The organism is Vibrio neptunius, from assembly GCF_000967495.1.
GTDB classification, from domain to species: Bacteria; Pseudomonadota; Gammaproteobacteria; order Enterobacterales; family Vibrionaceae; genus Vibrio; species Vibrio neptunius.
In genome coordinates, this window is record NZ_JXXU01000001.1 from 1 (window position 1) to 57,671 (window position 57,671).

At 43.5% G+C, this 57,671-nt stretch carries 40 protein-coding genes (1 of these 40 running past the window's edge); 23 read left to right on the forward strand and 17 right to left on the reverse strand.

Annotated features, from left to right (window positions below; genetic code table 11):
* Positions 1-108 precede the first annotated feature (108 nt).
* On the forward strand, positions 109-8,979 hold the full coding sequence (locus TW84_RS00005; protein WP_205622450.1) for a Calx-beta domain-containing protein: 8,871 nt from the start codon (positions 109-111) through the stop codon (positions 8,977-8,979).
* Between the two features lie 42 nt (positions 8,980-9,021).
* On the opposite strand, the gene TW84_RS00010 is transcribed toward TW84_RS00005, so the two are convergent.
* From TW84_RS00010 to TW84_RS00040, 7 genes are all read right to left on the reverse strand, one after another.
* Positions 9,022-10,215 (reverse strand): class I SAM-dependent methyltransferase, encoded by a 1,194-nt coding sequence (locus tag TW84_RS00010; RefSeq protein ID WP_045973433.1) that lies wholly within the window; start codon positions 10,213-10,215, stop codon positions 9,022-9,024.
* 217 nt (positions 10,216-10,432) lie between these two features.
* Positions 10,433-10,762, reverse strand: coding sequence for a TusE/DsrC/DsvC family sulfur relay protein (locus TW84_RS00015; protein ID WP_045973436.1), 330 nt, complete (start codon positions 10,760-10,762; stop codon positions 10,433-10,435).
* Between the two features lie 131 nt (positions 10,763-10,893).
* The gene (locus tag TW84_RS00020) at positions 10,894-11,562 is read right to left on the reverse strand and encodes a Bax inhibitor-1 family protein (RefSeq protein WP_045973438.1); all 669 of its coding nucleotides are present in this window, start codon (positions 11,560-11,562) and stop codon (positions 10,894-10,896) included.
* A gap of 196 nt (positions 11,563-11,758) precedes the next feature.
* Positions 11,759-12,508, reverse strand: a complete 750-nt coding sequence (locus TW84_RS00025) for an amino acid ABC transporter ATP-binding protein (RefSeq protein ID WP_006962120.1) — start codon at positions 12,506-12,508, stop codon at positions 11,759-11,761.
* Between the two features lie 21 nt (positions 12,509-12,529).
* Positions 12,530-13,627 (reverse strand): amino acid ABC transporter permease, encoded by a 1,098-nt coding sequence (locus TW84_RS00030; protein ID WP_045973441.1) that lies wholly within the window; start codon positions 13,625-13,627, stop codon positions 12,530-12,532.
* Position 13,628: 1 nt separating this feature from the next.
* Entirely contained in the window at positions 13,629-14,834 is a 1,206-nt protein-coding gene (locus TW84_RS00035) for an amino acid ABC transporter permease (RefSeq protein ID WP_045973443.1), read from the reverse strand.
* Between the two features lie 71 nt (positions 14,835-14,905).
* Positions 14,906-15,934, reverse strand: coding sequence for an amino acid ABC transporter substrate-binding protein (locus TW84_RS00040; protein WP_045973445.1), 1,029 nt, complete (start codon positions 15,932-15,934; stop codon positions 14,906-14,908).
* A gap of 462 nt (positions 15,935-16,396) precedes the next feature.
* Between TW84_RS00040 and TW84_RS00045 the strand changes: the two genes are divergently transcribed.
* On the forward strand, positions 16,397-17,332 hold the full coding sequence (locus TW84_RS00045) for a precorrin-2 dehydrogenase/sirohydrochlorin ferrochelatase family protein (protein ID WP_045973447.1): 936 nt from the start codon (positions 16,397-16,399) through the stop codon (positions 17,330-17,332).
* 74 nt (positions 17,333-17,406) lie between these two features.
* On the opposite strand, the gene TW84_RS00050 is transcribed toward TW84_RS00045, so the two are convergent.
* The gene (locus tag TW84_RS00050) at positions 17,407-17,892 is read right to left on the reverse strand and encodes a YajQ family cyclic di-GMP-binding protein (RefSeq protein ID WP_045973449.1); all 486 of its coding nucleotides are present in this window, start codon (positions 17,890-17,892) and stop codon (positions 17,407-17,409) included.
* 18 nt (positions 17,893-17,910) lie between these two features.
* Positions 17,911-18,963: a 3-deoxy-7-phosphoheptulonate synthase gene (locus tag TW84_RS00055; protein WP_045973451.1), complete on the reverse strand. Its 1,053-nt coding sequence runs from the start codon at positions 18,961-18,963 to the stop codon at positions 17,911-17,913.
* A gap of 209 nt (positions 18,964-19,172) precedes the next feature.
* Between TW84_RS00055 and TW84_RS00060 the strand changes: the two genes are divergently transcribed.
* Both TW84_RS00060 and TW84_RS00065 read left to right on the forward strand, forming a co-directional pair.
* On the forward strand, positions 19,173-20,060 hold the full coding sequence (locus TW84_RS00060) for a putative PEP-binding protein (RefSeq protein ID WP_045973894.1): 888 nt from the start codon (positions 19,173-19,175) through the stop codon (positions 20,058-20,060).
* A 116-nt stretch (positions 20,061-20,176) separates the two neighbouring features.
* Positions 20,177-20,656 (forward strand): DUF4442 domain-containing protein, encoded by a 480-nt coding sequence (locus TW84_RS00065; protein ID WP_045973453.1) that lies wholly within the window; start codon positions 20,177-20,179, stop codon positions 20,654-20,656.
* Here TW84_RS00065 and TW84_RS00070 read toward each other — a convergent pair.
* A complete protein-coding gene (locus TW84_RS00070) occupies positions 20,625-22,010 on the reverse strand; it encodes a hypothetical protein (RefSeq protein ID WP_045973455.1) in 1,386 nt (461 codons plus the stop codon). The genes TW84_RS00065 and TW84_RS00070 overlap by 32 nt on opposite strands.
* 89 nt (positions 22,011-22,099) lie before the next feature.
* Between TW84_RS00070 and TW84_RS00075 the strand changes: the two genes are divergently transcribed.
* The gene (locus TW84_RS00075) at positions 22,100-22,936 is read left to right on the forward strand and encodes a CvfB family protein (protein ID WP_045973457.1); all 837 of its coding nucleotides are present in this window, start codon (positions 22,100-22,102) and stop codon (positions 22,934-22,936) included.
* A 170-nt stretch (positions 22,937-23,106) separates the two neighbouring features.
* On the opposite strand, the gene rsmF is transcribed toward TW84_RS00075, so the two are convergent.
* The 4 genes from rsmF to TW84_RS00095 form a co-directional block, all read right to left on the reverse strand.
* Positions 23,107-24,531 (reverse strand): 16S rRNA (cytosine(1407)-C(5))-methyltransferase RsmF, encoded by a 1,425-nt coding sequence (gene rsmF, locus TW84_RS00080; RefSeq protein WP_084720163.1) that lies wholly within the window; start codon positions 24,529-24,531, stop codon positions 23,107-23,109.
* A gap of 91 nt (positions 24,532-24,622) precedes the next feature.
* Positions 24,623-27,256, reverse strand: a complete 2,634-nt coding sequence (locus tag TW84_RS00085; protein WP_045973461.1) for an MlaD family protein — start codon at positions 27,254-27,256, stop codon at positions 24,623-24,625.
* Positions 27,257-28,519 carry a paraquat-inducible protein A gene (locus tag TW84_RS00090; RefSeq protein ID WP_045973463.1) on the reverse strand — a complete coding sequence of 421 codons (1,263 nt, stop codon included), beginning with the start codon at positions 28,517-28,519 and terminating at the stop codon, positions 27,257-27,259.
* 32 nt (positions 28,520-28,551) lie between these two features.
* Positions 28,552-30,348 (reverse strand): ABC transporter ATP-binding protein, encoded by a 1,797-nt coding sequence (locus TW84_RS00095; protein ID WP_045973464.1) that lies wholly within the window; start codon positions 30,346-30,348, stop codon positions 28,552-28,554.
* Positions 30,349-30,436: 88 nt separating this feature from the next.
* Between TW84_RS00095 and TW84_RS00100 the strand changes: the two genes are divergently transcribed.
* From TW84_RS00100 to rmf, 14 genes are all read left to right on the forward strand, one after another.
* Positions 30,437-30,910, forward strand: coding sequence for a GAF domain-containing protein (locus tag TW84_RS00100; RefSeq protein WP_045973465.1), 474 nt, complete (start codon positions 30,437-30,439; stop codon positions 30,908-30,910).
* Positions 30,911-31,008: 98 nt separating this feature from the next.
* Complete coding sequence (proQ, locus tag TW84_RS00105) at positions 31,009-31,638, forward strand: RNA chaperone ProQ (protein WP_045973466.1); 630 nt, start codon at positions 31,009-31,011, stop codon at positions 31,636-31,638.
* 17 nt (positions 31,639-31,655) lie between these two features.
* On the forward strand, positions 31,656-33,650 hold the full coding sequence (gene prc / locus TW84_RS00110; RefSeq protein WP_045973467.1) for a carboxy terminal-processing peptidase: 1,995 nt from the start codon (positions 31,656-31,658) through the stop codon (positions 33,648-33,650).
* 137 nt (positions 33,651-33,787) lie between these two features.
* Entirely contained in the window at positions 33,788-34,450 is a 663-nt protein-coding gene (locus TW84_RS00115; RefSeq protein WP_045973469.1) for a hypothetical protein, read from the forward strand.
* A 226-nt stretch (positions 34,451-34,676) separates the two neighbouring features.
* Positions 34,677-37,283 carry an aminopeptidase N gene (gene pepN / locus TW84_RS00120; RefSeq protein WP_045973472.1) on the forward strand — a complete coding sequence of 869 codons (2,607 nt, stop codon included), beginning with the start codon at positions 34,677-34,679 and terminating at the stop codon, positions 37,281-37,283.
* 95 nt (positions 37,284-37,378) lie between these two features.
* Positions 37,379-37,597, forward strand: a complete 219-nt coding sequence (locus TW84_RS00125; RefSeq protein ID WP_045973474.1) for a DUF2835 domain-containing protein — start codon at positions 37,379-37,381, stop codon at positions 37,595-37,597.
* 189 nt (positions 37,598-37,786) lie between these two features.
* Positions 37,787-42,628, forward strand: a complete 4,842-nt coding sequence (locus TW84_RS00130) for an NAD-glutamate dehydrogenase (protein ID WP_045973476.1) — start codon at positions 37,787-37,789, stop codon at positions 42,626-42,628.
* Positions 42,629-42,711: 83 nt separating this feature from the next.
* Positions 42,712-43,722: a quinone-dependent dihydroorotate dehydrogenase gene (pyrD, locus tag TW84_RS00135; RefSeq protein ID WP_045973478.1), complete on the forward strand. Its 1,011-nt coding sequence runs from the start codon at positions 42,712-42,714 to the stop codon at positions 43,720-43,722.
* Between the two features lie 174 nt (positions 43,723-43,896).
* Positions 43,897-44,448, forward strand: coding sequence for a cell division protein ZapC (locus TW84_RS00140; RefSeq protein ID WP_045973895.1), 552 nt, complete (start codon positions 43,897-43,899; stop codon positions 44,446-44,448).
* 460 nt (positions 44,449-44,908) lie between these two features.
* On the forward strand, positions 44,909-47,032 hold the full coding sequence (rlmKL, locus tag TW84_RS00145) for a bifunctional 23S rRNA (guanine(2069)-N(7))-methyltransferase RlmK/23S rRNA (guanine(2445)-N(2))-methyltransferase RlmL (protein ID WP_045973480.1): 2,124 nt from the start codon (positions 44,909-44,911) through the stop codon (positions 47,030-47,032).
* A gap of 10 nt (positions 47,033-47,042) precedes the next feature.
* A complete protein-coding gene (locus TW84_RS00150; protein WP_084720164.1) occupies positions 47,043-47,285 on the forward strand; it encodes a glutaredoxin family protein in 243 nt (80 codons plus the stop codon).
* Complete coding sequence (locus tag TW84_RS00155) at positions 47,263-49,179, forward strand: ABC transporter ATP-binding protein (protein ID WP_045973485.1); 1,917 nt, start codon at positions 47,263-47,265, stop codon at positions 49,177-49,179. Before TW84_RS00150 ends, TW84_RS00155 begins: the two co-directional genes overlap by 23 nt.
* Positions 49,180-49,197: 18 nt before the next feature.
* Positions 49,198-50,766 (forward strand): DUF3466 family protein, encoded by a 1,569-nt coding sequence (locus TW84_RS00160; protein ID WP_240478121.1) that lies wholly within the window; start codon positions 49,198-49,200, stop codon positions 50,764-50,766.
* 163 nt (positions 50,767-50,929) lie between these two features.
* Positions 50,930-51,103 carry a ribosome modulation factor gene (rmf, locus tag TW84_RS00165; protein WP_006962151.1) on the forward strand — a complete coding sequence of 58 codons (174 nt, stop codon included), beginning with the start codon at positions 50,930-50,932 and terminating at the stop codon, positions 51,101-51,103.
* A 135-nt stretch (positions 51,104-51,238) separates the two neighbouring features.
* Here the strand turns inward: rmf and fabA are convergent, their stop codons facing one another.
* Positions 51,239-51,757 carry a bifunctional 3-hydroxydecanoyl-ACP dehydratase/trans-2-decenoyl-ACP isomerase gene (fabA, locus tag TW84_RS00170; RefSeq protein WP_004743352.1) on the reverse strand — a complete coding sequence of 173 codons (519 nt, stop codon included), beginning with the start codon at positions 51,755-51,757 and terminating at the stop codon, positions 51,239-51,241.
* A 91-nt stretch (positions 51,758-51,848) separates the two neighbouring features.
* Positions 51,849-53,492, reverse strand: coding sequence for a S16 family serine protease (locus TW84_RS00175; RefSeq protein ID WP_045973490.1), 1,644 nt, complete (start codon positions 53,490-53,492; stop codon positions 51,849-51,851).
* Positions 53,493-53,659: 167 nt separating this feature from the next.
* On the opposite strand from TW84_RS00175, the gene matP reads away from it, so the two are divergent.
* The 3 genes from matP (at position 53,660) to TW84_RS00190 (ending at position 55,796) form a co-directional block, all read left to right on the forward strand.
* The gene (gene matP, locus TW84_RS00180; protein ID WP_045973491.1) at positions 53,660-54,106 is read left to right on the forward strand and encodes a macrodomain Ter protein MatP; all 447 of its coding nucleotides are present in this window, start codon (positions 53,660-53,662) and stop codon (positions 54,104-54,106) included.
* A gap of 9 nt (positions 54,107-54,115) precedes the next feature.
* Positions 54,116-54,427 (forward strand): DUF3634 family protein, encoded by a 312-nt coding sequence (locus TW84_RS00185; RefSeq protein WP_045973492.1) that lies wholly within the window; start codon positions 54,116-54,118, stop codon positions 54,425-54,427.
* A 151-nt stretch (positions 54,428-54,578) separates the two neighbouring features.
* Positions 54,579-55,796, forward strand: a complete 1,218-nt coding sequence (locus TW84_RS00190) for an HDOD domain-containing protein (protein WP_045973493.1) — start codon at positions 54,579-54,581, stop codon at positions 55,794-55,796.
* A 244-nt stretch (positions 55,797-56,040) separates the two neighbouring features.
* Here TW84_RS00190 and TW84_RS00195 read toward each other — a convergent pair whose 3' ends face one another.
* Positions 56,041-56,223, reverse strand: coding sequence for a hypothetical protein (locus TW84_RS00195; protein ID WP_045973494.1), 183 nt, complete (start codon positions 56,221-56,223; stop codon positions 56,041-56,043).
* A gap of 1,350 nt (positions 56,224-57,573) precedes the next feature.
* On the opposite strand from TW84_RS00195, the gene TW84_RS23900 reads away from it, so the two are divergent.
* A protein-coding gene (locus tag TW84_RS23900) for a substrate-binding periplasmic protein (protein ID WP_084720165.1) crosses the window boundary here: on the forward strand, positions 57,574-57,671 show its start. 679 nt of this gene lie beyond the right edge of the window; the window shows 98 of its 777 coding nt (coding positions 1-98); it begins with the start codon at positions 57,574-57,576; the stop codon falls past the right edge of the window.

Genomic DNA, 57,671 nt, shown 5'->3' on the forward strand with positions numbered 1-57,671 from the left:
GCGACCATTCAAGATGGTGGTGAAGGCGGTGACGATGACCGCCCTCATGTTTCCATCTCAGGAGGTGGGGACGTTAATGAAGGTAATGCCGCTAACTTCACGGTTCATTTGTCAAACAGTGCAACATCGACCGTTTCTTTCGTTCTCACTTTAAATGCGGGAGATACTTCAACAGAAGATTTGGCTTCGTACCAATATCAAACTGCGAATGGTACTTGGTTGGATGTGCCTGCGTCGGGAGAAATTTCTGTTCCTGCAGGTTCGAGCGCCGTAAACGTCAAAGTTGTCACTCAACAAGATGATACCTATGAAGGGGATGAGAGCTTTAGCCTGTCCGTCAGTGCGGGAAGCGGAACAGTTAGCGCGTCAATAGACACCACCGCAAGCGCTACGATTTTAGATTTCGAAGATAATCCACCCGAAGCAGAAAATTTTGATGCAACACTCGACGCAAATGGAAATGCAACCATCTTGTTTAATAGTGAGGATGCAGAACAAGATCATATTTCTGATAACGAAGATGACGCAACAAACACACCTGTTGGCGTTGTTATCACAGAGCTTCCTGAGTCGGGTCAACTGTATTACGGCGATCAGTTGATCGACGCTGATGATCTTACGAGCTTTAATTCAGAAGGCGAAGTGCTGCAGCAAGGAACAATATTCAGTGATCCAAACCTGATTCGTTATGAAAATGACGCTGAATCGACAGGCTTCGTTCTGGGAGTAAAAAAAGCTCCTGATGGTATGGATGGTGGTGCTAGCCAGTCTAATTTCTTAAATTGGGGTGAACCTGTTCAAGGCAATGCTGGTCAGAGGGTTCTGACTTTTGACAACGGCGATTCAATCACAATTATTTCCTCAGGTCAGGCATTAACACAATACTTTGGCCAGCCAAGTGCAGGGCATATTGGATATGGACTTGCAGTAGGAAATGATGGCGGTCTTCAGCAAGGTGAGACAATTACGATTGATTTTACCCATCGCCCGTCAACGTCTGTAGAAGTAGGGTTAGATGGACTCGGTGGCTGGTTTGAGGATGGCCACGAGTTTGAAACAACAGCGATAGTACAAGCGAAACTTGATGATGGCTCAATCATCGAAGTGCCAGTTTCAAAAGAGACCTCAGGCAATACAGATTTGTTCCATGTTGTGACTATTGATGCTCCAGAAGGTCGACAAATTGAAGAGCTGATAGTTACTACCGAAGGCCCGGGCAACTGGGAGCTGCGTTATCTAGAAACGTCATCAAATGACACCTTCGATTACCGAGCAGTAGATAGTGATGGAAATTACAGCGACGAGCACACGGTGACTCTAGCCGAAGGAAACCAAACGCCGATTGCCACAGATGACCCTGTTGCGTTTGAGGTCGCACTTGGTACCTTTAACTCTAATTCTTGGACACATGATGGCGTGAGTATTATCGGTAGCTATCAAGGTCAAGATCAGTCTATTACTCAAAGCGGTGTCAAACGTGGGGTTGCGGGTGACGAGAATGGAGGGCCGGGTGCTCAAATACAATACAACCGAGAAGATGGTGAATCTGAGCAGTTCAGAGTAGACCTAGATAAGCCTGCGACAGAGTTTAGCTTTGAAGTATCAAATCTATTCAAAAATGAAGGTGGAAGTGGCAACCATGAGCAAGGTAAATGGGTGGCCTATCTCGGTGATAACCCAGTTGCGAGTGGCACTTTCGTCGCCAATGATGGTAGCAACCACGGTTCTTATCATTTTGACGAGCAAGACCTCGGCGGCGTTGCATTTGATAGCGTTGTTTTTGAAGCGACAGACTTTAGCAACATTCCTGCACGTGGCAGTGACTCTTCAGACTATTTCCTAACAGGCTTTAAAGCGTCTGGTGACGGAGCATACGCAGCCAATCAAGGAGAAGTACTTGAAATTCCTTTGACTGAACTATTGGGTAACGATTTTGATCCGAATGGCGACAATATTCGAATCACCCATGTCTCTGAAGTCAATAACGCCAGCGCTAGGATTGAGAATGGCATAGCTTATATAGATCTAGATGATGCGTTCGTTGGTAATACTACGTTTGATTACGTTATTACCGATGATAAAGGGGGCTTTGCTGAGGCGACGGTTTCGATTGTAGTGAATCCATTGCCTCAAGAGGTCGCAGTAGAATCTATCTCAATGCTTGAGAATTCAGTAGATGAAGGAGACAACCTTGTCTACAAAGTGACACTGGAAGAAGGTGTACTGCAAGAAACACGATACAGTGTCACTTTTGGTAAGTCAGATAGTGATAGCGCAGACAATTCGGATGTGGACTTGTCTCAAGTGATATTTACCAATGGGGTGACTTATGACTCCACGGCACAACAAGTGGTTGTTCCTGTCGGTGTTAGCACTTTCACTATTCTTATCCCAACCCTGATAGACGGCGTTTATGAAAGCTCCGAAGACTACACACTGATTTTAGGTGGACAGCAAGCCTCGGGCACAATTGAGAATGTAGATATTCCATTGGTGTCTGTTTCTGAAAATGTGAATGTCAGTGAAGGCTCGGCTGCAGAGTTCACCGTTTCATTGAGCAAAAACACGGCTGAAGCGGTGACTATCAACTTGGCTTTGGCTCACTTAGAGACAGACGCGTCTGATGTTTCAAACATGGTAGTGGCGTATCACGATGGCAACAGCTGGCAAACGCTGGCGATTGCTCCAAATGGTGATGTCGTGTTACCAGCAGGGGTGACTCAGGCTCGTGTTACCGTTCAGACAATCGATGACGACTCTCAGCCTGTTTACGAGGGAGCTGAGCGCTTCGAGCTTGCCGTTAGCGGTGTTGTTGGTGCTCAGGGCTCTGACTCTAGCGTGGCGAACATTGTCGATGATGGAAGCGTTGACCCTGACGGCGAGGGCCCTGAAACTGCCGATGATGATCGTCCGGTTGTTACCTCAGTCAGCGACCAAAATATTGAAGAAGGCGGTGTTGTCAGTTTCGATGTCGCGTTGTCTGCAGAGAGCACTTCGGACACCCGAGTTGTTTTAGATCTCAATGAGATTAATGCCACTTCACCAGAAGACTTTAATGGTAGTGTTGTGACGGTGAAATATGGGGACCCTGAGCAATCAGAGCAAGTCTCTCTAAAAAATGGTGTGTTTGAGTTTGATTTACCAGCCGGTGAAAATGACTTTACTGTCTCTGTACAAACGATCGATGATCAGGTATCCGACAACAACGAGACGTTCACGTTAGCGGCTAAGACAGAGTATCAATCGAATCAGGTTAGCGGTACAGCTACGATTCAAGATAATGAAAAACCAACCATCGACTTAGATGGCAGCGAATATCAGATTGAATTTGTCAGTGAAAGTGCGGGTTATCACAATGTATTCGGCTACTACATTTATGATGCATCGTCAGAGACACAGCAGCTTCAAATCTTGATGTCGGATTCGTACGACTCCCGTCAAAATGGATTTGATCCTGTCCTTGCGAATCTAGATAGCATGGACAACGTCGAGTACTTCCTCATTCCAAATGGTGCCAATGCAATTGAAAATGCACCATCAGGCGCAACGTTTGAAGTGGATTCAAGTGGTAAGTTGCTTATTAACGGAGCTGAGCAATCCAATATTAATGTGTTCTTGAGTCATGACGAAAATTCTCATATGAGAGTATCCGAAAATGGCGATGGCGACACGGTTTTAAGCTTTGACGACCAGAAGAATCACGTCAATGATGACAATGACTACAATGACTTAGTCATCAAAATTTCGAAACAAGACACCAATGTTGATTTTGCTACTTCTTTCACTGAAGGTGATGATGCAATCTCGATTGCGGATGCAAGTGTCGACATTTTTGACGACAAAGACGCTATTCAGTCAATGCAAGTGACGTTGACGAACAAGTATGCAGGCGATCAACTTACTTGGCCTTCTACGCCCGGATTCACCGTCAGCCAGACTGTGACGCCTACCAGCGTTACCTCGTTGATTACTGCCGATACAGTTGGTGGCGTATCATCTTTAGAGTTTGAAGCTTTCCTCAAAGGGATTCGCTTCGAAAATACCAGTGAAAACCCTGATGAAACGGATCGTGAGATAGAGATCCATGTGACGGATGCTTCGGGTCAACAATCAGAAACGGCAACGACAAGGGTAAGCGTTGTTGAAGTGGCTGACCTGACCGTACAACAGGATGCTAGCGGTGATGAAGATAGCCAAATTGCGCTGTACATCTCTATACCTGCGAACAGCTCCGTGATTGAAGTTGTATTGACCGATCTACCAGACGGTTCGATTCTTAAATCTGGCGAAAATATCATTGCGATCAGCAATGGAGAAGCAACGCTGACTCCACAACAGCTAGCGCAGTTGACCATAACTCCGCCAAACAACAGTGACGAGAACTTTACGGTTAATGTTGAAGGTTATACTTCTTCGAACGAGCTTATAGAGCACCATAGTATCGATGTTCAGGTTGATGCTGTTACTGACGTGCCTTTGATTACTATTGCAGAGCCAGAAGTGATTTCGTTCCATGATTTCGATTCTATCGACATGGGTAATCATTCATGGCGAGGCAATGTAAGCGCGAGTGAGCTTACTCAATCGGATGGTGCAAAAGGTACCTGGGGAACAGAGAACTCGGGTGAATACAGCGAAGTGGGCAAAGAAACTGTCTATCGAGGTGGTGTTTCAGACAGTTCGAATCAAATCTTTGAGATCGAAGGTCGTCATGGCGATGACCACCTATTCACTCAGTTTACTGCGCAAGCAGACCAGTTCTACACCCTTTCATTTGATGTCGTCGCGCGCAGGCTAGATGATTCTCCATTGACGGTATTCCTTGAAGATGAAAATGGTGATCGTAAAGTGCTGTTTGAGTACACCGATCAGCAAAGCCTCAATTGGCAAACCGAAAGTATTAATTTCCAAGCACGATCGGATGGCGAGTACAAAGTTGTATTTGAATCAGAAACGTCATCAAACAGCTACGGTGCGCTGCTCGATGACATAACGTTAGAGAAAGCAGACAACATTGGTTACGAACACAGCTTCATCCCGCTTAGCGATATTGTTGTTGGCTTAAGTGATACTGATGGATCAGAAACCTTGTCTTTGATACTTAATGGATTACCAGAAGGGTCTGTTATTCGAGATGGCATTGGCCACTCGATCACTGTTTTAGCAACGCCAGATGGGAAGAATAGTGTAGATTTGTCTGCATGGAGCAATGACCTGACTGGACTTGAAGTGAATGTTCCTGAGGAGGGCAACTACCCGCTCGAATTTGTTGTAACCGCACAAGATAATGCACCTGCGACAGCTGAATCAGTCAGCAAGGTAATTAATCTAACGGTATTGTCAGTGCTTGATGCTGAAAGTAAGGAAGTGACATTTGATGAAGACGAAAACTACATCTTAGGTGTCACTGATTTCGGCATTACAGACTTAGATGCACAAATATCAATTTCTGAATTACCTAGTTCAGGTGTTTTAGAGGTGCAAACTTCGCCGGGAGTCTGGACACCAGTTTCAGAAGGTGACTTGATCTCCGTGAGTAATGTGTCTCAGGGCAATCTCCGATTTACTCCTGAAAATAATGAATCAGGATATAACCAGCATACTGGCACCGAAGAAGGTAACCTGAATCAGGATTATGCCCACGTTAACTTTGTGGTTGAAAAAGGTGATGCTAAGTCTGACGTAATGACACTCACTCTTGATGTTACGCCCGTGGCAGACACTCCAGTTCTTAACATCAACACTCCAGATACTGTGCTTTTAGAACAGCACTTTAATGTAAAGACATGGACGGGAGTGATTGTAGGAAACGACAATGGGCAGGGTGTGAATGGCAGCACATTGATTTCAGCTATTGATGCGCTCGACCCTCAACTTGCTTCTTCAGATACAGCCACTAATGCGCAAGATACTGGTCATTGGGCGACGGCAGCAGACAATGCCGTGCTCGTGACTGGTTTGGTGTACCTTGAGGCCGGAACGAGTTATGACTTTGTAGGGCGTGGTGATGACAGTTTAGCGATCACCATTGGTGGCGTTATGTCTGATCAAGCCTACTGGGGGAACTCAAGTGGGCAAATTCAGGGCAGTGCCTTTACGCCTCAGGTATCGGGTTATTACCCACTTGCGATTTATCACCATAATCAAAGCGGCCCAGGCAACTTTAATGTCGATGTTTCTATAAATGGCGCAGCAGCGGTTGATCTTACCAGCTCTGCGTTATCCGTAGTGACCGACGAAACACAGCTGGATCAATCTGATGTCAGGGCTTCAGAGCTCAAATCGATAAATGGTGTAGAAGTCTATCAAGTCTACGGTTACAACGAAGGGCTTCAAGATACTGAAATCCCACTTTCTCAGATTACGAGCGCTGTTACCGATAACGATGGCTCTGAAGCGCTGCAGGTCACATTGAGTGGTTTACCACAAGGTGCGACATTGAGTGATGGTGGGGCCCATAGTGTGGTTATAGATGCATCGGGTGAGGTGGTTGTAACGAATTGGAGCTTATCTTCATTATCCGTTTTACCACCAGCAGGCTCACACGACGATTTTACCATTACAGTTGTGGCCACAGCTTCAGAGATGAACTCAACTAGCGAAGCGGATTCTCAAGCAACAATAGATGTTTTCGTCCATGAAAACAAACCTACAGTGACGCAATCTGATGTTAATGTCGTTGATGAAGACCACAGTGCGATTGGTAATGTGCTGACGGATATAGACGGTAGAGACAGCGACGAAGACAACATCCTTTCTGTTGAACACTTCTCCATCAATAGCGTTTCATACGCTGCAGGCAGCAGCGTGACTTTATCGGAAGGCACGTTTGTCATGCATGCCGACGGGGCTTATGAATTTACGCCAAACGCTAATTGGTCTGGTCAGCTTCCGGTTATCACTTATACGACCAACACGAGGTCGTCAGATACGCTATCTATTCAAGTCGTGCCAGTAGCCGATGCACCTCAGGTCTCAATGACTATAGGTGAAATGGAAGTGGTGAATGTGGCGACAGAGCAAACCGATGACGGCCGCTATGAGACATCGCAAGATAAAACAATCCCAGTCAGTGTTTCTGTTGAACTCACTGATCTTGATAGTAGTGAGTCTTTAGGTCCGCAAATTGTGGTCACAGGCATTCCAGCAGGAGTCGAAGTGTATGTGAACGATAGCTTAATCGCCTCACAATCTAATCGCTCTTATCTAATCACACTAGATAGCAATGGTGACGCGTCCTTCGATATCAAAGTACCTCACGATTACAGTGGTAGCTTAGAGTTCCCGATTCAGGTTCAAGGGTCTTCCATCGAAACCGCCAACCAAGAGACAGCGCATAGTACATCGGAAGAGACACTTTCTTTCCGTAGCTATGTGCTTGAGTCAGGCTCACATAGTGATGACACTATCGTTGGCAAGGGGGATCATGAGCTCATTGTTGGTGATGTACAGGGTATCCAGATTGTTGCGGGTCAGGACTATAACATCGCATTTGTTCTAGATACTTCAGGTAGCATGGGTGGAAGAGTTGGTACGGCGAAAGCAGAGATTATCGAGGTTTTCGATCAGTTACTCAGCACTGCTAACTCAGGCGCTAATGCTGGGACAGTCAATATCCTTTTGACTGAGTTTGCTACTAATTCAGGTGTAACGATATCGGTGGACCTAAGCTCCCCAACTGCTCGTGCTGACTTTGTGTCCCAGATCAGTAATATCGAAAACAATGGTAGTGGTCTTACAAACTACGAAACCAGCTTCGACGCAGCGGTTGAATGGTTTGACGACAATACTAACGACCAAGCCGAAAATATTACTTACTTTATTACCGACGGTTATCCTAACACCAGCAATCACCTCAATGTGACTTCTGAGGATTTTGACCAGCTTGTGTTGGATTATGATGCATCTACCAGGGATGTTGTAACCTTAGAGAATATTCTGCCTGACAATTATTCTGTGGGAACTGCAGTCTCTTATAAAGGTGAAGAAATTGTCACCAGTTCAGGTACTGTTAAATCCCCGCTGACAGGCGCTACGCTTGGTAACTTAAGCTACTCAGGTGGATTGAGATACACCGATGGTAGTAATGCATCAGTGCAGGCTCGTCATATGTATCAGGTGTTGGCGTTAATCTCAGCTGTCGAAGCGGTGGGTATTGGCAGTGGAATTAATCAAGCCACATTATCGCAATATGATTCTGATGGTGTCGTTGTCCCTAACATCAACGTAGATAAGCTGGCTGAAACCATCCTTGGTCAGGAAGTGACCTTAGAACAGGGTGAAGACAACATCGAAGGTGGGCACGGCGACGATATTCTATTTGGCGACCTCATTGATTTCGATAACATTGATGGCCAAGGTATTGCCGCACTACAGAAATACGTCGCGTCAGAGACCAGCAGCCCATTAGCTGATGTGTCCGCAGAAGATGTTCACAGCTATGTTCGCCAGAATTACAGTGACTTTGATGTTTCCCGTGATGGTGATCAGGACGACACTCTTACTGGTGGAGCAGGAGATGACATCCTGTTCGGGCAAGGGGGCGATGATACTTTGGATGGCGGCGCAGGTAATGACATCCTGTTCGGTGGAGCGGGTGATGATACGCTCATCGGTGGCTTAGGTAGTGATATTCTATCTGGCGGCGATGGCGAAGATGAATTTGTTTGGCATGATGGCGAGCTAGATGGTGGTACCGACGTAATTACGGACTTCCATGTGTCAGAAGATAAGATCGATATTTCTGACCTGTTAGGACAAGATGAAACCATGGAAGAGTTACTATCTGATGTCTCTGCCAATGTTGTCGATAGTAATGGCATTGAACTCAGCATTCAGAGGGATAACGGACAAACCACTCAGTCGATTAAGCTGGATAACGTCGTCGACCAACTCAATGGTATTGATACTAGCCATGGCAGTATCACGGGCAACGATTTGACCAGCTTACTGAATGAAATCATCAAATCGCATGATTGAAAAAGGGCCGTAAGGCCCTTTTCTATAAATGAATTTGTCTGCTTAGATAACTTTACAAGCAAACCCTTTAAGGTAAAAACCTTCCGGGTAAGCGGTATCAGTAGGGTGATCTGCAGCTTGTTCAAAGCGCTCGACAAACTTGACTTGTCTGCCTGCATCGACTGCAGCATCGGCGATGATTTTTTGGAAAAGGACCTGGTCCATAAGACCTGAACATGAATATGTTAACAACGTTCCTCCAGGTTTTAGAATCTGCATTGCCAGCATGTTGATGTCTTTGTAGCCGCGACATGCGCCATTGATCTGAGCTTTGCTCTCTGCAAACTTTGGTGGGTCCATGATGACAACATCGAACTTGGTACCCTGATCGCGATATTCACGTAGTAACTTAAACACGTCAGCATTGAGGAACACCGCGCGCTTTTTAGATATATCGAATTCATTAATCTCGGCATTGAATTTCGCTGTGTCCAGTGCTGGCTGAGATACATCTGCGTTAATCACACGCTTCGCATCACCTTTAAGCGCGTACAAACCGAACCCGCCAGTATAGGAGAAGCAGTTAAGCACTTCTTTGCCTTTGACGTACTTCATCGCTTGTTGGCGGCTGTCGCGTTGATCTAAGTAGAAACCTGTTTTATGTCCGCCAACGATGTCAACGCTGATTTTGACTCCATTCTCTTCAATAACAACAGACTTTGGTGGCTCATCACCGTGTAAAACACCTGTGCGTTCTTCTAAGCCTTCCTTCTTGCGAACCGCTACATCCGAACGTTCATAAATATTACATTGCGGGAATACTTTTAGGAGAGCGTTTATCAGCGATTGCTTCTGGAATTCTGCGCCTGCACTTAGGAGCTGACAAACTAGATAGCCTTGATATTTATCGATGGTAATACCGGGCAGACCGTCTGACTCAGCTGCAATCAATCGATAGCCAGTGAGGCCATCACGCTCGATCACATCTTGACGGAGCAATAGTGCGTCTTGGATACGCTTAACAAAGAAGTCTTCGTTTATCTCGGTTTTGTCAAAGCTCCAAACGCGGGCACGAATTTGAGAGTGAGGAGAGTAAGCGCCTTTCGCCAGCCATTTACCGTCATGAGTAAAAATGTCTACTGTTTCACCTAATGAAGGTTCCCCCTCAATTTTGCGAATACCGCGAGAGAAAATCCAAGGATGTCGACGTCTTAAGGATTTATCACGGCCTTTTTCAAGATAAATAGCTGGAGTCATATGTTTAGCCAATTGATTGGTTTTGAAAGGTTGAGTATTCTCAGGTAAGTAGGAATGAAAAGCAAATAAAAGAGCCGCCGATTGGCAGCTCAGTACTTTATGCTATAGGGCTTATGGGTCCCCGTTGCCGAGTCATTGGCTGATGGATATTACGCATAGATTCCTCATCCTCACTGACTATGGCTTGACCTATAAACCCTCAAATAGCTCTATGGGGTTATAAACACTTAGCGGGTTTGGGTAACCCAGCAAGTTTAGTTGCTTGCTTTGCGGGCCCTTGTTTAAATAGCTTAAACAGGTATTTACTGTTGCCTTTTTCTGGACCGTGTGCTTTTTCCATGGCTTTGACCAACATTCTTACCGCCGGAGATGTATTAAATTCTTCGTAGAAATTACGAACAAAATGAACAACTTCCAAATGCGCGTCAGTCAGTTCGATACCTTCTTGCACAGCAAGTATTGGAATCATACCTTCTTCCCACTGAGTATGATCGAGTAGGTAGCCCTGTGCATCAGTCTCGATTGATTTGCCGTTGTATTCAAACATTGTTTTAGGTCTCAAAAACTCAGATAGGGAATAGGGTAGCGCAGCTTAGGTTAGAACAACAATATGTAGGAAAAGAAAAAGCCCGGAAGTTTCACATTCCGGGCTCTATTTAACCAACTTGAGTCTACGAATTAATCGTCATTCATGATGCCTAGAATGCTAAGTAGGCTAGTAAACAGATTCAGAATATTTAGATACATTGAGATGGTCGCACTGACGTAGTTAGTTTCTTCGCCACGTACGATACGGCTTGTATCATATAAAATAAAACCTGAGAAAACCAAAGCTGACATGCTGCTGATCGCTAATTGCCCGATTGTTGAGCCGACAAAGATGTTGATTATTGCCGCCACGATAACAATGATAAGTCCCGCAATCAGGAAGTTGCGCATGAAAGAGAAGTCTTTCTTACTGCTGATTGTGTATGCCGATAGGCCAAGGAATACCATACCAGTTAGGCCGAGTGCTTGTGCAATGATCGAAGGGCCATTAGCAATAGAGGCGTAATAGGTTAGCATTGGACCCAGTGCGCCACCCATCAATGTTGTAAAGACAAACGTCCATACAATACCCATTGAAGAATTAATGCTTCTTGGGATTGCAAAGAAAAGAATACCAATGGCTGCGATTTGCATAACAAGCGCCATCATTGGTGAAATACCAATAGCCATTGTTGCCATAGCAGCGATGGCACTGGTCACTAGTGTCATCGATAGCAAAAAATACGTATTTTTAAGGGTCTTGTTGATTTCAAGTGTACTAGTGCCACTTGAAGAGTGCGTAAACATAGGGCTTTTCATAATCTTCCTCGTGAGGTTTTATGTTTATAACTACATTTATGAGGGTGAACCGTAAAAAAATCAAGCCCTATCAATGTATGCAGTTGGATAAATGATAATAGAAATACAAAGTTGTGTATTATGAAATATGTAACACAATATAACAAATAAAAAGAGGCGAACTGAATCGCCTCGTGGATTATTAACTCATTATTTGTTAATGACTTAAGATTTGTGCCAGGAAGTTTTGTGTTCTATCCGACTGAGGGTTTTCGAAGAAATCGACAGGGTTGTTTTCTTCGATGATTTCACCGGCATCCATAAAAATCACACGGTCTGCGACTTCTTTCGCGAAGCCCATTTCGTGAGTCACGCAGAGCATAGTCATGCCTTCTTCGGCTAACTCAACCATAACATCGAGCACTTCGCGTACCATTTCTGGGTCAAGTGCTGATGTTGGCTCGTCAAACAGCATCACTTGAGGGCTCATGCATAACGAGCGAGCGATAGCCACACGCTGTTGTTGACCACCAGAAAGCTGGCCCGGGTATTTTTCTGCTTGATCAGGGATCTTAACCCGCTCTAAATACTTCATCGCAATGGCTTTGGCTTCTTCTTTGGGCATTTTCTTCACCCAAATCAGTGCCAGTGTGCAGTTTTCCAATACGGTCAGGTGGGGAAATAGGTTGAAGTGTTGGAAACACATACCGACTTCACGACGAACCGCCTCGATATTTTTTAAGTCTTCGGTCAACTCATTACCAGAGACGATAATCTGCCCTTTTTGGTGCTCCTCAAGGCGGTTGATACAGCGAATCATGGTCGATTTTCCTGAGCCTGAAGGACCACAGATAACGATCTTTTCGCCTTTTTTGACATCAAGGTTGATGTTTTTCAGTACGTGAAACTCTCCGTACCACTTGTTCATATCCTTAATTTGGATCATGTAATCTTGTTGTTGCGTCATAATACGTCCTTGAGCTTCCTGTTATCGTTTGTGACCGGTATGAAGTTTGTTCTCTAGCCAAATCGAATATCTCGACATGCCGAAACAAAATACCCAGAACACTAACGCGACAAATACATAACTTTCAGTGGCAAACCCTAACCATTCAGGGTCAGTGTTAGCCGCTTGGCCAATGCCCAGTACATCAAACATACCGATGATAAGTACTAGACTGGTGTCTTTAAACAGGCCAATGAAGGTGTTCACAATAGATGGAATAGTGATCTTTAACGCCTGAGGAAGAACAATTAAGCCCATCTTTTTCCAATAGCTTAACCCTAATGCATCCGCCGCTTCATACTGACCTTTCGGTATCGCCTGAAGACCACCACGGACCACTTCTGCCATGTAAGCTGCACTAAACATAACTACACCGATTAGAGCACGGATAAGTTTATCGGTTTCAGAGCCTTCTGCAAGGAACAATGGCAGCATCACTGATGCCATAAACAAAACCGTGATAAGCGGTACGCCACGCCAAATCTCAATGTATACGGTACAAATACTTCGAATTATTGGCATTTCAGAACGTCTACCCAGAGCCAGTGCGACACCAATAGGCAGCGACACCACGATACCGACCAACGCAATGATTAAAGTAACCAGCAATCCGCCCCACTTGTGTGTTTCTACAACTTCTAGTCCAAACACACCACCGTAAAGTAATGCCGCAATGATGAATGGGTAGATGTTGACGAAAAACAGCCAGATCCAAAGACGTTTTGGTGTCTTCTCATACCCAAGCAATATGGTAAAAATGGCAAGCGTAAAGTAAAACAGTCGAGGGCGCCACAGTTCTTCTTGGGGATAAAAACCATACATAAACTGTTCCCATCGTACGCTGATAAATACCCAGCAAGCGCCCTCACGAGAACATGCGTCACGAGTGGTGCCCACCCAATCGGCTTTGAGTATTGACCAATCAAAAACTGTCCACAGAAGCGATATCGCTAAATAAGCCAAGACAATTGTCAGGATGGAGTTTACCGGGCCATTGAATAGGTTCTTGCGTAGCCATCCGACCATACCGACTGTGTTCGCTGGTGGTGGCAGGTCCGGCTGAAATTGATGTACTTTCATGCTATCTCTCCACCAAAGCAACTTTACGATTATAGATATTCATCAGAGCTGATGTAATCAAACTCAATGATAGATAAACGGCCATTGTCATCGCAATGATTTCAATTGCCTGACCTGTTTGGTTGAGCGTTGTACCAGCAAATACAGAGACCAAATCCGGGTATCCAATTGCCATCGCAAGCGATGAGTTCTTGGTCAGGTTTAAATATTGACTTGTCAGAGGTGGAATGATGATTCGCAGTGCTTGCGGAACAATAACGAGTTTCAATGTTCTAGATCGGGGTAAGCCAAGTGACATTGCTGCTTCTGTTTGCCCATGGCTAACGGCATTGATACCTGAACGTACAATTTCAGCGATGAACGATGCGGTATAGATACTCAAAGCCAGTAGCAGTGCTGCCAACTCTGGGATGATGCTAACTCCACCTTGAAAGTTGAAACCTTTGAGCTCAGGGTATTCTGCTGAAATAGGTGACCCCATAAGGAAGTAGACCACTGTTGGGAAAACAACAATCAACCCCAACGCAATTCGACCCATTGGCGTTTGTTGGCCTGTCAGACGTTGTTTGTTACGTGCCCAAATACTGATAAAGACAGTGGCAACGATCCCTATCAATAACGAAGCAACAACAATTGCTGAACCAGCTTCAAAAATCGGTGATGGGAAATACAACCCACGCACATTTAAGAAAATGGCCTCGCCAAGGCTGAGACTTTGCCTTGCTGAAGGTAGCGCTTGTAAGACGGCGAAATACCAAAAGAATATCTGTAGAAGAAGAGGGATATTGCGGAATGTCTCAATGTAAACAGCGGCCAGCCGGCTGACTAACCAGTTTGATGACAGGCGAGCAATACCCATAATAAAGCCAATCACTGTAGCAAGGATAATACCGAGAACAGAAACTAAGGCAGTGTTGAGGAGGCCGATAATAAATGTGTGGCCATAAGAATAAGTTTCATCGTATTCAATCAGCGTTAGGCCAATCCCAAAGCCCGCTTCTTGCGTCAGAAAGCCAAAACCCGTGGCGATACCACGTGCTTCCAAGTTAGTCAGTGCATTATTGACTATTGTGTAGAAGAAAAAGACCAGAGCTAGTATCGCAATGATTTGAAATACGACTGATCGAAAGGTGGGATTGTATAAAAGGCTCGCGTTAGAAGTCGTTCCGCTATCCGTCTTCGACGCAACAGTATTAGTCGGTTTCATACAGCTATAACCTCAAATCCATTTTGTAAAAAGGGCGGCTTACTACCGCCCATTTTGTTGTTATGTTTTGTTTAACGGATTGGTGGAGCGTACATAAAGCCACCCGCATTCCAAAGTGCATTTACACCACGTGAGATTTGTAGTGGAGAACCTTTACCTACAGTGCGCTCGAAACTTTCGCCGTAGTTACCCACTTGTTTAACAACTTGGTAGCCCCAATCGTCGCGGATGCCAAGGCCTTTGCCTTTAGGTCCTTCGACACCCAAAATACGTTTAACGTTTGGATCTTTAGATTTGAGCATCTCATCCGCATTTTTGGAAGAAATACCGTACTCTTCTGCGTTCACCATCGCTGACAGCGTCCATTTAGCGATGTTGAACCATTGATCGTCACCTTGACGTACTACAGGGCCAAGAGGCTCTTTAGAAATGATTTCGGGTAGTACCTCAGCTGAACTTGGATCCTGAAGGTTTAAGCGAAGTGCATACAGACCTGACTGGTCAGTAGTTAGCACGTCACAACGACCCGCATCGAAACCTTTTGAAGTTTGAGCTGCTGTATCGAATACTACAGGCTTGTATGACATGCCATTGTTGCGGAAGTAATCAGCTAGGTTTAGTTCTGTTGTGGTACCAGACTGAACACAAACCGATGCACCATTGAGTTCCTTTGCACTCTTCAGGCCAAGATCCTTCTTAACCATAAAGCCTTGACCATCGTAGTAATTGACGCCTACGAAGTTCAGACCCAGAGCGGTATCACGGTGTAAAGTCCATGTTGTGTTACGAGATAAAACGTCGATTTCACCAGATTGCAGTGCGGTGAAGCGTTCTTTAGCGGTCAGCGGGACATATTTAACTTTTGATTTATCACCAAGCACGGCCGCAGCAAGTGCTTGACAGTACTCTACGTCAATACCTTCCCATTCGCCTTTTGAGTTGGGGTTAGAGAATCCTGGTAGACCTGTACTTACACCACAAGTTAGGAAACCCTGCTTAGTCACTTTATCCAGAGTGCTATCTGCTGCAAAAGCACTTGTAGACATCAGCGCAGTTGAAGCAGCTACTACTGAAGCAAGAAGTGTTAGTTTGTTCGCCATTTGTATCCTTCCTGTATGATCCATGTTAAACCAGGTAACACCTGATACAACGAATGAAAAAATTGTTGTGTTTCAATAGTTATTGGTTGATTACTCAGATTTGAGTTGTATATAAATCAACCGTTTATAAGCGTAGGAAAAGATCGGTAAATTCTCAAATATATAATTTAAAAAGATTTATTAATTGAATTTACAAACCTGACCTGTTGGTAGGATGACCAAATGTTAAACGAATGTAAATAGTGCAAGGCATCACACTAATGGTGCAAACGTAGAGACTCACCATAATTTACTGTTTACATAATATTTACATTTCGTTGATTTGAACAGATTTAAAAGATAATTCTATAAATAATATTAAATTTGGTGATAAATCATACGATGTTTATTGTTGGGTTTATCTATGTGCCCCATTTTTGGTAGTATATTCTGAATAGGTCTTATCATTGCCCAAGGATAGAAATGCAGTATTTTCCTCTGTTTATGAACCTTACCGACAAACCCGTTCTGGTTGTTGGAGGAGGAGAAGTCGCTTGTCGAAAAGTAGACAGCCTGATTCGTTCAGGCGCAAACGTAACCATAGTGTCACCCCAAATAGAACCTTATTTGCAGAAACTGGTGGTGAATAACGAGTGTGTGTGGATACAAAATTTTTATTCGCAAGACGTATTGGAGCGCAAATACATTCAAGTGTGGGCCACAACGGACAATCCAGATCTTAATCATCGCGTTTATCATGATGCCAAAGCGTTAGGTTTACTTGTCAACGTGGTGGATGATCAGCCCTATTGTGATTTTATAACCCCATCAATTATAAATCGGGGGAGAATTCAAATCGCAATTTCGAGTGGTGGTGCGTCGCCCGTGCTGGTACGTAACATTAGAGAACAGTTTGAGGCCACTTTGCCACAAAACCTGTCACTACTTGCGGATTTCGGGGCGTCAAAGCGAAGCGATATCAAGCTTCGTTTACCTTCTGTTGACCTCAGGCGTAAGTTTTGGGAGTCATTCTTCGATCATCCAGACACTGAACTGGCGACTCAACGTTCACAGCTAGAAGATATTTACTTGAGCATGTTTGGAAATCAGATTGACGATAAAGGCATGGTGACGTGGATAGATTATGGAAATGATGTCGAGCTTCTTCCTCTCAAAGCGTTGCGGATGATGCAGCAAGCAGAGCTCGTGTTGTTTGACAAAGGTTGCCCGTTTGAATTTGTGGATCTCATTAGAAGAGATGCTGAAAGGGAAGAATATCACAGTGACGTGGATTTGTCTGAGAGACTGGGTAACGCAAGAAGTGAAAAGTTACGAGTGGTCATATTGGTCGAACCGGATTCATCTCAATATAATCTGCTCAAGAACAATGATACACATATTAGGTTAGGTTCTGTTTAGTTATCTTGTTTATATTAAAACAAGCCCGCACTTTGCGGGCTTGTTGCTAGATAAATCCCAATGGAACGCATTAGTTAGTCACGGAAGTTATCATACTGGAATGGTTGGCCTAGGTCAGCTTCGCGAATCATAGCAATAGTTGCTTGTAGATCATCACGTTTTTTACCTGTGACTCTTACCTTTTCACCTTGAATGGACGCTTGCACTTTTAGCTTCGCATCTTTAATTGCCTTCACGACTTTCTTGGCTGTTGGTGTATCAATACCTTGCTTGAAAACTACGATTTGATGCCAGTTCTTACCGGAAGCCTCTTCAGCTTTTGCTTCCATTGCATTGGCGTCGACTCCTCGCTTTGTCAGGTGTGAGCGAAGAATATCGCGCATTTGTTTTAGCTGGAAATCACCTTCAGCATTTAGGCGCACAGATTCATCTTTTTGCATTTCAAATGATGCATCAACGCCGCGGAAGTCGAAGCGAGTAGACAATTCTCGTGACGCATTATCTACGGCATTACGTAGTTCAACCGTATCAATTTCAGATATAATATCAAAAGATGGCATTATTCTTATTCCTCTCGTTTAACCGCGTGATTTAACGGCGGTTGCCAGCATGTCTAGCATGGTTGATGTATCTTCCCAGCTCAAACATGGGTCGGTGATTGACTGACCGTATGTAAGATTGCTTATGTCTTTCATTGGCTGATTGCCTTCGATAATGAAGCTTTCTGCCATGATACCCGCAATCTGATTTTTGCCAGATTTGATCTGCTCGCAAATGTCTTTCGCAACATCAAGTTGTTTGCGATGTTGTTTTTGGCAGTTGGCATGGCTGAAATCGACGACTAGTCGCTGAGGCAAACCAAACTCTTCAAGTTGTTGACAGGCCTCTTCTACAGATCCTGCATCAAAATTGGGACCTTTTTCGCCTCCCCGAAGAATCACGTGCCCGAACGGGTTACCGCTGGTGCGATAAACAGTCATACGACCGTTTTTATCTGGTGAGTAGAAGTAATGTGAGGCGTGAGATGCGCGAATTGCATCGATCGCTATCTTAATGTTGCCGTTCGTACCGTTCTTAAACCCGACAGGGCATGATAACGCTGAAGCCATTTCACGGTGAATTTGTGACTCAGTTGTACGTGCCCCAATTGCGCCCCAAGTGATTAAGTCAGCGATATACTGGCCAGTGATCATATCTAGGAACTCGGTCGCCGTAGCTAATCCGAGTTTGTTGATATCTAGAAGAAGCTTGCGAGCTTTGTTTAGGCCCGTTTCTAATGCATAAGAACCATCTAGGTTAGGGTCAGTGATCAAGCCTTTCCAACCAACAACAGTGCGCGGCTTCTCAAAATAGGTTCTCATGACGACAAACAATTCGTCTTTGTAGTGCTCCTGAACCTCCGCTAGGCGTTTAGCGTAATCAAGTGCGGCTTCAGTGTCATGAACTGAGCAAGGCCCAACAATGACTAACAGGCGATTATCTTGATCTACAAGAATTTTTTCAATTTGGCGGCGAGATTCAGCGATGCGTTTTGCTACGTCTTCCGTAATTGGATGGGCGTTTCCAAGTTCTGCCGGAGTTGGCATTGGACCCAATGGTTGGGTTCTTAATTCATCGGTTTTGAGTGGCATACGAAAGCCTGTTGTTTTTATTGCGAAGCGGTAAAGATAACGGAAACATCATTAGGAATAAACCTCTTATCTTCATTCTTGGCGTGCCCATCTTTGGTGGGTGAGATATTATGCATTCAAAATTTATAAAAATGCATTTTAACTTGTTTTACTTTGGTTCTGTCGGTATGTTCAGGAAAGAATCGAACAATAAAATGCACGGAGCAGTAATGAGCATTAATACTTCAGATGAATGGCAATCACGACTCAATTTAGGTGATGCAATACCGGGTGAAGAACCGTCTTCAGAAAGCACACACCTCTTTGTTTCTCTCTCCGATTTAGTCTCAGAAAATATTTTCTACCACCCATGCTTTAAAAATGTTGGGTCCATTCTGAGTGACGTTGAACTCAGCTCTATTGACGCGATACTTGGCGAAGTTTCGATGGAAGACCATTTTGTCGCCACGTTAACTGAACGAATTATGCAGTCGGTGAAGCCCAACCATCAATCTGTGCGTGTCGCGTTAAGTGATGCGGATAGTTACGAATTGAGCTCACTTCTCGGTGGGAAAGCTGAAGCACAAGAAGTCAACCCAGCATTAGGCTTGCGCGGTGTATCTCGTTACGCTCAAACTAAGTTTAGTCATGCATTTGCTCTGGAGTGTCAAGTTCTCAAGGCGTTGCGGCAGCAAGGCGTACAAGTTGAGATTGTGGTCCCATTTGTCAGAGCATTGTCTGATGCAGCCAAGATTATTGATTTACTGGCAGAGCAGGGGCTGCCAAGAGGTTTAAACGGGTTGAAGGTTTTGTATACTGTTGATGTTCCGTCTGCTGCGCTGCTCTCAGAGCGATTGCTGCATTACTTCGATGGCTTAGTCATTAACCTAGAGAACCTCTCTCAGTATACGCTTGGTGTTGACAGGCTCAGTGAAGATTTGCAACACCTGTTCGACCCTCAGAGCGAAGCCGTGATCGCTCTAGTGGATATGGCAGTCAAAGCGGCAAATCACAATTCTAAGCCTGTATTGGTCGTAACTAGTGGACTTGCTCGCTACAGTAAAATACGGGAATACATTCTTGAGCATGCTTACATCCAAGTTGTTGTGACGTCGTAACCTGAAAATAGGTGACTTCGATATAACTTCAAAAGGTTGATGTTAACAAAATGTTGACATCAACCTTTGTTCGTTATGAACTAGGGATACACAGAGTGACATGTCGGACCAGTTAAATGCTTTCTCCACTTACTAAAGCCAATTTGTACCTTAAACTTTTCGGATTCTTTAAAGTCCCCTTGATTTGGTTGTGTCGGCCAAAAATACTCAAACTCGATTCTGACTCAGTTGAAGTAAAAATACCCCTCAAAAGAAAAACTAAGAACCATCTTAATAGTATGTATTTCGGTGTGCTGGCGGTCGGAGCAGATGTAGCTGGTGGGTTTATGGCGATGAGCAAAGCTCAAGACAGAGGCCATAAAGTATCTCTGGCCTTTAAAGCTGTTGACGGGCAATTCCTCAAACGGCCAGAGGGTGACGTTCACTTTGTTTGCAACGATGGGGCAGTCATTGACAAAATGTTGGATCAAACAATGGAGACCGGAGAGAGAATTAACCAGCCAGTGAGGATTATCGCAGTTTGTCCAAGCCTACATGGTGACGAGCCGATGGCAGAGTTTCAACTTACTCTGTCATTGAAGAAAATGGGTGACTAACGTCATCTATCTCAATTTGCTCAATGGCAACAATTTTGTTTCGATTGAGAACAATTTTCCAACGATAATAATGAGGTGTTCCATCATGGCTATCTTCTTTGGCGATGAGGTTAATCAGATGCCGCTTTTCAACGGATTCTTTGCTGACCTGACCGTTGTTTAGTGTGTAAACTTTATTCGAACCCTTATCCATCAAACGCATAAATGGTCTCATACTGAGCATCATCGACTCTCGAGTTTCTTCGTAACCGCTCATAAATTTGGACGTTGACATCTCGGTTTCAGAACGGTAGTGGAGAATTTGCTCTTCACGTTGCACAACACGTTTCTTACGGATGTTCTGGATGCGGTCAGGCAGCTTAAGGATGTTTTTATAGTCTAACCACTCTAACTTTTGGCCCACGGCTTTGTTCGTCGTTGGGTCCAAATAGTATTGGCGCCATTTTGGTCGACCTTTGCGAATCCATCGCCACATGACATCGCGAAGATCATCTTTGAATATTTCGCGCAGCGCATACACAAATGACATCAAAATGATGAAAGAGACGGTGATTTCTCCCCAATAGTCCCGTGCGAGAATCGCTGTAATGGTGACAAAAACCATGACAAAGCCGGTTGCTGAGCCTTTGACCACTCGCTTCATGTTTTTTCCAAGTGATTGAGTTTTAGCTTTTAACACAACGGGGTGCTCAATCAAGCGGCGCAGCAAGCGCATTTTATTACTGAGACGGGTTACGTCGTCACGAACGCTTTTCGAGTTGTAATTGTTAAGCTTACGGTGTGCAGCTTCTTTCTCAACAATAGCCAAGAGTCGATCTTTGATAGTTTTGTAGTCATTGTCTCGTGGCATGTGAGCGATCAGGGACAGAAAACGCTGGCCTGTATACCAAGAAAGATAGTTGTCTATGTTAGCGTAGTAGCGCTTGATGCTTTCCTCGTAAGGAATGCTTCGTCTTAACTTTTTCAAGATATCTAATGCCAACTCTATAACTTCATCTACTTCATCGGTGGTTACAACGTCTGAATTATGTTTATTGAGTTCATTGACGGCTTTATCCAATGCAATCACATACTGATAGGCAAACAAGCTCAAACTAACGCGGTATTGAGTCGAAGACAGGCGCCCGCGCTTTGCCAAACGGCTGTGTACGAGTGGCAATAGTGTTTTGTCACTAAAGTAGGCACGTTTCTGTACGATGGACTCGTAATAAATCTCGTTCTCTTTGAGTACATCTGGTGTTAGGCCGAGCTCGCCAGGAATGAAAAAGTAGAGGTCAAGATCTGACTTCTTGGATGAAGCCATAGCGTGGGAAATCTTAAGAGTGATGCCGTCCTGCTTATCAACGGTGAGCAAAGAATACTCCTGAAAAAAATATAATTATCTGGCGAAAGCATAACAGAGTTTCGGTATAATCACCGCAAATTTAGCAAGAGACAGTTGAAATGATTAAAGTTGGTCAAATAAACCACTTAGAAGTAGTAAAAAAAGCAGATTTTGGCGTATTTCTCGATGCAGGCGATTACGGCACTAGCCTACTACCCAATAGGTTTGTTCCAGAAGGCACCGAAGTAGGTCAATTTATTGATGCTTTCTTATATTTCGACTCTGATAATCAGCTGGTTGCGACAACTGAAACCCCAATTGCTCAAGTGGGCGAGTGGGGGTTGATGAAGATTCAAGGAATCAACAGTACTGGTGCCTTCGCTGATTGGGGAATAAAAGGCAAAGATCTGTTAATCCCATTTAGTGAGCAGCGTTCGCGCTACTCGGAAGGCCAAACCATTCTAGTGTACGTATACACAGATAAAGCCTCTGGTCGAATTGTTGGTACGACTAAATTTAACAAACTGCTAGACAAGACACCTGCGAATTACCAGCGTAATCAGCAAGTAGACTTAATTATTGCTGAGCGCAGTGACTTAGGCTTTAAGGCGATCGTGGAAGGCCAACACTGGGGTATGATCTTCAAATCCGATGTTTTTGGTAAATTGTTTGTAGGTAAACGACTCAAAGGGTATATCAAGGGTATTCGCGAAGATGGCAAAGTGGACCTTTCTTTGCAGAAAATCGGTGTTGCTAAGATGGATGACTTGAGCCAAAAAGTATTGGATCTTCTTGAAAAGAAGGGAGGCTTTCTACCTTTGAATGACAAATCATCACCGGAAAGTATTTTTGCCGCGTTTCGTACCAGCAAAGGGACATTCAAGAAAACAATCGGTGGCTTATATAAGCAAGGAAAAATTACGATAGAGGAAGATGGTATTCGCATCGTTTCGTAATTGAGGCCAAAAAAAGGCCCGAAGCGGATATTGCTTTGGGCCCAGGGGAATGGCTCTTATAGAGCCTGCGCTAACTGGTTGATATTATTTGCTTTATCATTGACTAAAGTGTAGTACATTGTCATTGTTTTGCTAGGCAGTTCTGGCATTTTCTACTCATATTTTGCGATTTAAAATAGATTTTTATCTCGCACTAGCTCTCTAGGCAGACCATTCTTCACTCGATTTCCGACCCATTTTCCTAATCCAATCACATCGTTACCAAGCTTTACAATCACTTCACCTTTGCCTGATAGATTCTCCGGTCGAACGTCTCTACCCATAAACCATTCGCGGGCATCGTCTGTAGAAAGTGTGACACAGTTTGACTCTTGACCAGTAGCTAACGCTGTCGCGACCTGATGCTGCCATCGGTAGCCTTTTTTATGAGCTTCAGCGATTTTAATCCCCATTCTTGAGAAACGGAATTCACCAAGCATAGTTTCTAATGCGTTAGGGAAGAGCCAGACATCGTTGTCACGCATCCAAACCTGCGAATTTTCTGGAAGCTCGATATCTAAACTATCACGCAGCTGTTTGTTGATTTCTTGATGAACTTTGTTGGATGCCTTTTCATATGGGAATTTACCTAAGCGCTTTTTCACTTGTGGTGCTTCAGTGGGACCAAGCTTTCTTATTCTGGCTACAAAGAAGCCTTCACAATCATACATTTGAGGGAAAACATGCAGGAAGCCTTCTTCAGTTAGCGCTTTCTCTGACTCAGGGAAGAGAGAATCTAGAGGCTCAAACTCTACTAGGTTGCCAAACTGCTCTTTCAAGTGCGCACAAACTTGCTGGTTCTCTTCAATGCTTAATGTACACGTTGAGTAAACCATAACACCGCCTGGCCTAAGTGCGTAAAATGCACTCTCTATCAACTCTTTTTGGGTATCAGCGATGGATAGAACGGATTCTTTGCTCCAATTCTTCATCGCATCGGCGTCTTTACGCACTGTACCTTCACCTGAACAAGGTGCATCAATTAAAACAGCATCAAACTGTTCTGGCAGCCAGCCACCAAAGACTCGGCCGTCATAATTACTCAGCGCGGCGTTGCGTACACCACAACGTTCAATATTGGCATGTAAGACCTTGACCCGACTGGATGAGAATTCATTGGCCACTAAGACCCCTGAATTATCCATTTTTGCTGCAATTTGAGTGGTTTTTGAACCCGGTGCGGCTGCCATGTCGAGCACACTAATGAAGTGGTCACTCTGCTCGTTAAACAAGGCAGATACAGGCATCATTGAGCTTGCTTCCTGAATGTAGAACAAGCCGGACATATGTTCTGCAGTGTTGCCAAGTGGGGTTTGTGATTCGTCAGCGTCGATCCAAAAACCTTCTTCACACCATGGTATAGGTGACAGTTGCCAGCCTTTTTCTTGAGCTCGCTGAATAAACTCTGAGATAGAAATCTTCAACGTGTTTACGCGAATGCTTTTACGGAGAGGGCGTTGACACGCGGCGACAAAGTCTTCCATATTGAGGCTGTCAGGAAGAATGGCTTCCATTTCTTTCAAAAATTCTGCGGGTAAATAGACGTTCTGATGCAAAGTTCTATCTCAGTTTTTACAGGGGTCGGAATTATAGCGGATTGAAAAACAAAACGCAGCGAAATCGCTGCGTTTGAAAGTCTAATGTTGTTTATGGTTTCGGAATAGCGGTACGCCAAGTCTTCCAATTCTCCTCTGGTGTAGGATAGAGGAAGAAAGACTGACCAGGCTGCGCTATGGGCTGCAGTTGATTGTTTTCAGGAGTGGCAAAGGTGATTCCGCCTCTCACAATACTGTCGATGGTCCCCGCTTTAATGTTTGCGCCACCTAGACCGATGGAGACATCGACGCCTGAAATGTTCCAGAAAATACTATTTTGCCTTACAAGATAAGCGTATTCGGGCTGGATAGAGATGGTCGAGACAACGCGATCAGCAAACTCTCCGAGTTCCACATTAGTGACTTTGCCCACCTCAATTTCTCTATAGAGTACAGGTGTACCTTTAGCGACTGAGCCACGAGATTCGCTTTGCAGGGTGAAGGATACCCCCTGTTTATCTCTCTCTTGTTTATTGAGATGGAAAGTATGCTGAGCTTTGCCTGTACCCGGGACTACGTTAATAGTTTGAGTGAGAAGGTTCTGAAGATTCTTCACGCCATTCAAGCCAACAGTCGCTTGAGCAACCCAGAAGTAGCTGCCCTCGGTGGCGAGCTTGTCTGCATACTCAGGTAACACTCGAAGTTTAATTTCAACACGCTCACGCTTAAAATCAGGTATTACAAGCGTGACTTCAGCCACTTGCACGCCGTTATATTTTACCGCGGTTCCTTTAGTAATGTTGTTTTCACCTTCAGCATTGAGCGTAATGACATGGCCAAACTTTCGCGCTGTTTTGAAATCTTGATAGAGCAGCCACTTGTCATTCTGTTTGTTTTCGACACCCGGTAAAGAATCAAACGCAATACCGCCTTGAATGAGTGACTTTAATGGAGCAGCTTTAACACTTATACCGGCTAGGCTAGCATCCACTTCAACGCCAGAACGATTCCAAAAGACGGTTTGTTCGGTGACTAGGTGTTTGTATTGATTTTCAATACTTGCGGTAATGATCACGCCACCATCAACAAGACGGAAATCAGAAATGCTACCTACTTGCAAATTACGGTAAAGCAATGGGCTGCCTTTACTGATAGGGGGAAGCTCGTTCGCAAATAGCGTAATACTTTCAGAGCCAGACATATTGTATTTCGCTAATTCAGCCAATGATTTACTTGGATAGAGTGTGTATTGCTCTCTAGGGTTCTCAACCCCTTCGCTAACAAAACTGACCGAACCTGTCAGTAATTGCTTTGCAGGAGGTACATTGATATTGAGGCCTGATTCGGTTAGCTCCGCAGTGGCGCTCCCCGTCACGAAGAAACGGTTTTGGGATTTAATGGTATTGGCATAGGCTTTGTCCACCAACACATCTAGATGCACTTTTTCACTAACGAGCGAGACTTTGGTGACTTCACCGACAGTAATTCCACGATAAAGAACATTCGCGCCAGCACCAAGACCAAATGAATTGTCGGCAACCAGTGTTATGGCCACAGATTTTGCTTGTTGTTTATTGAACTGATCCTTACGAATTGCGTTGAAGTAACGAGAGCGTTCGCCCTTTCCTGGCACCAGAGTAAGGAAATTTCCCTTCACTAAGTTTGTGAGATTTTCTACACCAGAAAGCGAAACTTTCGCTTCTTCGAGGATAAAACTACTGCCGCTCGTCAGCATGTCTGAGAACGCTGGTTGGATAGCCGCTGAGGCAACAATCTCTTTTCTTCCATTACTAAGCTGCAAGTCGGTGACCTGACCAATTTCAATGCCGCGATACATGATAGGAGCACCAGTCGGACTGATTTGGTTATCATCTGGTAAGGTGATTTTAATTGGTATACCACGTCCTGCCGTTTTCAGATTTGGATACAGCTTAAACCTGGTGTTGTCTGCTACTGGCTCACCGCCATCGGGAGAATCGACCGCAATCGAACCTCCAATTAAAGCACTTAAGCTTTCAAGTCTCACATCAACGCCATCGAATCCGATATTGGCTCCTAAACCGCTGACGTTCCAGAAACGGCTCTCATCTGTAATGATTTTGCGGTATTCGTCGTGAATGGAAGCCTGAATTAACACATTTCTACCAGGTTCATCAAGTTGATAGCTGTAGACTTCACCGATGGGAATCTTGCGATAAACGATTTGAGAGCCAACCGATATGCCGCCGAGATCTTCCGCTCTTAGAGTGATGTTAAGCCCCTCACGCGCCAAAATATCTGAAGGTGAGCGCTCAAGTGCCGTAAATTGAGTTTCGGGTTTAGAGGGATTGTCGCTCGGCTGGATTGCAATATAGTTGCCAGATACTAAAGCGTCTAATCCAGAGATGCCAGACAGGCTGGCGGTAGGTTTGACCATCCAAAAGCGCGTTTCTTTCGACAAGAGTTTAGTGGCTTCAGGGTAAATATCAGCGTCTACGTAGATGCTTTCTAAGTCTTGTGAGAGGTTAATGTCACGCACGATACCAACCTCTAGGCCTTGATAGCGAATCGTAGTACGGCCTGCGACTAAGCCCTGAGCATCAGAGAAGTAGATCTGAATTCGCTGACCAGCGTCGTTAATCGACTTAACAACCAACCAACCAGCAAGGACCATGGTCAGCAAAGGTAATAGCCACAAAGGAGACACACCTTTATTACGCTTCACGTCCGGCGAGTATGAGGGTTGACTAGAAGATGAATGAGTCATTTAATGGTTCTTCTCTTTTCTCTGATTATTCTTTGCTGTATCTGGATAATTATCCCACAACAGTCTCGGGTCAACACTCTCTGCCGCCAGCATAGTCAATACAACAACGATTCCAAACGCAACCGCCCCATACCCTGGAGTAAAATCGAGGATCTGGCCGCGATCGACTAAGGTCATCATGATAGAAATAACAAACAAATCCATCATGGACCAACGTCCTATCCATCTAATAACAAAATAGATCATCATTCTTTGGCGATGAAACACTTTGCGCTTAAATTGGATCGCGAGCAATAAGTACGCCAAACCGATGATTTTGGCGACGGGAACGACAATGCTCGCTACGAATATAATGACCGCGATTCCTGGCATACCGTTTTTTACCAGTGAAGCCACGCCGGAAAAAATGGTGTCTTCAAGTCGCTGGCCATTAGTAATCAAAATCGATATCGGAATCAGATTTGCCGGAAAAATGGCAATCGTAGCGGCAACAAGATAAGCCCAAGTCATTTGTACGGAGCGAGGTTTACGGTGATAAATGGGTTTATGACAGCGAACACACTGCGTTCCTTCTGGTTGAGAAAGGTGGCAGTGGTGACAGTGAAGTTGTTTCTCTTTGAACTGATAAGAATGTTCAGTCTCGTAGGCTTCCCAATAACGGCGTACACTCACTCGTGTGACAAGCATGACTGTCGCGATCTGTAACAGGACCAAACCATATAAACCTACTCCCACGTATATGTCGGAATAGTCCTGTAACTTAAAGCAGGAAATAGCGACGCTGACGAGAAATACATCAATCATCACCCAGTTTTTGAGGTGCTGAATTGTATAGAGAGAATATTTAAGTAATGAAAATTTACGTTGCTTAAGGGCAACGTGAGCAGTTAGGACCGAACCGCTGACTAATAATGGTGCGATAGAGCTGCAAAAGATGATTAGTATAGCTAGGAAAACAAAACCCTCTTCAAATAGTGTGAAAACACCAGAAGGTAAGGTCGCTGGGATCATGACGCCGAATAGTCGAATACTAATAAAGTCAAAGAAATGAGAAGGAATGAAAAGTAAAAGGCAAGTAATGGCTATGGCTAGGTTGCCAGATAGAGAAGGTTTGCCTCCGCGATACAATTTACTTCCGCAACGTGGGCAATAAGCGCTTTTTCCGGGTTCAATATAGACGGTATCTATGGGCAATTCACACCCGTGACATAGTCTAACGTGGGAAGTTTCAGAAAGGTGTGGTGATAATTTTGGAGGGCTCATATTACCCTCCAAATCTTGAGTAATAACTATGGTTAGGCGTGCGACTGAACGCTTCCATAAAGCGTTTGGTATAAACCTTCTTGTTTGACCAACTCACCATGAGTGCCTGCCTGTGTTACTTGTCCATCTTCTAAAACGTAGATCAAATCAGCCTGTTTGACGGCAGAGAGGCGATGCGCGACGATTAACGTTGTTCGCCCATTCAAAAACTCTGTCAGCGCTTTATGAAGTGCTGCTTCGGTCGCCGTATCTAACGCAGAAGTTGCTTCATCCAGAATGACAAACTTAGGATCGCTAAGAATCATTCTTGCTATAGCAAGTCGCTGCCTTTGGCCACCTGATAATCGAATGCCGTTTCGGCCAATTTGTGTATTTAAACCGTCACCTAATTGGCTTATTACATCTTGCATTTGAGCAATTTCAAGAGCCCGCCACAGTTGTAAATCGTCATAGTCAGAGCCGAGCGTGAGATTATGCCTTAAACTGTCGTTGAATAGTATAGGTTGTTGTAATACAACGGCAATCTTATCTCTTATTATGTCATAACTGATATCATCTGTTGTCTCACCATTGAAACGGATGATGCCTGAGTCTGGACGATATACACCTATAAGCAATTGTATGAGTGTCGATTTCCCACCTCCACTTGCACCAACCAATGCAACTTTCTTTCCAGCTGGAATATTCAAGTTTAGATTATTGAGCACTTTACTTTCGTCATTATAAGAAAAATCAATATGTTCGATCTTAACGTCGACTTCTTTATCTGTTGTAAACGGGTTGATTTTACTCTCTGGGCGGTGCTCTTCTTCCAAATTGAGTAGGGCGTTTATGCGGCCCATTGCCGCTTTTGCGCTGTACCAAGAAAATTGAATACCAAGTAATTCTTGTACCGGCCCCAACATAAACCATAGGTAGCCAAAGACCGCAAATATTTGACCGATAGTTAAGTCACTGAACAGGACCATTAACATGGCGACGGCACGGAACAGTTCAAACCCAAGCAGAAACAGAAGAAAAGAAACTCGACCTGCGGCTTCGGATTGCCACGCGTATTTATCAGCGTCTACTCGGATCTGATTGGCTTGCTGTTTTAGTTCGCCAAGAAACTCTCGTTCTCGATTGGCTGCACGCAATTGGTAGATACCGTCTAATGTCTCAACAAGACGATTTTGGAATCGTTCGAAAGATTGGTTTTCGTGTTTCTTAAGGTGTTTTACTTTACTGCCTAGTTTTCGAGAGAAATAAATCACAATTGGATTAACCAAAAGGATGAATAAGCCGAGACGCCACTCTAGCCACAGTAGTACACCAGCCGTACCAATTACAGTGAGCAAGCTAATTAGAAATTTACTTAAAGTGGTGCCTATGAACTGGTCAATGGTTTCGACATCGGTAATTAAGTGAGCATTGATTCCACCGCTTCCGCGAGTTTCATATTGTCTGATACTGATCCGACCTAATTTGTCTATCATCTTGCTGCGCATCTGATAGGTGATCGTTTTGGATACGAGAGTAAACTGACGCCCTTGAAGGATGTTTAAACCTTGGCTAACGGTTCTCATCAGAATCACAAGTAATAGAGTAAGGAATATGTAGCCGGTTGGTGTTTGCATCGAAACCGGTAACACTTTGTCCATCAGCTCAAGACCTGTTGCGGGTTTATCAAGTAGTACTTCATCTACCATTAACGGCATTAAAAGAGGGATGGGGACACTGACGAGAGTAGCAACAAACGCGATGATGTTGGCGAGGACAAGTTTCGACTTGTGCTTTTTTACTTGAGTTATGAGCCAAGAACGGCTAATAGTGTTGGGGATATCAGACATTATAATGAGAATGCTTACTATTTATGGTTTACGGACGATTGTACGTTGATTCATGATGGAAGTCTCTAATTTTCAAATGGAAGTCAATATGAAAATAGAACATTATCACCGCTTAACCAAGCAAGCTGTTGCACTTTTAGAGTCGGAAAAAGACCTTATTGCCAATTTGTCTAATCTAAGTGCGCTTTTGAATATGGAGCTTGAGGAACTAAATTGGGTGGGTTTCTATCTAATCAAAGAAGAGACGTTGGTTTTAGGGCCGTTTCAAGGTAAACCAGCGTGTGTCAGGATTCCTATTGGTCGTGGTGTGTGTGGTACGGCTGTAGCAACGAACAGTGTCCAGAGGGTTGCTGATGTTCATGAGTTTGAAGGGCACATTGCTTGTGACGCAGCGAGTAACTCTGAGATCGTTATTCCATTTAGTATTAATGGAACCATCGTGGGTGTGCTAGATATTGACAGTCCGAAAGTGGGTCGTTTTAGCGAAATAGATGAAGAAGGTTTGACATTTTTGATGAATGAAGTGGAAAAGCTGCTTAATTCACACGCTATCGGTGCATAATTTCTAGATTGAGTGTGGTTTTTCGCTTGCAGGTCACTATAATACCTGAAATATTTATCTTAATGCTCGCGGACAGACCGCACTAACCAGGACTCCTCATGGAAAACACTGAAAAGTTAAAAAACAGCAAAGAAGTGATTGCATATATTGCTGAATGTTTCCCTAAGTGCTTTACTTTAGAAGGTGAAGCAAAGCCACTTAAAATTGGTATTTTTCAAGATCTTGCGGAACGTCTAAGCGACGATCCAAAGGTGAGTAAAACTCAGCTTCGTGCAGCGTTAAGACAATACACTTCATCATGGCGTTACCTCCATGGTGTAAAACTGGGTGCGACTCGTGTTGACCTAGATGGTAATTCAGCAGGTGAGTTAGAAGAAGAGCACGTTGAACACGCAAAAACAGTGCTGGCTGAAAGCAAGGCTAAAGTTCAAGCTCGTCGTAAAGAGCAAGCGCAAAAAGCTCGTGAAGAAGGTAAAGCTAAAGCAAAACCGGCTAACAAAAAGCCACAAAACCGTCGCCCACAACAAAATAAAGCACAGAAAGCCAGCAAGCCAGTAGAAACGCGAGCTTTGAATGCTGATGAAATGACTATCGGTAATCAAGTGAACGTCAATATGGGTAAAGGAAATATGGCTGCGACTATCGTTGAAATCAATAAGGAAGATGTGCGTGTTCAACTGTCTAATGGCCTACAAATGGTTGTTAAAGCGGAGCACCTACGCGCCTAAAGGAGACACTCCTACGCATGAAATGCCGTTCAAAATTGTCGCTGATTGCTGCTAGCCTCTGGCTAGCAGCTTCATCAGCAAGCGCTCTTGAAGCGAAAGTTACTCTCGAAGACTTACCTGTCTTGGCTCCCGAATCTCAGCATGCAACAGCAAGTAAGCGCGTGACTTCTCGTTTCACTCGTTCTCACTACAAACACTTCACTCTCAACGATCAATTTTCTCAAGCGATATTTCATCGCTATATCGAGTCGCTTGATTTCAATCGAAACGTATTCACTCAAGCTGATATAGACGCTTTTAATCAGTTGGCAAAGGGGATTGACGATCAGTTAAAGTCAGGTGACAACAAAATTGCTTTTGATATCTATAACTTGTCGATGAAGCGTCGTTACGAGAGATTTGTTTATGCCTTATCCTTGCTCGACTCCGAAATGAAGTTTGATGTTGACGAAAGTATTGAACTTGACCGTAGTAAAGTGGCTTGGCCTAAGGATACCGCAGAACTCGATGAGTTATGGAGAAAACGAGTCAAATATGATGCGTTGAACCTTAAGCTGACGGGTAAAGATTGGAAAGAAATCAAAGATGTCTTAGGCAAGCGCTATAACAATGCACTCAAGCGTCTGAGTCAAACCCATAACGAAGATGCATTCCAACTTTACATGAATGCGTTTGCCCGTGAAGTTGACCCTCACACTAGCTATCTTTCACCTCGTAATGCAGAACAGTTCCAAACAGAGATGAATCTATCTCTAGAAGGAATTGGTGCCGTATTGCAAATGACCGATGATTATACTGTCATTCGCTCTTTAGTGGCTGGTGGGCCTGCTTCAAAGAGCAAGCAATTGGCTGAAGGTGATCGCATCATTGGTGTCGGTCAGGATGGTGAAGAGATTGTCGATGTTATCGGTTGGAGATTGGATGATGTTGTACAGCTCATCAAAGGGCCTAAAGGGACTAAAGTTAACTTGCAAGTCTTACCAGAAGGTAAGGATGCGAAAGCCGAAGTCATTTCTATTGTTAGAGATAAAATCCGTCTTGAAGACCGAGCTGTTAAATCTGAAGTGATCGAAAAAGATGGCAAGAAGATTGGTGTAGTTGAAGTGCCTAGCTTCTATGTCGGTCTGGCAAAAGATACGGATAAACTTATCACTGAACTGAAAGCTAAAGGTATTGATGGCATTATTGTCGATCTCCGAAATAATGGTGGAGGAGCGCTTACTGAAGCGACCGCGTTATCTGGTCTCTTTATTACCAGTGGCCCAGTCGTTCAAGTTCGTGATAGCTATGGTCGGGTCAATGTAAATAGTGATACTGACGGCAAGATCAGCTACGACGGTCCGATGACAGTACTTATTAACCGATACAGTGCTTCTGCTTCAGAAATTTTTGCTGCTGCAATGCAAGACTATGGTCGAGCGGTTATCCTTGGTGAGAATTCATTTGGTAAAGGTACGGTTCAGCAACATCGCTCGTTAAATCACATCTATGATTTATTCGACAAAGAGTTAGGTTACGTTCAGTACACAATTCAAAAGTTTTATCGCATTGATGGTGGAAGTACACAAAACAAGGGTGTTACGCCTGATATTGCTTTTCCAACACCAATCGAGCCAAGTGAAACTGGTGAGAGTGTAGAAGACAACGCACTGCCTTGGGATAGCATTGACAAGGCAAAATATGAAGTGTTACAGCGTAACGATGAATTGATAAAGAAACTGGACGCAGAACATCAAGTCAGAATTGCCAAAGACTTAGAATTTCAATTCATTGCCGAAGACATCGCTAGGTACAAAGCTGAAAAAGATGATAACACTCTGTCTCTGAACGAAAAAATCCGCAAAGAGGAAAGTGATAAATCAGATGATGATCGGCTAGCTCGTATTAACCTTAGACAAAAATATCATGGAGAGGCTTTGTTTAAATCTCTTGATGACGTGCCGAAAGACTATCAAGCTCCGGATGCTTATTTGGATGAATCGGTCGCTATTATGGTTGATATGATTAAGTAACTGCAAAATAGAAATAAAAAGCGAGCTGGTTAAAGCTCGCTTTTTTTATATCAATAATTAGCGTGATATAGATCAAAAAAATTTCGCTTATTCAGAATTACCCACCTAAGCTTAAAGAAAAGAGTGAGAGGTGCGCTATGAGATGGATTGGATTTCTACTTGCTTGTCTTAGTCTTTCTGTGGTCGCAAGCGAAACCAGAGACAATAGTGATTTAACTCAATTTGATCAGCCCTTTTTGCTAGGGGATTGGTACCTCGTCAACCCTAACCCAGAAAAATCACAAGAAAATTTCTTAGCGATTAAACTGACTTTAGATTCAAATTACAGCTTTAAGATTGATATTCAAAAACGTGACTATTCAGTGGACCACTGGGAAGGGCTTTACGACGCTAATGAAGATACGCTTATCCTCGGTTTGAATACGTCTGAGCCGCAAATATACAGCTACAACACCAACCACAATATGCTTAACCTCAATGGTGTCGTTTTCACAAAAGCGTTATCGAATTCACTTGCTGGCATGTGGTCTAGTGCGCAATTGAGTGGCCATGAAATGTTAGCCAGTGAAGTACAGCGTTTGGACCTTATTCTGCAACCAGACTTCGTGTTTATGTTTAGGGTGAGTAACGGAGAGGGTGATGAAGCGGTGCACAAAGGTGTCTACTACACCGAAGGAGAGCACTTGGTGTTGCTTTATGAAAACGGCGAGCACGAAACCAAATACAGTTTAGATAGTGATATTCTCACTTTAGAAATGGAAGAAGGTGCGCTTTACGCCGTGCTAAACCGGGTTCGGTGACATGATACAAAGCAAATCGAGATGACTATTTAGACGAACAGTCAAAATGTATTCATCAACTTGGGTAAAAACGAGGTATTTAAACATAATACCTCGTTTTTTTAATTGTCTGCGGTTAAGCTAGCTCAAAATAAAATTATCAGCGTTTGCAAACAACAACGTATCCAAGAAGTGTCTCGAATAGACACAAGATCAATGTATTATATCTAGTCAGAAGGATTCCGACATGGCTCAAACACCTCAAGCCAAATACCGTAAAGATTATAGCTCACCATCTCATACTATTTCCGACATCGATTTAACTTTCGATCTTCATGACACCGCGACCATTGTAACCGCGGTTTCTCAAGTTAAGCAGTTAAAGGAAGACACAAGGCTTCAATTGGAAGGTGAGAGTCTTAAGCTGATTAGTATCTCTGTTAACGGTGAGGATTGGACAAGGTTTGAAGAAAGGGAAGGTTTGCTAGAGATTAGCGCACTACCTGAATCGTTCGAACTGAAAATAGTCACTGAAATTAATCCCGAAGAAAATACGGCTTTGGAAGGTTTGTATAAATCGGGTGGTGCATTCTGTACTCAATGTGAGGCTGAAGGTTTCCGTCGAATTACTTATTACATGGATCGTCCAGATGTATTAGCGAAGTACACAACGAAAGTAATCGCAGACAAAGCGGGTTATCCATTCTTACTGAGTAACGGCAATCGTATTGCAGAAGGAGATTTAGAAGGCGGTCGTCATTGGGTTCAGTGGCAAGACCCACACCCAAAACCGGCTTATCTATTTGCACTTGTTGCTGGGGATTTTGATGTCCTTCGTGATAAGTATGTGACCAAATCCGGGCGTGATGTGGCTTTAGAAATCTTTGTCGACAAAGGTAACCTTAATCGCGCTCCTCATGCAATGACGTCTCTTATCAATTCAATGAAGTGGGATGAAGAACGATTCGGTCTAGAGTATGACCTCGATATCTACATGATTGTTGCAGTTGATTTCTTCAATATGGGCGCAATGGAAAACAAAGGTCTTAACATTTTTAACTCTAAATTTGTTTTGGCCAATGAGCAAACGGCAACGGATACTGACTACTTAGGCATAGAAGCGGTAATTGGTCACGAGTACTTTCACAACTGGACAGGCAATCGCGTTACATGCCGAGACTGGTTTCAGTTGAGTTTGAAAGAGGGACTTACTGTATTCCGCGATCAGGAATTTTCGTCGGATTTAGGTTCACGAGCGGTGAATCGTATTAACAACGTAAGAATTATTCGTGGTCCACAATTCGCAGAAGATGCGAGTCCTATGTCACATCCAATTCGTCCTGAAAAAGTTATAGAAATGAACAACTTCTATACTTTAACGGTATACGAAAAGGGCAGTGAAGTTATCCGAATGATGCATACACTGCTGGGAGAAGAAGGTTTCCAGAAGGGTATGAAGCTCTACTTTGAGCGCCATGATGGTACAGCGGCAACCTGTGAAGATTTTGTCGCGGCTATGGAGGATGCATCAGGTGTCGATCTGAAACAATTCCGCCTATGGTACAGCCAGTCAGGTACACCAACGGTATCTGTTACAAGTGAGTATGATTCAGCGGCACAAGCGTATTCGCTTACTGTTTCTCAGCGCACTGAACCGACTCATGAGCAGCAAGAAAAGCAGCCGTTGCATATTCCATTTGATGTTGAGTTGTACGCGGAAAACGGTGATGTCATTGAGTTACAATGTAACGGTGAAAAAGTTGAAAATGTTCTTAACGTTACCGAAGCGAAGCAAACCTTCGTATTTGAAAACGTATCTGAACAACCAGTGCCGTCTTTACTTCGTGAGTTCTCTGCTCCAGTAGTTCTCAAGTACGATTATAGCGATGAAGAACTGATTTTCCTGATGGTGCATGCGCGCAACGACTTTGCTCGTTGGGATGCTGGTCAAATGCTGTTAGCAAAATACATTCGTAGCAACGTCGAAGCAGTGCAAAACGGTCAAGATGTTGAACTGTCTCCAGTGCTGATTGATGCCTTCCGAGGTGTATTATTGTCAGACAAGCTTGAACCAGCATTTATTGCTGAGATGATGGCATTGCCAAGCCACAATGAAGTATCCGGTTGGTACAAACAAGTGGATGTGGATGCCGTTGCTAAAGTACTTAAATCGATCAAAGTGAAGTTGGCTACTGAGTTGGAAGACGAGTTTGGCGCGCTTTATCATAGCTTGAAGCAGGTTGAATACACGATCGATCACGCAGCGATCGGTAAGCGCTCTTTGCGTAACACTGCATTAGCTTATCTCGCGTATACGGAACAAGGCAATGAGTTAGCAGAGAAGCAGTATTTTGCTGCGAATAACATGACAGACACCATTGCCGCAATGAGTGCCGCGAATAGTGCGCAACTAGCATGTCGCGAAACACTGATGTCCAATTACAGTGATAAGTGGAAGCATGATGGCCTGGTTATGGACAAGTGGTTTACGTTGCAGGGCACTAACCCAGCAGATAACGTACTCGATGTGATCAAGGACACGATGAGTCATGAAGCATTCAGTTTGAAAAACCCAAATCGAACTCGCAGCCTTGTTGGCTCTTTCCTGAATATGAACCCAGTGCGTTTCCACGCTAAGTCAGGTGAGGGTTACAAGTTTGCAGGTGAGATTCTGCAAGAGCTGAACAGCAGTAACCCGCAAGTTGCTTCGCGTCTGATTGATCCATTGCTTAAGTTCCGCAAATATGATGAAGAGCGCCAAGCGCTAATTAAAGCAGAGCTTGAAGTACTAAAATCGATGGATAACTTAGCCAAAGACCTATTTGAAAAGGTTAACAAAGCTCTGGAAGCGTAATCACTGCACGAAACAGTAGCACTTCATAGTGCTACTGTTTATTTATACAGTTCTTTTTGGTCATGATAATATCGTTACTTTTTTAACCAAACAAAATGAATCATTACTACTTTTCACTCAACATTTCTTATCAAACTTTTCTCGCTCATTACAATGGTGCGGCGAGCAACGTTTTAGTGGTGACAGACAATGGCTTACGTTTACAATTGCCGGCATCAAGGTTTAGACCTTTTCTTAGTCAAATTGGCCTTAAGGGGCGTTTTCGTTTAACAACTGACCAAAATAACAAGTTTCTCAAGTTAGAAGTTCTGTGAGCAACTGATTTTATAGGAGTTTAAATAGTGCCTTAGTCACATTATCGAACATTTCACCTCCTACCACTCCTAAAAGAATTAACTATTTATCAATAAAGCTTTTACAATAAAGCGGCATTACCCGTGTTAAGCACTATGCTTACAACAACCCTCAAAAAATATATACAATTCTAATTGTGGAGTGTGATTATGACCGCGCGTGAAACTCTGATGCCGGTTCTGCTTGAAAAAGTCTATAAACTGATTCAAGACAAACTCGAGCTTGCTCATCAACCTTTAGTCACTCAACTTGCTCAGCATTTATTCAATAACATATCTCAAGACGATCTAGTCGAACGAAACGAATCTGATTTGTATGGTGCTGTCGTCAGCCTTTGGCACCATATCAATGAGAAAAAAGCAGATGATGTGTCGGTCCGAGTTTTTAACCCGACCGTTAGTCGCCAAGGGTGGCAATCCACGCACACTATCGTCGAAATCGTGGTTCCTGATAGTCCTTTCCTCGTTGACTCGGTAAAAATGGCACTGAGTCGTTTAGATTTAGCGTCTCACTTAATGCTTCATGGTCCTACCCAGATTGAACGCAACAAAAAAGGTGAGATTGCCAGCATCAATGAAGGTGCAGGTGTACTTCAGTCGCTGTTCCATGTTGAAGTTGACCGCTTGAGCGCAAAAGAGACGATGAGTTCTCTAAAAGAAGAGCTGCTTAAAATACTCACAGATACTGCTTTGGTCGTTCAAGATTGGTTGCTGATGGTTGAAAAACTGGAAGAAGTGACGAATCAAGTTGAAGCACAACAAGGTAAAGTCGCGGTGGAGCGTGATCGTTACGAAGAGACGCTTAAATTTCTTCGTTGGTTAGGTGACCACAATTTCACGTTCATGGGTTACAAAGAATACGATCTCGTCAATGTTGACGGTGATACCGAACTTCGCCCAACAGCGGATAAAGGCCTTGGGCTTTTCGGCAATCGCAATCGTGTCCGCAGCGTGAAGCTTTCTGATTTTCCTGACTCTGCACGTCTGGAAGCTAAAAAACCATTCTTGCTGATCATGACTAAAGGCAATACGCCTTCACGAATTCACCGCCCGGCTTATACCGATTACATCGGTATCAAGAAATTTGATAAAGACGGCAAAGTTGTCGGTGAGCATCGTTTCACTGGCCTTTATACCTCTGCTGTGTATAACCAGAGTGTCGAAAGCATTCCGTTAATTCGTGAAAAAGTAGAACGTATTCTGGCCGCAAGTGGCTATCGTGAAGGCTCGTACTCTTACAAAGCACTGCATAATATTCTTGAAAATTACCCTCGCGATGAACTACTTCAAGCGAAAGAAGAAGAACTCCTTGAAGTTGGCATGGGTGTGGTGCAGATGCAAGACCGCGATATGCTTCGCCTGTTTGTTCGCAAAGATCCGTTTGGTCGTTTCTTCAGCTGTATGGTGTACGTAACGAAAGATCGTTATAACACCGAGCTTCGTCGTCAAACTCAGCGAATCCTAAAACAATATTTCGGTTGTGACAAAGAAGTCGAGTTTACAACTTATTTCTCAGAGAGCCCACTAGCCCGAACTCATTACATTGTTCGTGTTGATAACAACAACATGGACGTAGACGTTAAAACGATTGAGCAAAACTTAATGGAAGCATCTTCAACTTGGGATGATCGCCTGTCTGACGCGATTGTTGCGAACTTCGGTGAAAGTAAAGGTTTGCCTTTATCGAAAGAGTATCTACGTGCATTCCCTCGTTCGTACAAAGAAGATGTCATGCCTGGCTCTGCAGTAGCAGACATTGAACGGCTTGAAGCGCTCAGCGATGACAACAAGCTAGCTATGTTGTTCTATCGTCCACAAGAGCTGGGTTCTGATTCAAAATCAGTTCGTCTTAAACTTTACCATCGAGATGAACCTATTCACCTTTCAGACGTGATGCCAATGTTGGAAAACTTGGGTCTACGAGTTATTGGTGAGTCACCTTATGAAGTTCGTAAAGCGAACGGTCAGGTGTATTGGATCCTCGATTTCTCAATGCTTCATAAGAGCGAAAAGACAGTTGATCTTCGTGAAGCTCGTGATCGTTTCCAACAAGCATTTGCTGCAATTTGGGCTGGTGAACTGGAGAGCGATGGTTTCAACCGCCTAGTACTTGGTGCTTCATTGACGGGTCGTGAGATATCGATTCTTCGTGCCTACGCGCGTTACATGCGTCAGGTGGGTTTCCCGTTCAGTCAACAATACATTGAAGAAACGCTAAGCCACTATCCTGAATTAGCAAAAGGTTTGGTGGAACTATTTGCTAAGCGTTTTGATCCTAAATTTAAGGGCAGTCAGAAAGGTCAGACTGAACTGACTAATAAGATCACAGAGCAACTTGATCATGTAGAAAGCTTGGATGATGATCGTATCATCCGTCGCTATGTAGAAATGATCAGTGCAACGCTGCGTACTAACTACTATCAGCTAGACGCGAATAAGCAGAATAAGCCTTGGCTATCGTTGAAGATGAAGCCGAGTGACATTCCAGAAATTCCTCAGCCAGTTCCTGCATTTGAGATCTTTGTATATGCACCGGATATCGAAGGTGTTCACCTACGTGGTGGCAAGGTAGCTCGTGGTGGTTTACGTTGGTCAGATCGTCAAGAAGACTTCCGTACAGAAATCTTAGGTCTGGTAAAAGCGCAGCAGGTTAAGAATACGGTTATTGTTCCTGTTGGTGCAAAAGGCGGTTTTGTTTGTAAACGTCAGCACACTCTAAGTGGTCGTGATGAGATCTTTGCTGAAGGTCAACGTTGTTACAAACGCTTTATTCGCGCACTTCTAGACGTATCAGACAACATTATCGAAGGGGAAGTGATTCCGCCAAAGGGCGTTGTTCGTCATGATGAAGATGACCCGTATTTGGTTGTTGCTGCAGATAAAGGTACAGCGACATTCTCTGATTTAGCGAACTCCGTATCTGATGAGTACAACTTCTGGCTAGGTGATGCTTTTGCTTCTGGTGGTTCTAACGGTTACGACCATAAAGCTATGGGTATTACAGCGAAAGGTGGTTGGGAATCAGTAAAACGTCATTTCCGCGAAATGGGTATTAACTGTCAGACTACAGACTTCACTGCTATCGGTGTTGGTGATATGGCTGGTGACGTATTTGGTAACGGTATGTTGCTGTCTAAGCATATTCGTTTGCAGGCTGCGTTTAACCACATGCATATCTTCATTGATCCAAACCCAGATTCAGCGAAGAGCTGGAAAGAGCGTGATCGCTTATTTAAGTTACCTCGTTCAAGCTGGGAAGATTATAACACTAAGCTAATTTCTAAAGGTGGCGGCATTTTCTCTCGTCGAGCGAAGTCGATTGCTTTGACACCAGAAATCCAGAAGATGATCGGTACTAAGAAAGCGTCATTAGCGCCAAACGACCTCATCAAGATGCTGCTTAAGATGGAAGTTGATCTTCTATGGAATGGTGGTATTGGCACCTATGTTAAAGCGTCAAACGAAACGCATACTGATGTTGGTGACCGTGCTAATGATGTTCTGCGTATTGACGGACGTGACTTGCGTGCAAAAGTTGTCGGTGAAGGTGGGAACTTAGGTATGACTCAGCTGGGTCGTATCGAGTATGCTCTGACTGGCGGCCGCGTAAACACGGACTTTGTTGATAATGTCGGTGGCGTGGATTGTTCGGATAACGAAGTTAACATTAAGATCTTCCTTAATGGCTTGGTGGCCAATGGCGATCTAACCGTTAAGCAGCGTAATAAGATCCTTGAGTCCATGGAAGATGAAGTGGGTGAGATTGTTCTTGATGACGCTTACTGCCAATCTGAATCTATATCTGTGACTGAACAGCAGGGTACTTCGCTCGTCAAAGAGCAGATTCGCTTTATTCACGATTTAGAGAAAGCGGGTCACCTAGACCGTGCACTTGAATACATCCCAGATGATGAAACGCTACTTGAGCGTGAAAAGCTAGGTAAAGCGTTGACTCGCCCTGAGCTGTCAGTACTGGTTGCTTACGGAAAAATGGTTCTGAAAGAAGAGCTGGTTCACGATGACATTGCCAACGATGATTACCATGCACAGCAACTAGTCAATTACTTCCCAACTGAGTTACGCCGTAACTATTCGCAGCAAATGGATAACCACCCGCTGCGTGCTGAGATTATTGCAACAGCACTTGCAAATCAGATGGTGAACGAAATGGGTTGTAACTATGTGACTCGTCTACAAGAAGAGACGGGTGCACATGTTGTTGATATAGCAAATGCTTACGCTGCGTCACGTGAAATCTTCGGTTTAGGTGATGTGCTTAAGTCACTGCGCGAACTCGACAATGAAGCGTCAACGGAAGCGCAATACGACATGATGTTCTATGTTCGTCGAACGTTGCGCCGCCTGTCTCGCTGGTTGTTACGCAACCGCACTGGCCGCCAATGTGTGAAAGCACTGATCGAACTTTATCAAGGTGATGTTGAAACGATCAAAGCCAAATTAGACGATATGCTGGTGCCTGCTGAAGTCGAAGAGCACAATGAAATGGCTCAGGAGTGGGTTGAACAGGGTATTAGTCCTGAGGTTGCTAATTATGTTGCGCGTTTGTCTAGCCTATATTCAGTACTGGATATATCAACAGTTGCTCGAGAGAAAGGCAAGTCGATAGAACAGAGCGCTAAGCTGTATTTCAACTTAGGCGATCGTCTGTCTCTTCATTGGTTCTTGAAGCAGATCAATGGTCAGGCTGTTGATAACCATTGGCAGGCACTGGCAAGAGCAGCGTTCCGTGAAGATCTTGATTGGCAGCAACGACAGCTAACAGGCCAGGTATTGAGTTGCAGTTGTGCACCGGAAGATCTCGATGTGATGAAAGCTTTGGATGATTGGATCGAAAATAATGAAATTTCGCTCCATCGCTGGGAAAACATCCTTAATGAGTTCAAAGTTGGATCAGTGCATGAATTTGCTAAGTTCTCAGTCGCGTTACGTGAGTTGATGTTACTTAACTTAAACTGTTCAGCTAACGAGTAATTTACACATTTCGTTGAATTATTCGGTAAAACAGTAAATAATACAGCCCCGTTTATACGGGGCTTTTTTCTATCGGAGGCACAATGCTTTACCGTCTAGCCAGAACTGGCTTTTTCCAACTTGATGCCGAAAAGGCACATGATCTCGCAATTCAAAACTTTAAACGTTTTACCGGTACACCTCTCGATCTTCTTTATCGTCAACAACTTCCTAATCGTCCAGTCGAATGTATGGGCCTGACTTTCCGTAACCCTGTTGGTTTAGCAGCGGGTTTGGACAAAAACGGTGAATGTATTGAAGCTTTCGACGCAATGGGCTTTGGCTTTGTTGAAGTCGGGACAGTAACGCCAAGGCCTCAAGCCGGTAACGATAAGCCGCGTCTTTTTCGTTTAGTGGAAGCTGAAGGTATTATCAACCGAATGGGCTTTAACAACTTAGGTGTCGATAATCTGGTTGACAACGTCAAGAAAGCTAACTTCGATTGTGTGCTGGGTATTAATATCGGTAAGAACAAAGATACACCGATTGAAAAGGGTGCCGAAGACTATCTGATCTGTATGGAAAAAGTGTATGAGCAAGCAGGCTATATCGCCGTGAATATCTCATCGCCAAACACTCCAGGATTACGCTCACTTCAGTACGGTGAAGCTTTGGATGAACTGCTGTCTGAATTAAAAGTGAAGCAGGCCGAGCTAACGGAGAAGCATAATAAGTATGTACCACTTGCACTTAAGATCGCTCCGGATCTTAGTGATGATGAGATCAGCCAGATCTGTGAGTCTTTACTGAAGAACAACATTGATGGTGTTATCGCGACAAATACAACATTGGATCGCAGTGTTGTTGAAGGAATGAAGCATGCCAATGAAGCAGGTGGGTTGAGTGGTCGTCCGGTTCAATCTCGAAGTACTGAAGTTGTTCGTCGTCTACATGAAGAGTTGGGAGATCAAATTCCGGTTATCGGGGTAGGTGGTATTGACTCATACGTTGCAGCGAAAGAGAAAATGATGGCAGGCGCGCAACTTGTCCAAGTTTACTCTGGTTTTATCTATCATGGTCCAACTCTTGTAAGAGATATTGTTAAAAACCTATGATATCTTGGTGACACTGTCACACTGGCATAAAGCCTGAATGTACTCAGTTTTTGAAGAGGAAATGATATATCATTTCCTCTTTTTTTTTGTTCATTAGCGAATAGAATTTCGGTAAATGTATGGGAAGGTAATTAAGTGTTTTACCTGAATTGACTTTTACACGAGATTGGAATGATGCTTAAACCGAGTGACAAATGGACTTGGTACTATGATGACACAGAGCAGCACCTGATGCTGGATCTGGGTGATGATATGGTATTCAAGACAAATCTTTCCAAAAAGTTGATTGTAGATTGCGCAATCGGTGTTAACGAATTCTCCGTTGATGATGCTTCTGCCTACCAAACATACAAAGAGCAAATTGCTCATCTAGACCTTTCAGAGCCTCGTCAGGCTGAATTAGCCCTCTATTGTGTTGCAGCAAAGCGCTTCCATAAGCCAGTCCAACCCAAGAGCTGGTTTTTTGATTGCCTCTCAGATGGTCTAAATGTGCCTGTAGAAGGTGATTTTGTCCAATTGTCGAACAATTATAGCAATGGTTATTTCTTGGTACTGGAAGTAGGAGATAGTGCCAGCTTATGTGCATCGATTAACTTGGAAGCATTTGTTCTTAATGGCGTCAAATCCCTTCAATTTGGCCAGGCGATTAAAGTCATGCATGATCGCATGAATACCGCCAATCATATTCTCTCTGGTCAGACACAACCTATGGCTCTGGTCAGCTAACAATTCGTTCCTTTGTTTCATTTCCCTGTCGGCCTTCGAGCCGACTTTTTTTGCTTAAAACCACTTTCATTTGAGATTGAAGGTAGGGGATAACGTGAGTTATCCATAATTTCTCGATTTATCTATCAATAAAATATTCCCACTTCTGATACTGCTACGCTCCCGATTTAACCTTTTTATTCCCCAATTAGCGACTTTTTGTAATTTAATTACGTAAAATGGGTTCTTTGGTATAGTCCAATTTTGGTGTGAATAAGCATTCACTACCAATTAAAGCCTGACTGACTGTACAAAGTTGTCTTAGCTTTAAACTTCAGGTTGAAAGTAAATGATCCGCATTAATATGCTGATGTTTTGTTCAATTGAGTGTATTGAGGGAAAGATAAAGGTGGATTGAACTAACGTAATTGATGTGAGGCAGGTATAATGAAGGGTCATTTATCAAGAATTTAAGAACACTATGCATCAATATCTTGCGGTTACGTCCAACGGTTTGGAAAACTTGTTGGTTGAAGAGTTAACTAAGCTAGGGATCGCGAATGCCAAACCTGTTCAAGCAGGGGTACGCTTTAAAGCATCAAATGAGCAAATTTATCGTTGTTGCTTATGGAGCCGCTTAGCGTCGCGTTTCGTCCGTGTACTATCTGAGTTCACTTGTAACGATGATATGGATCTCTATCTAGCAACGTCTTCAGTGAATTGGGTCAATCAATTCCATAGTTCGAAGATGTTTGTTGTTGATTTCAACGGTACTAACCGTGAAATCCGCAATAGCCAGTACGGTGCAATGAAAGTGAAAGATGCTGTTGTGGATAGTTTCGAGAAAAAGAACCTTCCAAGACCTTCGATCAGTAAAGATCGCGCCGATCTTCGTATCCATGTGCGTCTACATCGTGATAAAGCGATTCTTGGTGTGGATATGGTGGGTGGCGGCCTTCATCAACGTGGCTATCGCCCAGAATCTGGCCGTGCGCCACTTCGAGAAACACTAGCGGCTGCTATTATACAGCGTAGTGGCTGGAGTTCTGATAAGCCGCTGTTAGACCCTATGTGTGGTTCAGGTACGCTCTTGATTGAAGCGGCTATGATGGCGGCGAACATGGCTCCTGGCGTGAACCGTGAGAAATGGGGCTTTGAGTCTCTAGAAGACTTTGAACCTGCGCTTTGGGCTGAGATTAAATCAGAAGCCGCAGTACAGGCGAGAAGAGGTGTCAAAAAAGTTGACGCCAAGTTTTTCGGCTTTGATAACGACGCGCGAGTGCTTAAAACCGCACAAGACAACGCGCGCCGAGCTGGTGTTGATTCTCTGATTGAATTTAACCTTGGTGATGCTGCGCAAGTTAAGCGTCCTCAAAAGTTTGAAGTGGGCGTTATTGTTTCAAACCCACCATACGGTGAGCGTTTAGGTACTCATCCTGGCTTGATTGCTTTGTACACGGCATTTGGTGCTCAACTGAAATCCGAGTTCGGTGGCTGCCAAGCGTCTATTTTCTCTAGTTCTGATGAGCTTCTAAGCTGTTTACGCATGCGTGCGGATAAGCAGTTCAAACTGAACAATGGTGCGTTACCTTGTCACCAGAAGAATTACTCAATTAGTGACCGTCCGGTAGAGAATAAAGGTGACAATGTCACTGAATCGCTGATTGCACCTGATTTTTCTAACCGCTTGAAGAAGAACATTGCCAAAATTGGTAAATGGGCGCGTAAAGAGAAGCTCGATTGCTACCGAATTTATGATGCAGACTTACCAGAATACAATGTTGCGATCGATGTTTACCTCGATCACCTTGTGATCCAAGAATACGCTGCACCAAAGAATATCCCTGAAGAAAAGGCTAAGCGCCGTCTGACAGATATTATTCGCGCAGCTATTCAAGTGACGGGTACAGAAGCGAATAAAGTTGTACTTAAAGTTCGTGAAAAGCAGAGAGGGCGTTCACAGTACCAAAAGCTGTCTCAAGAGTCTGAAACACTCAATGTCCATGAGTATGGTGTGCAGCTTAAAGTAAACCTGCATGACTACCTAGATACAGGCTTGTTTTTAGACCATAAGATTACTCGTCGTAAACTCGGCGAAATGGCACAAGGTAAAGACTTTTTAAATCTGTTTGCTTACACCGGATCTGGCACGGTGCATGCCGCTTGTGGTGGAGCTAAATCAACAACAACCGTTGATATGTCGAATACCTATCTAGAGTGGGCAAAAGAAAACATGAAACTGAATGGCCAAGTTGGCCGTCAGCATAGATTCGAGCAAGCTGATTGCCTACAGTGGCTTGAGCGCTCAACGGCACAATTTGATCTTATCTTTATCGATCCGCCAACGTTCTCCAACTCTAAGCGTATGGAACAAAGCTTTGATGTACAGCGAGATCATATTCAGTTAATGAAGAACCTCAAGCGTTTGCTTCGCAATGGCGGTACGATTGTGTTCTCAAACAATAAGCGTCACTTTAAGATGGATATGGAAGGTTTGGACGAACTTGGCTTAGCTGCAAAGAATATTTCACACCAAACTTTACCAATGGATTTTTCGCGCAATAAACACATTCATAACTGCTGGGTTTTGACTCACAAGGAATAGTAGGTCACACGTGATCACTTTATACAGTACAGAAGGGTGCCATCTATGCGAGATGGCATTTGACCTTACAAAACAGCTCAATATTTCTCATCAGGTCGAGATTGTCGATATTGCTTTCGACGATGAATTGTTTTCTCGTTACGGTGTCACCATTCCGGTGCTCAATTATCAAGGTAGCGAGCTTAATTGGCCGTTTGATTTACAACAATTACAGCTTTGGTTAGACGAAAATGGCATTACTTACAATAAATAATGGATTACTGGCCTATGGTGATCATCCTCTTCTAGATAACGCAGATTTCGCATTGCAAGAGAATGAACGCGTTTGTTTGGTTGGTAGAAACGGTGCGGGTAAATCGACGTTAATGAAAGTGCTTGCCGGTGAGGTGGCACTCGATGATGGAAAGCTAACAGTTACCCAAGATGTTGTCGTTTCACGCCTAGAGCAAGACCCACCAAGAAACCAAGAAGGTACTGTGTTCGATTATGTTGCTGGTGGGCTAGCAGAAATCGGCGAGCAGATTAAGATCTATCAAGATCAGCTCGATCTGATTGCGGTTGACCCATCAGAGCAGAACATCAATAAGCTTGCACGTATTCAAGAGAACCTAGAACACTCTGGTGCGTGGCGCTTTGAAGACCGTATCAAGAACGTGCTCGCTGCGCTTAAGCTCGATGGCCACACCAAACTGACTGACCTTTCTGGAGGTTGGCAGCGCAAAGCAGCGCTTGCGAGAGCATTGGTTCGCGATCCAGACGTATTATTACTTGATGAGCCAACTAACCATCTTGATGTCACAACGATTGAATGGTTAGAGAGCTTCCTCAAAGACTTCCGTGGCTCGATTATCTTTATCTCTCACGACCGTGCGTTCATCAAATCGATGGCGACACGTATTGTCGACCTTGATCGCGGCAAACTGGCTTCTTTCCCAGGTAACTATGACAACTACCTAGTCGATAAAGAAGAGATGCTCAGGGTCGAAGAAATGCAAAATGCAGAATTCGATAAAAAGCTCGCTCAAGAAGAAGTGTGGATTCGTCAAGGTATCAAGGCTCGACGTACCCGTAACGAAGGGCGCGTACGTGCGCTTAAAAAGCTACGTGAAGAGCGAAGTGATCGCCGTGAAGTGCAGGGCAAAGCAAATATCCAGATTGATGATGCGTCACGCTCAGGCAAGATCGTGTTTGAAGCAAAGAACATCAACTACGACATTGATGGCAAGTCGATCGTTAAGGATTTCTCTTTCAATATCATGCGCGGTGACCGCATCGCCCTGATTGGACCAAACGGCTGTGGTAAGAGTACGCTGCTTAAGCTGTTACTGGATGAACTTCAGCCTCAGTCCGGTAAGCTCCACTGTGGCACTAAGCTAGAGGTGGCTTATTTTGACCAGTACCGTGAAGTACTAGATCCTGAAAAGTCGGTGATTGATAACCTAGCTGATGGTAAACAAGAAGTCATGGTTGGTGGTCGTCCGCGCCATGCGTTGAGCTATCTGCAAGATTTCTTATTTGCGCCTAAACGTGCTCGTACTCCGGTTAAAGCACTCTCCGGAGGCGAGAAAAACCGTTTATTGCTGGCAAGAATATTCCTAAGGCCAAACAACTTGTTGGTGCTAGATGAACCAACCAACGATTTAGATATCGAAACTTTGGAACTTTTAGAAGATTTGCTTGCCAATTATCAGGGTACGCTTTTACTTGTCAGTCATGATCGTCAGTTTGTCGATAACACAGTAACGACAAGCTGGATTTTTGAAGGTGAAGGCGTTATTGAGGAATTTGTTGGTGGTTATCACGATGCGCAGCAACAACGTATTCAAACTCAGAAGGCTCGCGCGTCTGAAAAACCAACAAAAAGTATTAAACAGGTTGAGGAAACTCCCAAAACCGCGGCAGTAAAGAACAAGCCTAAGAAGTTATCTTATAAACTGCAGCGAGAGTTAGAAGCATTGCCAGTCAAACTTGAAGAGTTAGAAGCAGACATTGAGAGCTTACAAAAGCAGGTCAACAGCGCCGATTTCTTTTCAAAACCCGTCGAGCAAACGCAACCCGTATTAGATAAGCTAACTGCTGCAGAGCAGGAGCTTGAAATTGCCTTCGTACGCTGGGAAGAGCTCGAAGCAATGCAACAGGAAAGTTAACGAAAAATGAGTAGTAATATGTTTAAACTGTCGTCCATAACATTTGCCGTTGTGACTTCTTTTGGAGCAAACGCTGCAATATACAACGTTTATGATTACCAACCAGTGGTTGACAGTAACGCTAAAACATATGGTGTAGCGGTGGAACCTGAATCAACCAATTGTTGGGGAAACAACTGTGATCAGTCGACATCGAAAATTGCGTATGAAGAGAAGTTGTATTACGAAGGTTTTAACTATCGTGATGAAGCTCCGTTTCGCTACGAGTTTGGTTATGATTTGTTGGAAGAGGGGTATGACGGTTTTACGAGCTATTGCAGCAAGTACTTAGGTTATAACAGCACACTATGCGATGATTGGGCTACTGATCAATATACCAACGGCTATGCTCGAGAAAGTTCTGCTGTAAACAACTCCTATGCATATATTGAGAACGCTTCTTCTCAAGTTCAAAGCACCCAAAACAATGTCATTGTTAACAGTTTTGCGACTGGCAGTGGAGATGCGGTTGGTACTTATTATGGTGGAAGCTTGAAAAACCGTACCGTCGCTTATTCAGACACTTCATTAGATTCAACTGGTTATGATCAAAGCAAAGTATGGGCTAAGTCTGGCGCTCTCTATGTTGGTAGTGTGACTAAGCAGTCCACCAATAATACAAACGACTATTATTCCTATGGAGCTGTTTGGAACGGTAGTACTTTAAATCGTATAAATTGGGTTTCAGATGTAGGAGAAGATGGACGTAGTATGCCGCAAGGTAGTGCACGTGATCTGGCCGATGTATCAGGCACCACATATGCGGTAGGCTACAACTCGGATTCTGATGAAAAACCCGTTGCCGCTGTTTTTAATTTGACTAACCTAGGTAGTATTCCTACTAGTTTTGTCAGTCGATTCCAAAATGAAAGCAATTATCTTAGCTCTATTTTGACCTCAGTAAACACCAATGGTATCGCAATAGGTGAAGTGAAGTACTCTACACCTTTAAATGGTGCTTATGCTAACAGTTTGTTTTATATAACAGATCCTGCTAATCCCAATGGCAGTTACAACGAGTTCTCAGGTGACATATTCTTTTCTGGAGCTAGTGGTAAAGCGGGTGCTATCAATAACAATGATGAGGTCGTTGGGGCTGTAGACAATCAAACACACCATGAAAGTGGCGGCGGTAAACCGAGATCTCAAAGGGCATTTATTGCACCACTAACCTCTAATGCCAAAGCACCTCTTAATAATAGAGCTTGGTATCTCGATGACCTGACAAATGATGGCAGTACGTCATCGACTAACAATCAGTACCGCATTATCGATGCTACAGATATAAATGATGCTGGTGTCATATCAGGTACTGCTTTGTATTGTTCTGGTGGGTATGATACCACTGCGATTGATTCAAAATGTAACAGTGGTATTGCTGGTTCAGAAAAGATCGTCGCAGTGAAACTTGTTCCTATTAATGGTGCAACGACGTCTGATATCCAAGCTCGTCCTGTAACTCAAGAAGACAAAGTTGATCGTCAAGGTGGTTCATTGGGCGTCTTTGCTCTGACTCTGCTTGGCTTGTTAGGGTTCCGCAGAAAATAGGTTAAATTTTAATCTAGGGCACAGGTTCACACTTTTGGATCTGTGCTTTTTTATACCTTGAGAAAGGGCGTTTTTTGATCGATTCTTAACAGTGGAGTCATAAAAACTCCACACAAAGTTAATAGTAGTACGTTAGAAAAACTTTATGTATGAGGACGACACTATGAAGAGACAAAAGCGTGACCGCTTAGAAAGAGCCCAGTCTCAAGGCTACAAAGCAGGCTTAAATGGCCGCTCAACGGACTCATGTCCTTACCAACAGATGGATGCTCGATCTTATTGGCTCGGTGGTTGGCGCGATGCCAGGGAAGACAAACACTCTGGTCTCTACAAATAAAAGACTCAATACGACATAAGGAACATATAAAGCCCCAACAACTGGGGCTTTTGTTTAATTACTTAACGCACTATAACTAAATGTTTTGTTACTAAAAAAGCGACTCTAGGGAGTCGCTTGCAAAAAGTTTTCAAATTAAAAAGCAGAGGTGTCTTGGAACAAGCCAACTTTAAGATCTTTCGCTACGTAGATCTCTTTGCCATCAACAAGTACACGACCGTCAGCTAGGCCCATAACAAGTTTTCGATTTACAACACGCTTCATATGAATCTCATATGTCACTTTCTTAGCTGTAGGTAGAATTTGACCTGTGAACTTCACTTCGCCAACACCAAGAGCACGACCTTTACCTTTGCCGCCAACCCAGCCAAGGAAGAAGCCGACTAGCTGCCACATTGCATCAAGGCCTAAACAACCTGGCATTACTGGATCTCCAGGGAAGTGGCAATCAAAGAACCATAGATCTGGAGTAATATCGAGTTCTGCTAGAATCAGACCTTTACCGAAATCACCTTCAGTTTCAGACATCTTAGTCACGCGGTCCATCATCAGCATATTTGGCGCTGGAAGCTGAGGATAGCCTGGGCCAAATAGCTCGCCTTGACTTGAGGCAAGTAGATCTTCGCGGTTATAAGAATCACGTTTGTTTTGCATTATCAATTACTCCAAATTTTGATAGCAGCATGTTAGTGAACAGGTGTACGCTAAACAACTCCGATCAGTCTAAATGTGACCAATCTTTGCCCTAAGAGAACCAGTTTTTGATGCGTTCCACAAATCCTTGAGGAAGTTCATGTTTTTCAAAGTTTTCAATTCGCTCCGCAATCTTCTTGATCACACTCGTTTCATCATCGCCACGGAAAGGTTTGCCCATGATGATAGGAATTGCTTCATCAACTGTTTCCACTGACCAGATATGAAATTCATTGTTTTTGATACTTTCTACTACATCTTTATGAAGAGCTAGGTGTTTTAAATTCGTTTTAGGGAGGATGACGCCTTGTTTGCCTGTTAAGCCTTGATGTTTACAAACACGATAGAAACCTTCAATTTTTTCATTAAGACCTCCAACTGCTTGAACTCGACCAAATTGATCAACGGCACCAGTCACTGCGATTTGTTGGTCAATTGGATACTCAGATAGAGCACTCACAAAAGAACATAATTCAGCGAGTGTCGCACTGTCACCATCAACTTCACAATAAGACTGTTCGAATACGACTGAGGCCGAATATGGCAGTGGTTCATCCAGTTGTAGAGCGCTTGAAACAAATGCTTGCATGATCATCATACCTTTAGCATGCAAATTACCGCCCAGTTCAGCTTTTCGTTCCACATCGGAAATATCGCCATCACCAAAATGAATGACACATGAAATACGGGCCGGTTCACCATAGGAAAGTGGGTGTCCAGACACATCAATGACGGTTAAACCGTTGACTTGGCCGACACATTCACCTTGGGTTTCAATGATTACCTGCCCATCTAAGATATCTGACAATGCGCGCTCGGGCAGATAAGATTCGCGTTGATACTTTGCGTCTAATGCTTTGTCTAATGCACCTTCATCAATGATGCGTTCATCAGCATAGAGACAAGCTTCCTGAAAAATAGCTAAGTGCCAGAGCGGTTCAATCGGCATATAGCGCTGATCTTCAGTGTATCTAGCTCCTGCTACCATTAGTCTGTGGATCGCTCCACGAGAGAGAGTCGGTAAGCTGTATTCTTTCAGAAGAGATGATAAGTAGCCTAAATATAGTTCTAACGATTGTTCACTTAAAGTGATGTCGTGTTCAATCTCAGTGTAAGACGCTAAACCTGTATAGAGTTCACTATCCATATATTCGAGGTCAGCGATTTGGTCTCTGTCGCCAACAACAACGAGTTTAACGTCATAGGTTAGGCTAGGAACACTGCAAGCAATATTACGTGGTGTTGTATTGACTGGAGTAATCTCTTGGCCTAAAAAAACCGATTTGAATACTGGCCAGCTGCTTGGATTAGCGAGAAGCATATTGGCAGAAACAATCAGAAAACCACCATCTGCTTTCGCCAACAATCCAGCTTTTTGAGCGGTAATGTCACCTGATTCGTTACATGAATAGCTACCAATCAGTTCGTTTACGCTAATACTTTCTGTAGCAACTACGTGACTGTCAGAAAAGAAAGATAAACTATGCTTAATTTGGGAACGATAGAAAGCGTTATCTGGCGAGTTTATGACGAGAATTCTGGTAAAACCTCTAATAGCCGCGAAAGTTGATAAGGCTCGCTTGAGTCGAGGCTGAACCTCGAGAAACCCCACATTAGGTAGGCGTTCAAATCTCGATATTATATCGTCATAGTTTGTGTATTGTGGAGTGACTGCACGCCAGCTTTCTTGGATCATTTACAGTATTCATGTACTTGAAAAGGTCAGAAATTATATAGAAAAACGGTTAAGTATGACATAGCGAATTTAATGTGATGATCTCGGTCGATTTTTCTACAATAAAGATTGTAACTATAGTATCACTGAGTTACGCTGTCACCCAAACAAAACGAGAACTGTGTAAAATGAAATATCAACAACTTGAAAATTTAGAATGTGGTTGGAAGTGGACGTATCTCATCAGTAAATGGAGGAATGGAGAGGCGATAACCCGACATGTTGATACGAGTGAAGCAGAGGTCGCGGTTAATGAGTTACGCAATTTAGAGCACGAACCGACAAAAGTACTAGAGTGGATAGAGCATCATATGTCACCTGAGCTGGACAACAAGCTCAAACAAGCTATCCGTGCAAAGCGTAAACGCCATTTCAATGCGGAACAAATTCATACCAAGAAAAAATCAATCGATCTGGATTATCGAGTTTGGGAAAAACTGTCTACTCGTGCTAACGAATTGGGTTGTACATTGTCTGATGCCATTGAATATTTGCTATCTGAAGCGTCGCGCAGTGAAAAGGCGAGCAAAGCGGTCAATAGCCTTAAAGAAGATTTGAGTAAGTTACTCGAATAAGGAGCCGATATGCTTTATGTGATTTTAGTCGCTACCATTGTTGTATTCTGGCTAGTGGTGGTTGATAGGCCAGCGTTGCATGTTCAGTTTAAGTCAGGGCATATCATCAAAGAGAAGGGACATTTCCCACCTACTTTTCGATATAATGTGCTCGATATTGCAGAGCGTTCCCCCTTTGATGGCGAGCTAAAAGTCTATCAACAACGTGCTGGTTCCAAGTTAGTTTTTTCGAAGAATGTTCCCAAGAAAGTACAACAACGAATAAGAAACATTTTCCCACATCAAGGTTTTCGCTCAAAAGGCAAAAAGAAAGCACGTTGACGTCAACAATGCTAACAAAGCCCTAGTTTGCGACAAGGCACTTTTTCAACAATACAGTGGCCTATCTATTATTTCTATTTATTGTTCAATAACAAATAGATCGTCACGTTGTGCTACTATTGTTTTCAGGATCCAGTACTGAGCTTGTCCCTTGTTACTCACTAATAAGAAATACAATCAAGAGGCTAACCAGCTTGCGAGCGACATTGCGGTATCTACGAGAGAACGTTATGCCAAATGGCTAGTAAGCATAAAGTATGTTCTTGATCAGTCTGATGTAGATGCCGTACTGAGCCGTCAGAGCGAGTTTTGCGACACGGTAATCTTTAACGAAAAAGAACGTGTCATGAAGAATCAGCGTTTGTTACTCAAATGCGAGAAGCTCAAAGTTAAGGAGAGGCGTCAAGCGGCTGAAAAAAGACAAAAGGTGCATGAAAGCGTCATCGAAGATATTTCGAGATTAGCTATGAAGAGTATGATAGAACGACTCTCTGAATTGGAAGTTTTGAAATTCTTTGGACGTTTTCCCGATTTTTCCTATTTTTTAAGCACTGCATATTCGCCTTCGGTTAGCTACAGCAAACTTGATGTGTTAGCTGTGAACGATCATCAATTGAAGAATAATCTTTTCGAGCTTTGTAAAAACCCCAAATTTTGTGCTCGTCTTGGCAAAACTATCAGAAGTTTCACTGATACCAAGATGGCAATAGGTCTGTTGGGTATCGACAACAGCCGTATTCTGCTTCCTATTCTCATGGTTAAACCTTTACTTCGTTGGGATGAGCCCTCTACTAAATTGATTGCTCCCAAACTTTGGCAGCATATGATTTTGACTGCCAACGTGACTCGATTACGCTTGGAGGCCGCCGAAGTCAAATCGCCAGAGCAGGGCGTAGCCATCGGGATTTTACGCATAATTAGTCAGTTTGCCATCGTTAACAATTTTCCAATGATATTCGAGGATGCATTAATTGAGCGAATGCAGTTTTATCGAGATAAAAACCGCCGCGAGGAATATTATGCGTGCGCAGAAATTAAGCCAACAATGAACATTCTTCCTGAAGTTATTATTAGTCTGGAAAAGTCACTCACTCGTAAAGTGGTCGAATTCATAGATTGGTCACCAACCAACGTACATTTAAAGAATGCTCTGTTAGAAGATTTGGAAGAGACACCAATGTTGGATAGAAGCCCTTATGGTGTCGCACTGGCGCAAGCTCAGGCCTACTCAATATATGATGCTCTTGAACGCAGTCACGTATTTGTTGACAAGCATAAGCCTTTTTGGTTCGCAAACGTACAAATGCCACCAGATGCATTAAAAGCAATTCGCAACAGCCATCCTGGGCGCATAGAATTAAGTTCCTGAGCTTCAAGTACGCATTGTAATGCACTATAACTAAAAAATTACTGTGCATACACTATATGTAACCCAAAATAAATCGGTATAAAGGATTAACCGAGCAGATTCGTGCAATGGCGCTGGTACATTACCTCCTGGATGTGGTTTAAGTGATGAGGGCCATCATCAATTTGGGCTCATGAGTAAATGAAAGGTATGTGTTTGTGCAGGTCTGAAGCTCTCTGCACTAACGCTGAGAGCTTCTTTTTTATCAAGACTCGATAACAATATCAGCGTCGTCCGTAGTAAATAAGTTGGCTTTGTTTTGTTTGATTAGTTGTGCAGCGTAGGAAGGAGTAACAGCATGTACATCACCTTTAGCTTTCAATGTATATGCTTCCCATGCTTGATCACGGTATTTGCCAGTTTGAGTGTATTGAATTAGTACTTTCATCTTGACCTCACTATGTAACGGTTGGTGAACCTAGTATTAACAGTAATGCGATCATTCCAGGTATGCACCTGATAAAAATGCAACATAAGATTAACCTCTTCAGTAACGTCATGTGGCACGGGATTCGCACTGGTGCATTGCTCGGGTAGGGTATTAGTACTATTTGTCCAACCGATAAAAAACTTTAGCTATTGGCTTCCAAATTATGATGTGTTACATCATTAACTGGTCATACATGTGCTAAATTTTAATTTTTGTCGAGTTATTGATGGTATTTATTTTAAGTAATTGAATTTAATGGATATATAGATTTATTTTAAAAATTTTAATTATGATTAACAACAAATACATAATGATTATTTCTATATAAATAATTACTCTTGCTCATATATGTAGTCAAATGTCTATAAAACAATCTTTTTGCTGGACGAGCTTCACAGAGATGTATTGTGATGGCTTTCATAAAAAAATGAATTTGTTACTGTAAGCGGGCCTTGGGAGATAATCCAAGTGCCTTACGTTTGCTGTTTCGGGTAAGCAGGCCGGCTCCTCGTGAGCCGGTTCTTTTTATTTTAGCGATGGATAGTGAGCCTTGAGTTGTATCACATCATAGTACGGCCTTCATTTCCTATTTATTCGTTGGCCGACGCGTCATGCTGCAAGTGACTCCGGATAGAAACGGGCGCAGGGTTCCAATTGTGCGACAAGTTGATTTTGATTTGTTAGCCGACGATACAATCGTTTGCAAACTGATTTTGTTGCGAAATTTCAAAGTTTAGGTGAGTTCTCATCTTTTTTGGGAACAATGTTCATAAAGCAGTTTTATTTTGGGTGAGTTCACATTGGCAATGAACAGTGCTTTCATTGACTACTTCGATATAGCTATTGTGAATAAGTCAGACGGGTATATCCAGAAGACGCCTTACGATCTCTTTCTATGAAAGTTTATTGGCTCAGCGTTGAGCCTTTTTTTTGTCTAAACATTACATTGCTATTCTGAATGAATCACGTCGCAAACTCACTTTGGGACGTTCTGCGCTCTAAAGCCAACCAGCTCCCAGTTACTGATAAGAACCATTGTCAGTAAGCGACATATTTTAAATAAGTAACGGGTGATAGTGGTATTGCTTTTTATTTGTTCATACTTGAAGCAGCCCATGCGCACGGTGAAAGCGGGGTAACACAAGCCGAGTCAGACAGGTAACGCTTTATTGCGAATACTCTCGTCAAAATAACATGTCATCACAATTTTAGCCGCGCTCCTAAAGTCTGCGATTGTCGTAAATGATCAGACAATCATGCGATTAGACTCTATGCTTTGTTTAGTCTTGCTTGAAAGGTAAAGTGTCTATGAATCATCTTGTTTGCAAACTGACAGCCATACTCGTGATGGGTTTATTGTCACTTCAGGTAATGGCGACAACCACTCTCAAGTTGGCTTACTCAGA

Excerpts from the sequence above, each read along its gene's own strand:
- TW84_RS00015 (WP_045973436.1), bottom strand. The coding sequence starts at position 10,762 with ATGTTTGAATACAACGGCAAATCAATCGAGACTGATGCACAGGGCTAC.
- TW84_RS00035 (WP_045973443.1), bottom strand. The coding sequence starts at position 14,834 with ATGAAACCGACTAATACTGTTGCGTCGAAGACGGATAGCGGAACGACT.
- TW84_RS00100 (WP_045973465.1), top strand. The coding sequence starts at position 30,437 with ATGAAAATAGAACATTATCACCGCTTAACCAAGCAAGCTGTTGCACTT.
- TW84_RS00055 (WP_045973451.1), bottom strand. The coding sequence starts at position 18,963 with ATGCCACTCAAAACCGATGAATTAAGAACCCAACCATTGGGTCCAATG.
- TW84_RS00155 (WP_045973485.1), top strand. The coding sequence starts at position 47,263 with ATGGCATTACTTACAATAAATAATGGATTACTGGCCTATGGTGATCAT.
- TW84_RS00160 (WP_240478121.1), top strand. The coding sequence starts at position 49,198 with ATGTTTAAACTGTCGTCCATAACATTTGCCGTTGTGACTTCTTTTGGA.
- TW84_RS00185 (WP_045973492.1), top strand. The coding sequence starts at position 54,116 with ATGCTTTATGTGATTTTAGTCGCTACCATTGTTGTATTCTGGCTAGTG.
- TW84_RS00095 (WP_045973464.1), bottom strand. The coding sequence starts at position 30,348 with ATGTCTGATATCCCCAACACTATTAGCCGTTCTTGGCTCATAACTCAA.
- TW84_RS00125 (WP_045973474.1), top strand. The coding sequence starts at position 37,379 with ATGAATCATTACTACTTTTCACTCAACATTTCTTATCAAACTTTTCTC.
- pyrD (WP_045973478.1), top strand. The coding sequence starts at position 42,712 with ATGCTTTACCGTCTAGCCAGAACTGGCTTTTTCCAACTTGATGCCGAA.
- TW84_RS00130 (WP_045973476.1), top strand. The coding sequence starts at position 37,787 with ATGACCGCGCGTGAAACTCTGATGCCGGTTCTGCTTGAAAAAGTCTAT.
- TW84_RS00115 (WP_045973469.1), top strand. The coding sequence starts at position 33,788 with ATGAGATGGATTGGATTTCTACTTGCTTGTCTTAGTCTTTCTGTGGTC.
- TW84_RS00040 (WP_045973445.1), bottom strand. The coding sequence starts at position 15,934 with ATGGCGAACAAACTAACACTTCTTGCTTCAGTAGTAGCTGCTTCAACT.
- TW84_RS00010 (WP_045973433.1), bottom strand. The coding sequence starts at position 10,215 with ATGACTCCAGCTATTTATCTTGAAAAAGGCCGTGATAAATCCTTAAGA.
- matP (WP_045973491.1), top strand. The coding sequence starts at position 53,660 with ATGAAATATCAACAACTTGAAAATTTAGAATGTGGTTGGAAGTGGACG.
- rlmKL (WP_045973480.1), top strand. The coding sequence starts at position 44,909 with ATGCATCAATATCTTGCGGTTACGTCCAACGGTTTGGAAAACTTGTTG.
- TW84_RS00090 (WP_045973463.1), bottom strand. The coding sequence starts at position 28,519 with ATGAGCCCTCCAAAATTATCACCACACCTTTCTGAAACTTCCCACGTT.
- TW84_RS00075 (WP_045973457.1), top strand. The coding sequence starts at position 22,100 with ATGATTAAAGTTGGTCAAATAAACCACTTAGAAGTAGTAAAAAAAGCA.
- prc (WP_045973467.1), top strand. The coding sequence starts at position 31,656 with ATGAAATGCCGTTCAAAATTGTCGCTGATTGCTGCTAGCCTCTGGCTA.
- TW84_RS00060 (WP_045973894.1), top strand. The coding sequence starts at position 19,173 with ATGAGCATTAATACTTCAGATGAATGGCAATCACGACTCAATTTAGGT.
- TW84_RS00050 (WP_045973449.1), bottom strand. The coding sequence starts at position 17,892 with ATGCCATCTTTTGATATTATATCTGAAATTGATACGGTTGAACTACGT.
- TW84_RS00085 (WP_045973461.1), bottom strand. The coding sequence starts at position 27,256 with ATGACTCATTCATCTTCTAGTCAACCCTCATACTCGCCGGACGTGAAG.
- proQ (WP_045973466.1), top strand. The coding sequence starts at position 31,009 with ATGGAAAACACTGAAAAGTTAAAAAACAGCAAAGAAGTGATTGCATAT.
- TW84_RS00065 (WP_045973453.1), top strand. The coding sequence starts at position 20,177 with ATGCTTTCTCCACTTACTAAAGCCAATTTGTACCTTAAACTTTTCGGA.
- pepN (WP_045973472.1), top strand. The coding sequence starts at position 34,677 with ATGGCTCAAACACCTCAAGCCAAATACCGTAAAGATTATAGCTCACCA.
- TW84_RS00030 (WP_045973441.1), bottom strand. The coding sequence starts at position 13,627 with ATGAAAGTACATCAATTTCAGCCGGACCTGCCACCACCAGCGAACACA.
- fabA (WP_004743352.1), bottom strand. The coding sequence starts at position 51,757 with ATGCAAAACAAACGTGATTCTTATAACCGCGAAGATCTACTTGCCTCA.
- rmf (WP_006962151.1), top strand. The coding sequence starts at position 50,930 with ATGAAGAGACAAAAGCGTGACCGCTTAGAAAGAGCCCAGTCTCAAGGC.
- TW84_RS00140 (WP_045973895.1), top strand. The coding sequence starts at position 43,897 with ATGCTTAAACCGAGTGACAAATGGACTTGGTACTATGATGACACAGAG.
- TW84_RS00175 (WP_045973490.1), bottom strand. The coding sequence starts at position 53,492 with ATGATCCAAGAAAGCTGGCGTGCAGTCACTCCACAATACACAAACTAT.
- TW84_RS00195 (WP_045973494.1), bottom strand. The coding sequence starts at position 56,223 with ATGAAAGTACTAATTCAATACACTCAAACTGGCAAATACCGTGATCAA.
- TW84_RS00045 (WP_045973447.1), top strand. The coding sequence starts at position 16,397 with ATGCAGTATTTTCCTCTGTTTATGAACCTTACCGACAAACCCGTTCTG.
- TW84_RS00025 (WP_006962120.1), bottom strand. The coding sequence starts at position 12,508 with ATGACGCAACAACAAGATTACATGATCCAAATTAAGGATATGAACAAG.
- TW84_RS00020 (WP_045973438.1), bottom strand. The coding sequence starts at position 11,562 with ATGAAAAGCCCTATGTTTACGCACTCTTCAAGTGGCACTAGTACACTT.